This window comes from Methylobacterium sp. ARG-1 (assembly GCF_001262595.1).
Classification (GTDB): Bacteria; Pseudomonadota; Alphaproteobacteria; order Rhizobiales; family Beijerinckiaceae; genus Methylobacterium; species Methylobacterium brachiatum.
The window spans coordinates 1-42573 of sequence record NZ_LHCD01000043.1; the positions used below are offsets into that span (position 1 = coordinate 1).

General features: G+C 70.1%; 47 protein-coding genes, 1 tRNA gene, 1 rRNA gene and 1 pseudogene. 28 read left to right on the forward strand and 22 right to left on the reverse strand.

Features of this window, described 5'->3' with window-relative positions:
- A pseudogene (locus AKJ13_RS26695) lies at window positions 1-223 on the forward strand (chemotaxis protein); the annotation flags it as partial.
- A 285-nt stretch (window positions 224-508) separates the two neighbouring features.
- Here the strand turns inward: AKJ13_RS26695 and AKJ13_RS26700 are convergent.
- A complete protein-coding gene (locus AKJ13_RS26700; RefSeq protein ID WP_050736042.1) occupies window positions 509-1342 on the reverse strand; it encodes a porin family protein in 834 nt (277 codons plus the stop codon).
- A 423-nt stretch (window positions 1343-1765) separates the two neighbouring features.
- On the opposite strand from AKJ13_RS26700, the gene AKJ13_RS32000 reads away from it, so the two are divergent.
- Complete coding sequence (locus AKJ13_RS32000; RefSeq protein WP_160320631.1) at window positions 1766-1930, forward strand: hypothetical protein; 165 nt, start codon at window positions 1766-1768, stop codon at window positions 1928-1930.
- A gap of 389 nt (window positions 1931-2319) precedes the next feature.
- Window positions 2320-2607 carry a hypothetical protein gene (locus AKJ13_RS26705; protein WP_050736043.1) on the forward strand — a complete coding sequence of 96 codons (288 nt, stop codon included), beginning with the start codon at window positions 2320-2322 and terminating at the stop codon, window positions 2605-2607.
- Between the two features lie 13 nt (window positions 2608-2620).
- Here the strand turns inward: AKJ13_RS26705 and AKJ13_RS26710 are convergent, their stop codons facing one another.
- Together AKJ13_RS26710 and AKJ13_RS26715 are read right to left on the reverse strand one after the other, a co-directional pair.
- Window positions 2621-3064 (reverse strand): DMT family transporter, encoded by a 444-nt coding sequence (locus tag AKJ13_RS26710; protein WP_050736044.1) that lies wholly within the window; start codon window positions 3062-3064, stop codon window positions 2621-2623.
- Window positions 3065-3192: 128 nt separating this feature from the next.
- On the reverse strand, window positions 3193-3414 hold the full coding sequence (locus AKJ13_RS26715; RefSeq protein WP_050736045.1) for a hypothetical protein: 222 nt from the start codon (window positions 3412-3414) through the stop codon (window positions 3193-3195).
- A gap of 607 nt (window positions 3415-4021) precedes the next feature.
- Between AKJ13_RS26715 and AKJ13_RS26720 the strand changes: the two genes are divergently transcribed.
- Window positions 4022-4222, forward strand: coding sequence for a hypothetical protein (locus AKJ13_RS26720; protein WP_244424025.1), 201 nt, complete (start codon window positions 4022-4024; stop codon window positions 4220-4222).
- 36 nt (window positions 4223-4258) lie between these two features.
- On the opposite strand, the gene AKJ13_RS26725 is transcribed toward AKJ13_RS26720, so the two are convergent.
- The 7 genes from AKJ13_RS26725 to AKJ13_RS26750 form a co-directional block, all read right to left on the reverse strand.
- Window positions 4259-4561, reverse strand: coding sequence for a hypothetical protein (locus AKJ13_RS26725; RefSeq protein WP_050736046.1), 303 nt, complete (start codon window positions 4559-4561; stop codon window positions 4259-4261).
- A gap of 103 nt (window positions 4562-4664) precedes the next feature.
- Window positions 4665-4826, reverse strand: a complete 162-nt coding sequence (locus AKJ13_RS32005) for a hypothetical protein (RefSeq protein ID WP_160320632.1) — start codon at window positions 4824-4826, stop codon at window positions 4665-4667.
- 21 nt (window positions 4827-4847) lie between these two features.
- Window positions 4848-5291: a DMT family transporter gene (locus AKJ13_RS26730; RefSeq protein WP_050736047.1), complete on the reverse strand. Its 444-nt coding sequence runs from the start codon at window positions 5289-5291 to the stop codon at window positions 4848-4850.
- A gap of 190 nt (window positions 5292-5481) precedes the next feature.
- Window positions 5482-5772 carry a hypothetical protein gene (locus AKJ13_RS26735; protein WP_244471750.1) on the reverse strand — a complete coding sequence of 97 codons (291 nt, stop codon included), beginning with the start codon at window positions 5770-5772 and terminating at the stop codon, window positions 5482-5484.
- 227 nt (window positions 5773-5999) lie between these two features.
- Window positions 6000-6422: a DUF3618 domain-containing protein gene (locus AKJ13_RS26740; protein WP_050736048.1), complete on the reverse strand. Its 423-nt coding sequence runs from the start codon at window positions 6420-6422 to the stop codon at window positions 6000-6002.
- Window positions 6419-6814: a phage holin family protein gene (locus tag AKJ13_RS26745; protein WP_007558192.1), complete on the reverse strand. Its 396-nt coding sequence runs from the start codon at window positions 6812-6814 to the stop codon at window positions 6419-6421. The genes AKJ13_RS26740 and AKJ13_RS26745 overlap by 4 nt, the downstream gene beginning before the upstream one ends.
- 126 nt (window positions 6815-6940) lie before the next feature.
- Entirely contained in the window at window positions 6941-7384 is a 444-nt protein-coding gene (locus AKJ13_RS26750) for a hypothetical protein (protein ID WP_050736049.1), read from the reverse strand.
- A 255-nt stretch (window positions 7385-7639) separates the two neighbouring features.
- Here AKJ13_RS26750 and AKJ13_RS26755 point away from each other — a divergent pair, with 255 nt between their 5' ends.
- Together AKJ13_RS26755 and AKJ13_RS26760 are read left to right on the forward strand one after the other, a co-directional pair.
- Window positions 7640-8149, forward strand: coding sequence for a hypothetical protein (locus AKJ13_RS26755; RefSeq protein WP_082317147.1), 510 nt, complete (start codon window positions 7640-7642; stop codon window positions 8147-8149).
- Window positions 8146-8586 (forward strand): hypothetical protein, encoded by a 441-nt coding sequence (locus AKJ13_RS26760; RefSeq protein WP_050736050.1) that lies wholly within the window; start codon window positions 8146-8148, stop codon window positions 8584-8586. The genes AKJ13_RS26755 and AKJ13_RS26760 overlap by 4 nt, the downstream gene beginning before the upstream one ends.
- Before the next feature lie 13 nt (window positions 8587-8599).
- Here AKJ13_RS26760 and AKJ13_RS26765 read toward each other — a convergent pair whose 3' ends face one another.
- The 3 genes from AKJ13_RS26765 to AKJ13_RS26775 form a co-directional block, all read right to left on the reverse strand.
- Entirely contained in the window at window positions 8600-8854 is a 255-nt protein-coding gene (locus AKJ13_RS26765; RefSeq protein ID WP_050736051.1) for a hypothetical protein, read from the reverse strand.
- Window positions 8855-8950: 96 nt separating this feature from the next.
- A complete protein-coding gene (locus AKJ13_RS26770) occupies window positions 8951-9226 on the reverse strand; it encodes a hypothetical protein (protein ID WP_050736052.1) in 276 nt (91 codons plus the stop codon).
- Between the two features lie 275 nt (window positions 9227-9501).
- Window positions 9502-9816 (reverse strand): hypothetical protein, encoded by a 315-nt coding sequence (locus tag AKJ13_RS26775; protein ID WP_200905711.1) that lies wholly within the window; start codon window positions 9814-9816, stop codon window positions 9502-9504.
- A gap of 399 nt (window positions 9817-10215) precedes the next feature.
- On the opposite strand from AKJ13_RS26775, the gene AKJ13_RS32375 reads away from it, so the two are divergent.
- On the forward strand, window positions 10216-10353 hold the full coding sequence (locus AKJ13_RS32375) for a hypothetical protein (protein WP_200905712.1): 138 nt from the start codon (window positions 10216-10218) through the stop codon (window positions 10351-10353).
- 15 nt (window positions 10354-10368) lie between these two features.
- Here AKJ13_RS32375 and AKJ13_RS26780 read toward each other — a convergent pair whose 3' ends face one another.
- Window positions 10369-11034, reverse strand: a complete 666-nt coding sequence (locus AKJ13_RS26780; RefSeq protein ID WP_050736074.1) for a hypothetical protein — start codon at window positions 11032-11034, stop codon at window positions 10369-10371.
- Between the two features lie 189 nt (window positions 11035-11223).
- Between AKJ13_RS26780 and AKJ13_RS26785 the strand changes: the two genes are divergently transcribed.
- Window positions 11224-12003, forward strand: a complete 780-nt coding sequence (locus AKJ13_RS26785) for an SDR family oxidoreductase (protein ID WP_050736053.1) — start codon at window positions 11224-11226, stop codon at window positions 12001-12003.
- 275 nt (window positions 12004-12278) lie between these two features.
- On the opposite strand, the gene AKJ13_RS26790 is transcribed toward AKJ13_RS26785, so the two are convergent.
- The 3 genes from AKJ13_RS26790 to AKJ13_RS31670 form a co-directional block, all read right to left on the reverse strand.
- Window positions 12279-12371, reverse strand: a tRNA-Sec gene (locus AKJ13_RS26790).
- Window positions 12372-12521: 150 nt separating this feature from the next.
- Complete coding sequence (locus AKJ13_RS33195; protein WP_280137133.1) at window positions 12522-12644, reverse strand: hypothetical protein; 123 nt, start codon at window positions 12642-12644, stop codon at window positions 12522-12524.
- The gene (locus tag AKJ13_RS31670; RefSeq protein WP_144426403.1) at window positions 12641-12868 is read right to left on the reverse strand and encodes an amino acid transporter; all 228 of its coding nucleotides are present in this window, start codon (window positions 12866-12868) and stop codon (window positions 12641-12643) included. Before AKJ13_RS31670 ends, AKJ13_RS33195 begins: the two co-directional genes overlap by 4 nt.
- Window positions 12869-13086: 218 nt before the next feature.
- On the opposite strand from AKJ13_RS31670, the gene AKJ13_RS26795 reads away from it, so the two are divergent.
- The 9 genes from AKJ13_RS26795 (at window position 13087) to AKJ13_RS26835 (ending at window position 24092) form a co-directional block, all read left to right on the forward strand.
- Window positions 13087-15606 (forward strand): ATP-binding protein, encoded by a 2520-nt coding sequence (locus tag AKJ13_RS26795; RefSeq protein ID WP_050736054.1) that lies wholly within the window; start codon window positions 13087-13089, stop codon window positions 15604-15606.
- Window positions 15603-16967, forward strand: a complete 1365-nt coding sequence (locus AKJ13_RS26800) for a sigma-54 dependent transcriptional regulator (protein ID WP_050736055.1) — start codon at window positions 15603-15605, stop codon at window positions 16965-16967. Before AKJ13_RS26795 ends, AKJ13_RS26800 begins: the two co-directional genes overlap by 4 nt.
- A 230-nt stretch (window positions 16968-17197) precedes the next feature.
- Window positions 17198-17449 carry an RNA chaperone Hfq gene (gene hfq, locus AKJ13_RS26805; RefSeq protein WP_007563033.1) on the forward strand — a complete coding sequence of 84 codons (252 nt, stop codon included), beginning with the start codon at window positions 17198-17200 and terminating at the stop codon, window positions 17447-17449.
- Window positions 17450-17816: 367 nt separating this feature from the next.
- Window positions 17817-19238 carry a GTPase HflX gene (hflX, locus tag AKJ13_RS26810; RefSeq protein ID WP_050736056.1) on the forward strand — a complete coding sequence of 474 codons (1422 nt, stop codon included), beginning with the start codon at window positions 17817-17819 and terminating at the stop codon, window positions 19236-19238.
- Window positions 19238-20587, forward strand: a complete 1350-nt coding sequence (locus tag AKJ13_RS26815) for an adenylate/guanylate cyclase domain-containing protein (RefSeq protein ID WP_050736057.1) — start codon at window positions 19238-19240, stop codon at window positions 20585-20587. The genes hflX and AKJ13_RS26815 overlap by 1 nt, the downstream gene beginning before the upstream one ends.
- Window positions 20588-20635: 48 nt before the next feature.
- A complete protein-coding gene (locus tag AKJ13_RS26820; RefSeq protein ID WP_050736058.1) occupies window positions 20636-20866 on the forward strand; it encodes a hypothetical protein in 231 nt (76 codons plus the stop codon).
- Between the two features lie 142 nt (window positions 20867-21008).
- The gene (locus AKJ13_RS26825; RefSeq protein ID WP_050736059.1) at window positions 21009-21890 is read left to right on the forward strand and encodes a putative selenate ABC transporter substrate-binding protein; all 882 of its coding nucleotides are present in this window, start codon (window positions 21009-21011) and stop codon (window positions 21888-21890) included.
- 4 nt (window positions 21891-21894) lie between these two features.
- Complete coding sequence (locus AKJ13_RS26830; protein ID WP_050736060.1) at window positions 21895-22569, forward strand: ATP-binding cassette domain-containing protein; 675 nt, start codon at window positions 21895-21897, stop codon at window positions 22567-22569.
- Entirely contained in the window at window positions 22569-24092 is a 1524-nt protein-coding gene (locus AKJ13_RS26835; protein ID WP_050736061.1) for a hypothetical protein, read from the forward strand. The genes AKJ13_RS26830 and AKJ13_RS26835 overlap by 1 nt, the downstream gene beginning before the upstream one ends.
- A 281-nt stretch (window positions 24093-24373) precedes the next feature.
- Here AKJ13_RS26835 and AKJ13_RS26840 read toward each other — a convergent pair whose 3' ends face one another.
- The gene (locus AKJ13_RS26840; protein WP_007563015.1) at window positions 24374-26623 is read right to left on the reverse strand and encodes a TonB-dependent siderophore receptor; all 2250 of its coding nucleotides are present in this window, start codon (window positions 26621-26623) and stop codon (window positions 24374-24376) included.
- Window positions 26624-27032: 409 nt separating this feature from the next.
- Entirely contained in the window at window positions 27033-28247 is a 1215-nt protein-coding gene (locus AKJ13_RS26845) for an alpha/beta hydrolase (RefSeq protein ID WP_050736062.1), read from the reverse strand.
- 246 nt (window positions 28248-28493) lie between these two features.
- On the opposite strand from AKJ13_RS26845, the gene AKJ13_RS32380 reads away from it, so the two are divergent.
- On the forward strand, window positions 28494-28667 hold the full coding sequence (locus tag AKJ13_RS32380) for a hypothetical protein (RefSeq protein ID WP_200905713.1): 174 nt from the start codon (window positions 28494-28496) through the stop codon (window positions 28665-28667).
- 11 nt (window positions 28668-28678) lie between these two features.
- Here the strand turns inward: AKJ13_RS32380 and AKJ13_RS26850 are convergent, their stop codons facing one another.
- Both AKJ13_RS26850 and AKJ13_RS26855 read right to left on the reverse strand, forming a co-directional pair.
- Window positions 28679-30316: an acyl-CoA synthetase gene (locus tag AKJ13_RS26850; protein WP_050736063.1), complete on the reverse strand. Its 1638-nt coding sequence runs from the start codon at window positions 30314-30316 to the stop codon at window positions 28679-28681.
- Window positions 30317-30391: 75 nt separating this feature from the next.
- Complete coding sequence (locus AKJ13_RS26855) at window positions 30392-30952, reverse strand: PAS domain-containing protein (protein WP_050736064.1); 561 nt, start codon at window positions 30950-30952, stop codon at window positions 30392-30394.
- A 377-nt stretch (window positions 30953-31329) separates the two neighbouring features.
- On the opposite strand from AKJ13_RS26855, the gene AKJ13_RS26860 reads away from it, so the two are divergent.
- The 6 genes from AKJ13_RS26860 (at window position 31330) to AKJ13_RS26885 (ending at window position 37429) form a co-directional block, all read left to right on the forward strand.
- Window positions 31330-31977, forward strand: coding sequence for a ParA family protein (locus AKJ13_RS26860; protein ID WP_007563006.1), 648 nt, complete (start codon window positions 31330-31332; stop codon window positions 31975-31977).
- On the forward strand, window positions 31961-32281 hold the full coding sequence (locus AKJ13_RS26865; RefSeq protein WP_050736065.1) for a ribbon-helix-helix domain-containing protein: 321 nt from the start codon (window positions 31961-31963) through the stop codon (window positions 32279-32281). The genes AKJ13_RS26860 and AKJ13_RS26865 overlap by 17 nt, the downstream gene beginning before the upstream one ends.
- A gap of 430 nt (window positions 32282-32711) precedes the next feature.
- On the forward strand, window positions 32712-34022 hold the full coding sequence (locus AKJ13_RS26870; RefSeq protein WP_050736066.1) for a septal ring lytic transglycosylase RlpA family protein: 1311 nt from the start codon (window positions 32712-32714) through the stop codon (window positions 34020-34022).
- 140 nt (window positions 34023-34162) lie between these two features.
- The gene (locus AKJ13_RS26875) at window positions 34163-35383 is read left to right on the forward strand and encodes a D-alanyl-D-alanine carboxypeptidase family protein (RefSeq protein WP_007562999.1); all 1221 of its coding nucleotides are present in this window, start codon (window positions 34163-34165) and stop codon (window positions 35381-35383) included.
- 10 nt (window positions 35384-35393) lie between these two features.
- The gene (gene tmk, locus AKJ13_RS26880) at window positions 35394-36098 is read left to right on the forward strand and encodes a dTMP kinase (RefSeq protein ID WP_082317148.1); all 705 of its coding nucleotides are present in this window, start codon (window positions 35394-35396) and stop codon (window positions 36096-36098) included.
- Between the two features lie 278 nt (window positions 36099-36376).
- Window positions 36377-37429 carry a DNA polymerase III subunit delta' gene (locus AKJ13_RS26885; RefSeq protein ID WP_050736067.1) on the forward strand — a complete coding sequence of 351 codons (1053 nt, stop codon included), beginning with the start codon at window positions 36377-36379 and terminating at the stop codon, window positions 37427-37429.
- 11 nt (window positions 37430-37440) lie between these two features.
- Here AKJ13_RS26885 and AKJ13_RS26890 read toward each other — a convergent pair whose 3' ends face one another.
- Window positions 37441-38460, reverse strand: coding sequence for an FkbM family methyltransferase (locus AKJ13_RS26890; RefSeq protein ID WP_050736068.1), 1020 nt, complete (start codon window positions 38458-38460; stop codon window positions 37441-37443).
- A gap of 211 nt (window positions 38461-38671) precedes the next feature.
- Here AKJ13_RS26890 and metG point away from each other — a divergent pair, with 211 nt between their 5' ends.
- From metG to AKJ13_RS26910, 4 genes are all read left to right on the forward strand, one after another.
- The gene (gene metG / locus AKJ13_RS26895) at window positions 38672-40261 is read left to right on the forward strand and encodes a methionine--tRNA ligase (RefSeq protein ID WP_050736069.1); all 1590 of its coding nucleotides are present in this window, start codon (window positions 38672-38674) and stop codon (window positions 40259-40261) included.
- A gap of 17 nt (window positions 40262-40278) precedes the next feature.
- On the forward strand, window positions 40279-41073 hold the full coding sequence (locus AKJ13_RS26900; protein ID WP_050736070.1) for a TatD family hydrolase: 795 nt from the start codon (window positions 40279-40281) through the stop codon (window positions 41071-41073).
- Window positions 41070-41888 (forward strand): MBL fold metallo-hydrolase, encoded by an 819-nt coding sequence (locus AKJ13_RS26905; protein ID WP_082317149.1) that lies wholly within the window; start codon window positions 41070-41072, stop codon window positions 41886-41888. The genes AKJ13_RS26900 and AKJ13_RS26905 overlap by 4 nt, the downstream gene beginning before the upstream one ends.
- Window positions 41889-42368: 480 nt before the next feature.
- Window positions 42369-42573 (forward strand): 16S ribosomal RNA (locus AKJ13_RS26910); the annotation flags it as partial.

Sequence of the window (42573 nt, forward strand, 5' to 3'; positions counted from 1 at the left end):
GATCACGGCGCGGGTTGAGGAGAACGTCCAGACCTTCCAGCAGATCGTGGCCTCGACCAACCAGCAGCAGCTCGGGATCGAGCAGGTGATGGGGGCGCTGCAGAACATCCGCCAGGCCAGCCAGCAGACGGCGGCCGGCACCCGCGAGGTCGAGGCGGCCTCGGCCAACCTCACCGAACTCGCCCAGGCCCTCATGGCCCTGGCCGAACGCTACCGGCACTGAAGGGGGCTGCGGATCGGGCGATCCGGGCGGTGCGAGGCCATCGGACAGGCGGTGCCTTCGCGTCGCGGCCGAACATCGCCACGGGCTTCGCGGGGAGCCGGTAGCGGGGGCCATCCGGGATAGGCCGGCCGTGCCACCGGCAAACGAAAAACCCCAGAAGCGCGTGCTTCTGGGGTGGTGCGGACCTTGCGGTCAGCCTGGAGAGATCGGCCTGTCAGAAGGCGCGAGCGCGTTCTTGGCTGTCCCTGACCGGGCCCGGCCCGAAGGCCGGGCGGGTGTTGGGTCTTAGTACGAGCCGAACTTGTAGTTCAGGCCGGCGCGGACCACTGCGAACTCGTCGTCGCGGCGGCCGACGTTGCTGTAGGCGACCGGGACGAGGTTGGCGGCGTTGACCACCAGGGCGCCCTGGTTGCGGGTACCGCGCTCCAGGTTGACGTACAGACCTTCGATCTTGAACGTCACGGCCGACGAGCGGAAGAAGTTCAGGAACGACTCGGTGGGCAGGGCGAACTCGACGCCGCCGCCGACGGCGTAGCCGGTGCGGAAGCTGTCGTTGCCGGCGAAACCACCGAACGAACGGTCAGCGCTGCCCGAGCCGTAGGCGAAGCCGCCGGTGCCGTACACGAGGGTGCGGTCGAAGGCGTAGCCGAGGCGGCCGCGCACGGTACCGAAGTAGTCGAGGCTCGACAGGCCGCGCGGGTCGGTGACGTAGTAGCCCGGGGCGACGGCGCCGCTCACGAAGGCGTTGTTCCGGCCGCGGCCGAAGTCGAGGTACTGGGCGTCGGCCTCGATGCCGACGACCACGCCCGAGCCCGGGGTGAACTGGACGTTGTAGCCGACCTGGGCGCCGCCGGAGAAGCCGTCCTGGCTGCGGTTGCTGAAGGTGGCGGTGGTGCCGGGGGCGGCGTAGGGGAAGGGCACGCCGAAGGTGGAGTTGTTCGAGCGGCTGCTGGCGTCGAAGGCGTAGCCGGCGTTGAAACCAGCGTAGAAGCCGGTCCAGGTGAACACGGGCACCGGGGTGAAGACGGGCGGCGGGGCGGCGCGACGCGGCAGGTCGGCGGCGGCAGCAGCGCCGGTCAGGGCAGTGAAGGCGGCCAGGGAGGCGATGAGCTTGGTCATGTGTGCGGTAATCCAGGGCGTGAAATCTGACGCCATGACTACCAATCCGTCGGCGAGAAAGCTGTAGTTTTACGGACACACCGCCGGGTAACGACGGGGGCTGCCATAGTAAACCTTCGGTAAATATCTGCCGCGCGACGGACATGCCTGAAAGATACTGACCCGAGCGCGACAACTCTGCAGCCGGGCATCGGTTGCGGCAGCGCGGGTGATTGACGGGCCGGTGTTGCCGAAGGGCGACAGAGCACGTCAGCGGCCTGGCCCTGCTGACCTGCGCGCGGGGCGCGAAACCCCGCTCCTCGCCGTGCCCGCCGGTGCCCGATGCGATCGGCAGCGTTCGCATTCCGTACCCACTGTGACCCGGGAGCGGCAGCCGATCCTCGAGGCCTCTGCTAGACAGGCCGACGTCTCTGGATGCCGCTTATGTCCAATCGACCGATTCTTCGTCGTGCCGTCCTGGTTCTGGGGCTCATGGGTATCCTGTTGGCTTTGGCGGACGTTGTCGCCCGCCGGGAGCTGACGCAGGCGGCCGACAATTCCTTCGCGCGCGGCGGGGCGGTCGCGCGGACGGCCGAGGCCGGCGAGTAGACCGTCCGAGAGAGCGCAGGCCGCCCAATCCTCGGTCGGGCTGCCGAGACAAAAAAGGCCACCCCCGAGGGGGCGGCCCGAAGTCTTGGGAGGAGACACTCTTGGGAAGGGTGGCGCGACCACGACGCCGTCGCGATCGCGCGCAGCGGACTTAAGAGCGAGGCCTGCGACCGGCAACCAGCCTCAGGGTGTCGGCGGGTGCATAAGTGCCGCGTTTTTCGCCCTCAGGTGCGCTTCCACACCATGGCTTGGCGGCAGGTAGCCGAGCGATCGCCGGGGCAGCTATTTCGGCAGAACCAAGCCACATGCTTGGCCGTTGAGGAATGCGAGCCCGGCTGCGGTGCGGTCGGTCCCGCGCTTGTCCGCCCTCACCCGGTTGCGAATCTGTCATGAGCCGCCCGCGCCACGTCGGTCTGCCCTGGTACGCCGAGGAGCATTACGATGCCCTGCGCGCCAGCCTTCCCGACGGGGCGAAGCTGCCGCCTCACTACGAGACCTGGCGGATCGCCACGGAGCAGATGGAGCGCGAGGTGCAACGCAGCGGCGTCGCGGTCGTGCGCGTGCCGATCGAGGTCGCGGCATTCACGGCGTGGTGCGCCCGCACCGGCATGCCGGGCGACGGTTCCGGACGCGCCCGATACGCAGCCGAAATCCTCGCAGGAACGGATCCGGGGTGAGATCGGCCGGCGATCAGAACAGGGCGACCAAAGCCACGCCGGCGGTCATCAGGATGGCCCCGAGGATCCGCCACAGGCTGGCCGGGTGCACGGCGAAGCCGACCCATCCGTAATTGTCGAGCACGATCGACGCGACCACGCCCACCGTGACGATGATGCCGAGGAACGACGCGGCGCCGATGGTCGGTGACGCGTAGAGCTGGGCCAGGATCAGCAGGACGCTGAGGAAGCCGCCGAGCCAGGCCCACCAGGGCACCTGCACCAATTGTTGCCCGCTCGGTATCTCGAGCTTGCCCAGCGCCAGGCCGCCCACGAGAAGGGCGGCCGTGCTGACGAGCAGCGTCAGCAACGCGGCCGTGATCGGCAAGCCGAGGGATTTCGACAGCGTCGCGTTCTGGCCGGGCTGGATGGCGTTCGCCAAGCCGGCGAGGATCGTGAGTCCGTAAAGATACCACATGCTCCGCTAGCACCTGAGCAGGCGGCCAAGCTCCCACGGGCGGCCGCGCAGTTTTGACGCGCCCCAGCGGCGAGCGGGCACGGTCCTCAGCGCAGGAAGCTTGCTCGGCTCGATCGTTCGGCCAGACCCTATGGCTTGATCGGAAGGCGTCCGACCACGGATCCGGACGCATCCCGCACGATTAGGGTCCAGGTTTGGTCGGGATTGGCGTCGGTCAACTCGGCGAACATCTCCCGGATCACGCTCCGGGCCTCGTCCAAGGCTTGTTCCACGCTGGCTGCCTCGACACCTTCCTCGTCACGGATCGACGCCTGGCCGTTCTCGATGTCGAAGTAGAAGCGTTCAGCCACCGAGCACGTCTCCCTGATCCGACCCCGCGTGCGGGTCTATGCATTCGGCTACGTCGTGCGGAACGGCACAGCAGCATTCAGAAACAACGATAAACCTTAAAATATCTCAAACCTGAATTGGCCGGACGAGTTGCAATTATTTCGAGATTTTGGCGATGCAATCCATTAGAGCTACTCGCGATCGCCTTCCGAACCAAGGCCCTAAGGCCCGCTGAGTTGGCGCTCCTTTCTTGGGGCACTTGCCATGTCGACGTGTGATAAGCCGGACTCTGCCAAGAGCTCCGGAGCAATATCCGATAGTAAAGACAAGCTGCGCAACCACATCCAGCGCATCCTGCTGTGTATCAAGGTGCGGCCGACCCAGAAATAACCGGCGCTCCATCGCGTGCATCGTGATCCGTCGGTCCGCGAATGACTTCGGGCGGCTGAGATGGCAGCGGGCCGAGCGGTCTTGCCGCGACGCTTTGCAGCACAACCTGCACGTCAATCGTCGGCCCGCTGTGGCGCGCTTGCGCTGGCGCGCTGCGCCACCCGACGGCATCGTCGCCTCATGGTAAAGCCCGGACCCCCGACCTGCGAAGTCTCCGTCGAGGGGGCCTGGGTGGCCATGACGGCCGACGAGGCGCAGGCCCGCCATCGCGATGCGCTCAAGCGCTGCCCGGCCTGCTTCGGGCGCCTGATGATCCAGGGCGGCTACACCGCGGTGCGGCGCACATCGCTGTCCCATTTCCGCGTGCACGACGGCTGCCCGCTGATCCCGCGCCACTACAAGGGCGAACCGCGCCGCCACCCGGCGGCGATCGGGTGATTTAATCCGGATCGCCTCAAGTGAAGGCTGAAACGCTCAGCGCTGCACCGCCTCGATATCGTCCTCGAAGATCGAGTCGGGTTGGCAGGCGTGCCACTCCTTCTTCTCGTCGGTCTGCCCTTTGCGGCCCCAGCAATAGCCGGCCTGGGCCAAGCGTCCGCTCAGGCGATCGCGCAGCCGGCACTGCTCCCGGATGATGGCGGGATCGCCCCCGCTCTCGCAGGCCAGGGCGGCCTTCGCCTCCGCGGTCAGGAGTTCAGGGACCGTCGGCAGCGATTGCTGCGCGACCGCCCCACCGGCAGCGACGATGAAGGGGAGGGCGGGGAGGGCGAGGCGCATGGGGGCAGAGGAACCGTAGGGGTGGGCATGTCGAGGCGGTGGATGCCGTGGGCCGGACCTGCACGCGATCGGGCGCAGGTCCGAAGCGTCGTTCCGGCGCGCCTCAGCGCCCCCGCAGGAAGAAGAACCAGATCAGGATGAGGACGGGGATCGGCACCCCGATCAGCCACAGCAAACCACCCGTCAGCATCGCGTTCTCCTTGTGCGTCTCAGGAGCAACCCCGCGCCGGGGGGCCTGTTCCGGAGCGTCGGCGTGGCCAATCACCCGGAGGGGGCCGCTGCCCGCTCAGAATGCGGCGACCAGCGCCACGCCGGCGACCATCAGGAGCCCGCCGAGGATCCGCCAGAGGCTGGCGGCATGCCGATCGAAGCCGACCCAGCCGAAATGGTCGAGCACGATCGAGGTGACCACGCCCGAGGTGACCAGGAGACCGAGGAACGGCGCGGCGCCGATCCGACGCGCCACTATGAACTGCGCCAGGATGATGCAACCGCCGAGAATCCCGCCGAACCATGCCCACCACGGCATCGCCAGCGCCTGGGCCGCCGTCGGCCATGTGAGCTTGCCGGAGAGCAGGCCGACCACGAGGATGCAGGTGGCGGTCCCGGCCGCCACCACCAGGCCGGCGGTCAACGACTCGGCCAGCCCCTTGGAGAGCGCCCCGTTCTGCCCCGCCTGAACGGCATTGGCGACGCCGGCGAGAAGCACGAAGCCGTAAAGGTACCACATCGCTGGGCTCTCGATCTGTGACACCGGATGGTTGGGCCGACCGGGACCGGGACATCCCGTGGATGTCGACGGCTTTCGCGTCTCGCGCCCCGTCTGCGCGACGGGTGGAAGCCCGCATCCGCCAGCAGCGCACGGAGTATCTAGTCACCTTGCGCCCGCCCGTCGCACGGGACGGCGCGCGACGCGCCCGTCAGACCGCGGCGCCGTCCGGCTCCGATCCGACAGCGTTCATCCGCTCGGCCAATTCGTGGACGACTTCCTGGACGAGCGGCGGCCAGGGCACGTTATTATCCTGAAGGAGGCGAGCGGCACTCACCAGAGCGGTGAATTGTTCGCCTGAGATCGCGCGCCCCATGATCTGCGAGGCCAGCATCTGCTCCGCCAGCGCGGTTGCGAGGCGCAGAACCTCCGGCATCTTGGCCGCCCGGGGATCGACCTCCGCCTCGGTTTCGATAACGCCGTGGAGGTCCATGTCGGTCATGTCAGGCCCCCTACGCCGCTCGGATGCGCGCCGCCGAGGTGAATACCGGTTCGGGTGCGGACGTGTTCCACGACCATCTGCGATCCCCACCCGATTTCATAACGATCGGGCGCGGATCGAAAGCAGATTCCGCTGAATACCCAGCGGAGTCCGGTCGAAGACCGGAACGCGCTCGGCCGACGACCGGGGGCGATCCACGCCCCGGCCGGCCAGGCGACCGGGCCGGGCTATTTGGTGATCCGCACCGAGACGGGATCGCTGCCCGGAAAACTCTCCTCCAGGCCCTCGTCGAGCCGCGCCTGCATCCGGTCCGGCTGGTTCTCGGCCAGGCCGCGATCGTCCGCCGCCTGAGAGCCCCTGTAAGCGCCGACCGGGGTCAGGGCTGCGCGCCGGCGCGCCGAGCGGAACACGTCGTAGACCAGCAGGCCGACCCCGGCGGCGATCAGGAGCGCCGGCACGGGATTGACGCGCACGTCGGCGACGAAGCGCTCGACCGCCTCGCCGGCTGCCTGTCCCGACCGTTTGAGGTCGGCGAGATCCCGGGGCACGCCGGGCCCCTGGAACCGGGCCTGCAGATCGCCCAGCGTGCGATCCAGGCGCCCGCGGCTCGCCTCCACATCCTGCTCGAGTTCATCCGCCGAGTTGTTCATACGTCCCTGCGCTCCGTGAGAATCTGTGCGTCCTGCTTGATCTGCCGTCCCGTCCGGGTCGGCTCAAGACCTGAGAGCGACGCCTTGCTGCGTCCATACAGACCCAGCCCCAGGGCGAGCACCAGGAAGGTGCCGCCCACAATCAGAGCGGCGAGGGCATCCGACTGCACCAGGACGGCGATGCCCTTCACCAAGGCCAGCAGCAGGGTGAAGAGCCCGGTGATGGCCAGGACCGCCGCCGCGATGAGCAGGGTGAGACCAAGCGAGATCCGGTGGACGCCCTGGGCCATCTCGGCCCGGAACAGGGCCAACTCGTCCGCGACGAGGTCGCGCAACTCGCGAACCGCATCGCCGACGAGGGTCGGGATGCTGCGTATGCCGGGCTCGGCCATCCTGTCCTCCTCAAGCGCCCGTCGGCGCCGGGGTGGGCGGCCCGACGACGACAGCGCGTTCCATCATTGTGGGTCGACGCCTCGCGCCCGGATCCGGGGCGTGGCCCAGGGCCGTTGCCGAGCGCTCTAGATGTCCGGCGTCGGCAGGACGTCGACCGGGACCAAGGCCCGCGAGCGCGGCACCGGCCGGATTCCGGGCGCGTTGATGAGCCGGTAGAGCGCGAAGCCGGCCAGCATGGCGGCTGCCGCGGTCAGGGCCGGGCGGCGCCGGGCCGCGGCCTGGACCTCGTCGTACATCTCGCTGAACGAGCGGCGGCCGATGTCCTCGGCCAGCTCGTCGACGCCGAGGGCGGCCTGATCGAAGAAGGCTTTGAGCTGCGGCAGCCCGTCGAAGCTGGCTCCCGTGCCCCGGATGGCGTCCCCGACATCCGAGACGACCCGAGCCGCGTCGGCCTTGCGCTTGCCGGTGTAGTCCTGCGCCTGCTCGCGCAGGGCGGCGGTGAACCCGCGCGCCGCGTTCTGGTCCGGACCGGAAGCGGCCGGGCCTCGATCCTGGGCACCGTTCCGCATCAGTTCGTTCCTCCAAGCCGATCCCGTCCTGTGAGGAACAGGAACCGCCCGATACGGTTCCGCCGCCCCGTGCCGGTGGCGGGTATCCCGATGTCGCGGACGGGGCCGCCCGTGCGCGTTCGGGCCGGCCGAATTCCAGCAACCGCGCAGCCCGCGTTAACAAACCCCAACCGGGCGAACTTGATTTTAACCATTTGTTAATCAATGCAGACAGTTTAATCGCATCCCAGTCTACCATCAGGGAGAGGGCGCCCCGTGAGCGAGCTGCAGCGGCTTTTGAACGACCCGCGCTTCCGCGCCACCGACAAGCCGAAGCGCGAGCCGAATGCCGGGCCGGAGGCCAATCTCGGCAACGTCCTGCGGGTGGTCTCGTCGCTGAACGAGCAGGCCCCGCTGCCGACGCCGCAATCCTCGCCGCAGGATTGGGATGCGCTGATCCACCGGGTCCAGGCCGCGGCCCGCCAGGCCCGGGAGGTCGAGGCCCAGGCCCGCGAGCGCGAGGAGCGGATCGAGCACGTTCTGGAGCGGGTCCGCGACGACATCACGGCCTCGAACGAACGGGCCCGCATCGCCGAGGTCCAGGCGCGGGACGCGCAGGTCCGCGCCGAGGCGCAGGTGATGGCCGCCGAAGAGCGCGCGAAGGCGGCCGAGGCCCGCGCCCGGGCGGCGGAGGAGCGCGCCCGTCACGCCGAAGAATGGCTGGCCCGCGTCCAGGACGCGATCATGTCCGAGTTTACCGGCCTGACCGATCAGGCCGCGGCATGAGCAGCTCGGCCCGCGCGACGGCAGCCCATCCGGAGAGCGACCCGGTGGACCGGGTGGTCGCGCTGTTCTCCGGCCCCGAGGCCTCTGCCGCCGAGGACGAGGATTGGTCGGCCTCCCTGCTGGCCGTCCGGGGCGTCGCCGCCCGGGTCCGCGAGATGCAGAAGCGCGCGCGGGACTCGGTCCGGGACGCGCAGCGCTCCGTCCGCGAGGCCGATGCGGCGGCGCGGGCGTCCGAGGACCGGGCCCGTCATGCCGAGGCGACGATGCGCGAGGCGGTCGCCCGCGCGGAGCGGGCCGAGGAGCAGGTCCGCTTGGCGGCCGAGCGCGCCGACCGGGCGGAAGCCCGCGCCACGGAGGCGCATATGTGGCTGCGGCGCATGCACGAATGCATGGTCAGCGAGTTCGGGGCGCTCGCCGTCGAGCCAACCCGGCCCTGACGGGAAGCCGGCCTCACGCGGCAGCGGGCGCCGCCACGACGTCGACCGCGTGCTGCGCCCAGGCATAGGGCTCGCTGTGGCCGTGATACACGGCGATCTCGAGCTGCAGGATGCGGACGCAATCCTCGGAGAGGTCGCTCAGGATGTCGTAGCCCTCTTCGTCGACCGCAGAGCGGATCGAGACGAACGGCCGATGCTCGTCGTAAATGACCAGCACTTCCTGCTCGGCATACGGATCGAGCGGGTTAATACAATAATGGGCCGGCATCCGCCTGCGCTCCTGAGATGACGTCACGCCGGATGCCTCTACTTCCGGGTTGTAACAGCCCGATGAAGCGTGCCGAACGCCCCGGCCGGGCGCGGATCACGGGCCGAACGGCGCGTTCGATGGCGGCGGGGGCGGGCAGGGGGGCTCGCAAGAAGGCTGGCAAGAGGGCGGGAACTCCGCCCGGAGCGCCGAGAGGGCGGCGCGGATCGCCATGCGCACCGAGCGCGGCGCATCCTGGGCCTGGGCGCGCAGCTGGAGCTGCTGCAACGCGTCCCGGAGCACCCGGCGTTCCGGATCGCCGGGCAGGCCGTGATCCGCGGTGAGCAGGCTCAACAGCTGCCGGCCGAGCGGATCCGTAAAAAGGGTCGCCATGAAATCATCTCAACGCAGTACAGAGGCGGGCAATTAGCGCTCTGTGCTATATCGATCGGTATAAACCGCTGATTGGCAACTCCATAGCCGGAATGATAGGCGTAAATTACTGACCTGCGTACCCCCCACGCAGGCCAGTACCGGCGGGGCGGGAGGGGGAGCCTTGCTCGCCCGCCTCGCCGGTACCCCCGCGCTTCGGAGGCCGGACACGAAAAAGGCCGCCCCGGATGGGGGCGGCCCGAAGTCTCAGGGACCTGGCGCGAACGCAGCGTCTTCTAACGGAACCCGCCGCCGGGCAGCCGGCCGTGATATGGCGTGTTGCGGCAATGGCCCCAGGGGCCGCGCCAATAACCGGGCGGGCAGCCGTTCCCGGCCCGGGCCTGATACCAGCCGCCGGGAAGCCGCCCGACATAGGGCGTATTCCGGCAATGGCCCCAGGGCCCCCGCCAGGCCCCGGGACCGCAACCGCCCGCCACCAGCGTGACGGACGGCCCACCCCCGGGGTCGGCGAGGATCGGCATCGCGTTCGCACTGGCGAGCGGCACCGCCGCCAGGGCGACGCCGACGAGGATGGCACGCAATCTGTTCATGGCTGCTCGACTCGATAGCTCAAGACCCGACGATGGGTATTGCAGCTCGACAACTTGGTCGAGGGGCGGAAGCTGCATGAATTCTTGGCCATGAAACCGAAAGGTTCTGGAAATTCCGACACTTTGACGAAAAATCGATCGATCGTCTGTCGTTCCCGTCTCAGCACCCATTTGAAAGGTGGGCTGTCCATCCGGTTACTTGGTACGCCCGACTGATGGCACCGAACGCCGTATCGAAGACAGGGACTGTGCGGGCCCTCGGCGCCGGGCCGCGGCCATCCAAGGACGGTTTTATCAGTCCGCCTCAAAACGACCCTCCATCTTAATGCGGCGAAAACACATTCTCGTCTATGAATTCTGCATTCGCCCAACTCGAAACTGTCGATCGCGCAGGCCGCCGTGACCCTCAGCCTCGTCCTCAGCATCACCGCGCCACTCCTGACCGGCGTCGCCGCCCTGCTCTGGGCCGGGTTCGTCGCCCCGTCCCTCGAGGAGCTGCCGGAAACGGCGGCGCCGCGCGACCTGCGCACCTGGTGAGCGCTGCGGGCCCGCTCAGGGCGTGCGGCGGATGCGGGTGATGTTCTCCGGGGAGAGGTCCACCGCGAGGCTTCGGTGCGGTGCGATGTCGGCGGCCCGCACCCGGGCCGGCAATGCCGTGCGGCCGGCCGCGCCCGGGGCCGCGGCGGCCTGCCGGTTCGGCCAATCCTCGAGCCGCAGGGCCCGGGCCGGCTTCTGGTCGCCGCAGCCATCGCAGACCGAGACCAGCCAGGATTGCCAGAGGCCGTCGGTCCTCTCCTGCGCCGAGCGCGCCTGCTCGCGATGCGCCGAGGCCAGGGGGAGGGTGTCAAGGTCGGATTGCTGCCGGGGCTCGGCCAGGGCCCGGAGTTCGTCGAGCTGGACGTCGCGCTTGGCCGGTGCCGGGCCGGCCTCGGGCAGGGAGCCGGTGCTGGCGGGATCCGGCCGGCAGCCGATGCAGATCCGGGTGCTGATCGCGTCGTCCGCGGCCTGACGCGGCGTCCGGCGCTCGATCGGCTTGGTCGAGGCCGGGCTGGCGGCTCGGCTCGGTGGCTTGGTCTGTCCGAGCGCGGTGGTGTTGGGCGCCCTCTCGGTGGAGAGCGGATCGCCGCCCGTTCCGGTGACGGATGGCTGCGCCGCCGCCAGTCCGGCCGAGAGCGTGCACAGGATGAAGCCGAGAACGGGAGACTGGAATACGGTCATCGCCACCTCCATCCTCGGTCAATCAGGCCCATCGCATCGAGTTCAGTACTCCTTCCGGCTTATTACCGAGATCAGCGCGCGATCTTCGCATGTGGCGGGCGGATCGAGGCCCGGCTGCCGCCCGCCGTCCCGGCGCGTTATCCGTCCCGTGCAGGCCCTCGCGGCGAGGGCCGGTTCTCAGAGGCATCCATGGATCTCGGATTGGGCGGGCGCCGGGCGCTCGTATGCGCGGCCAGTAGGGGGCTCGGCCGGGGCTGCGCCCTGGCGCTGGCCCGGGAAGGCGTCGCCGTGACGATCACGGCCCGCACCCGGGAGACCCTGGAGGCGACCGCCGAGGCCATCCGTCGCGAGACCGGCGCCGCGGTGACCGTGGTGGCCGGCGACATCGCCACCGAGGCCGGCCGGGAGGCCGCGCTCGCCGCCTGCCCGGAGCCCGATATCCTGGTGAACAATGCCGGCGGCCCGCCCCCGGGGGATTTGCGCGACTGGGACCGCGACGCCTGGATCCGGGCGCTCGACGCCAACATGCTGGCGCCGATCGAACTCATCAAGGCAACGGTCGACGGCATGATCGGCCGAAACTTCGGCCGGATCGTCAACATCACCTCGGCGGCCGTGAAGGCGCCGATCGCGCATCTCGGCCTGTCCAACGGCGCCCGCTCGGGGCTGACCGGCTTCGTGGCCGGCCTCGCCCGCCAGACGGTGCGGCACAACGTGACGATCAACAACCTCCTACCCGGCCCGTTCGACACCGACCGGATCCGCAGCAACGCCGCCGCCGGCGCCGCCAAGGCCGGCACCAGCGTGCAGGCCTTTCTCGAAGCCCGGGCCCGCGACAACCCCGCCGGCCGCTTCGGCCACCCGGACGAGTTCGGGGCCGCCTGCGCGTTCCTGTGCAGCCAGCACGCCGGGTTCATCTCCGGCCAGAATTTGCTGATGGATGGCGGGGCCTATCCCGGGACGTTCTGAGCGCTTGTCCGGCCGATCCCACCCCTTCCGTCCATCCCCCTCATCCTGAGGCGACGGAGCGCAGCGAAGGCCTCGAAGGAGGCCTCCAGCCGGCCGCACGATCCCCGGAGGGCTCCTTCGAGGCTTCCGCTCCGCGAAAGCGCCTCAGGATCAGGGGGCTGGCTGGACGAAGCGCCGATCAGGTCAGGCGGAGCCCCCTTCGCGAACCGCCTTTACCGGCGGACAGGATCGCGGGTGCGGCGGAGCCGGTTCTCGCTGCGAACGGGGCGGGGGCTTGGCGGAAGCGGATGGGAATCGAACCCACCGTACGCTGTTGGCGTACCACTGGTTTTGAAGACCAGGGGGGCCACCAGACCCCGTTCGCCTCCACGGGCGGGGGTACGGGGCCGTGCCGGTGGGGTCAAGGGATGGACGTCGTCGCCACGGTCGCAACGGCGCGAAAACCAGACGCGTCCGAACGCGGCCTCGCCCGCGATGCGCTGATCTGAAGCACCCGCCTTAAGGGCGGTGCCGAAATCCTAGCGCTCGTGCTCCGAAGCATCGCGCCGATCCTGCCGGCTCGTGAACCAGTAGACGAAGCCGGCGGTCGCCGCGAGCATCAGCGGGGTTATGATGGCAGCGGACAGAAACCCGTCGCTCATTCCTCAATCCCTCGCAGAACTTTTCGTGCAGCCCAATGTAAGCTGACACTCAAGAAAAACCAAGCACTCACCAGCAGATTGAGATTTCTCAACGGGATGTGCGCAGTCGAGGTCACGAAGACCACGATCGGCACGAAGCACCCGACCACCAAGGCCGCGACAGCCGCACCGTTGAACCAAGTGGCCGTGATCTTGATGCGCTCGTTCCGGGCGGCCTTGTTCACGAGCAAGTCCATGCAACGGCATTCGGATGGAGCCTCGATTTAAAGGCTCAGCTTGCCCGGCTGCCAAGTCCGTCTGCGGCGCCAGGCCAGACGACCACCGTGAAACGCCGCTCGCGCTGCGCTGGCGTCGACCCATGCGGCCGAATGGACCACCGGCCATCTCTCCGGCGCCGCGACTCGTATTAATTCCGCCACACTGTTGTGGCCCTGCACCAGTCATGCCGTTCCTGCGACGCTCACCGCCTGTGGAAGGCCCTGCGCCGGACCCCGAGGGGGCTGCCCGTTCGTCCGCCGAGCCGGTGGCCGAGGGGGCAGGCGAGGGGTCGAGGCCGCCGGCCGAGGAGACCGCGCAGGGCGCCGGCCAAGAGGCCGTTGCGCCAGAGGCCGTCGCCCAGGAAGCCGCGACACAGGAAACGGCGTCGGAATTCTTGGCGGACCCAACCCCGGACCCGGGCACGCCGCTCGCGGAGTCGCTGCGGCCGGGGCCGCGCGGGCCGGGCTGGATCGGCGCCGCCGTGGTGGTGACCGCGCTGGTCTCGGCGCTGGCGACCTTCCTGATCCTGGCCGGGGTGATCCGGGTGACGCCGACGCCGGCCTACGGCGTCACGCTGCTCGGCATCAACGCCGCCCTGGTGCTCGGGCTCGTCTTCGTGATCGCCTGGGAGGCGCGGGTCTTCCTGCACGCCCGCAAGGCCAACGCGGCGGTGGCCCGGCTGCACTCGCGCATCGTCGGCCTGTTCTCGCTGATCGCGATCCTGCCGACCGTGCTGCTCGCCGTGGTGGCGTCGGTGACCATCGACCGCGGCCTGTCGCTGGGCTTCACCGACCGGGTCCGCGACGTGGTGCTCAAATCCGTCGAGGTGGCCGACGCCTACCAGGAGAACCAGTGCCAGTCGCTGGCCCGGGAGATCCGCATCCTCGTCGACGACCTGACCCGGGCGCGCCCGAATTTCGACCGGGACCGGGCCTGGTTCGAGAACTTCCTGACCACCCGGGCGACCAATCTCGGCCTGCCGGTGGCGCAGATCATGCGCGGGCCGACCGACGTGGTCGCCCGGGCCAAGATCGACGTGCTCAAGCAGGTCCGGCTGCCCTCGGCGGCGGCCTTCGAGGAGGCGGCGACCTCCACCGACCCGATCTGCCTGCTGCCCTCGGAGGGCCGGGTCTTCGCCGCGCTCCTGCGGATGCCGGCCTACGACGACGCGGTGCTGATGGTGCAGCGGGAGGTCAGCCAGCTCGCCATCGACTTCCCGGGCGTGTCGCGGGCGGCGGCGGCCGAGTACCTGACCTACGATTCGCTCCGGCGCTCGATCCAGATCACCTTCGCGTCGGTGTTCCTGCTGATCGCCCTGATCGCGCTGCTCTCGGCGGTGTGGTTCGGGATGAACTTCGCCAACCGGTTCGTGGCGCCGATCCGGCGGCTGATCAACGCCGCCGACCAGGTCGCGTCGGGCAACTTCTACGCCCAGGTGCCGACCAAGAAGACCAGCGGCGACCTGGCCCATCTCGGCGAGAGCTTCAACAAGATGACGCAGGAGCTGCGGCGCCAGCATACCGGGCTGATCGCCGCCAACGACCTGATCGACACCCGCCGCCGGTTCACGGAGGCCGTGCTGTCGGGGGTCTCGCCCGGGGTGATCGGCCTCGACGCGGCGGGCTTCGTCACCATCGCCAACCCGGCCGCCGAGCGGATGCTCGACCTGGAGAGCGAGGCCCTGATCGGCCAGCCGCTGGCCCGGGCGGTGCCGGAGCTCGCCCCCGTGCTCGCCGAGAGCGAGAGCCGCCCGCGCGCCCTCCAGCAGCAGCAGCTCCAGCTCACCCGGTCCCGGGGCGAGCGCACCGTCACGGTGCGGGTCACGAGCGAGCAGGCCCAGGGGACCTCCCGCGGCTCGGTGGTGACCCTTGACGACATCACCGACCTCGTCCAGGCGCAGCGCAGCTCCGCCTGGGGCGACGTCGCCCGCCGCATCGCCCACGAGATCAAGAACCCCCTGACCCCGATCCAGCTCTCCGCCGAGCGCATCCGGCGCAAGTACGGCAAGGTCATCACCGCCGACAAGGAGGTGTTCGACCAATGCACCGCCACGATCGTGCGTCAGGTCGACGAGATCAAGCGCATGGTCGACGAGTTCTCGGCCTTCGCGCGGATGCCCAAGCCTGCCATCGCCCCGAACGACCTGACCGAGATCGCCAAGCAGAACCTGTTCATGATGCGCGTGGCGCATCCGGACATCGATTTCGCGTTCTCGGCGCAGGGCGGCGCCGGCAGCGCGGAGAAGATCGTGGCGGCCTTCGACATCCGGCTGCTCAGCCAGGTGATCACCAACATCCTGAAGAACGCCGTCGAGGCGGTGGCCGAGGTGCCGCCGGCCGAGCTCGGCAAGGGCAAGATCGCCCTGAGCCTGGCGGTCGAGGACGGTTTCGCGGTGATCACGGTCACCGACAACGGCAAGGGATTTCCGGTGGAGGGGCGCCAGCGGCTGCTCGAGCCCTACATGACCACACGCGAGGGTGGCACGGGGCTGGGGCTTGCTATCGTCAGCAAGGTGCTTGAGGAGCACGGCGGCGGGATCGCGTTGAACGACAATCCCGCCGGCCGTGGTGGGCAGGTTCAGATGCGGGTCCCGCGCGAGCACGGGCCCGAGCCGTCCGCCCCGGGTCCGCAGACCAGTCCCGTCACGACAGAGGAGAAGGGCGCCGCACCGACGGCCCCCCGGATCGCGGAGATGCACGCATGAGCGCCGATATCCTGATTGTCGACGACGAGGCCGACATCCGCGACCTCGTGGCGGGCATCCTCGACGACGAGGGCCACCGCTGCCGCACGGCCGGCGGCTCCGACGAGGCGCTCGCCGCCATCGAGGCGCGCCGGCCGCACCTGGTGTTCCTGGACATCTGGTTGCAGGGCTCGCGCCTCGACGGCCTGCAGGTGCTCGACCTGATCAAGGCCGCCAACCCGGACCTGCCGGTGGTGATGATCTCGGGCCACGGCAACATCGAGACCGCGGTCTCGGCCATCAAGGCGGGGGCCTACGACTTCATCGAGAAGCCGTTCAAGGCCGACCGGCTGATCTTGGTGGCCGAGCGCGCGCTGGAAGCCTCCCGGCTCCGGCGCGAGGTCCGCGACCTGACGGCGCGCTCGGGCAACCCCAACCGCATCGTCGGCGGCTCGCTGGCGATCAACCAGCTGCGCCAGACCATCGACCGGGTGGCGCCGACCAACGCCCGGGTGATGATCACCGGGGCACTCGGCTCCGGCAAGGAGCTCGCCGCCCGCAGCCTGCACAAGGCCTCGGCGCGTGCGAACGGCCCCTTCGTGCTGCTCAACGCGGCCGCGATCCTGCCGGAGACGATGGAGGCGGAGCTGTTCGGGGTCGAGGGCGAGTCCGGCCGGCGGGTCGGCGCCCTGGAGGAGGCCCATGGCGGCACCCTCTACCTCGACGAGGTCGCCGACATGCCCCGCGAGACCCAGAACCGGATCCTGCGCGTCCTTGTCGACCAGAATTTTCAACGGGTCGGCGGCACCACCCGGGTGCATGTCGACGTGCGCATCATCTCGTCCTCATCCCGGGACCTGCAGGAAGAAATCGCCGCGGGCCGCTTCCGCGAGGACCTGTTCCACCGGCTCTCGGTGGTGCCGATCCGGGTGCCGGCCCTGTCGGAGCGCCGCGAGGACGTGCCCGAGCTGATCCAGTTCTTCATGAACAACATCTCGTCCCAGACCGGCCTGCCCAAGCGGGTCATCGCCGAGGACGCGATGGCGGTGCTCCAGTCGCACAACTGGCCGGGCAACGTCCGCCAGCTCAAGAACAACGTCGAGCGCCTGATGATCCTGACCCAGGCCGACCCGGAGCAGGAGGTCACCTCCGAGATGCTGCCCTCCGAGATCGGCGCCCTGGTGCCGACTACCCCGGGGGGCGCGGGCGGCGAGAAGCTGATGAGCCTGGCGCTGCGCGAGGCCCGCGAGATCTTCGAGCGCGAGTACCTCGTGGCGCAGATCGCGCGGTTCTCGGGCAACATCTCGCGCACGGCCGAGTTCATCGGCATGGAGCGCTCGGCGCTGCACCGCAAGCTGAAGTCCCTGGGCATCGGCCCGTAGCGATCCGGGGCGGCCGGGATCTTGCAGGCGCAGTCTCGGCGCGGTCCGTGAAAGAGGCGCCGATCCGTTACGGATCGGCGGGCGCGGGCCTTGCTTGCCCCCACGCTTTCGCGCGGTCATGCTGTATATCCGGTCCGGGCGGGATGATCGGACGATCCCGCGCGTGACGGACCCAACGTTGCGTACCCAACCCGGGCCTTTCGCGCCGGGACAACAAGAAGGCAAAGAAGATGGCGGGCGAACGCGCACAGAACCTTCAGGACACGTTCCTCAATCATGTCCGCAAGAACAAGATCCCGCTGACCATCTTCCTCGTCAACGGCGTCAAGCTCCAGGGCGTGGTCACCTGGTTCGACAATTTCTGCGTGCTGCTGCGCCGGGATGGCCACTCGCAGCTGGTCTACAAGCACGCGATCTCGACGATCATGCCGGGCCACCCGGTGCAGCTGTTCGAGCCGGACGAGACCGCCGAGAAGGCGTGATGTGTTGAGGGGCGAGCGATCGGTTCGCTCTCTCCAAGGCTAAGGCCGCGATTCGCCAGCAGCGGGCGGCAAATCCCAACCCTATCCCGATCTCCCCCTCATCCTGAGGTGCTGCGCAGCAGCCTCGAAGGGGCCCTCCAGGGATCGCCGGGCCGGCTGGAGGGCTCCTTCGAGGCTGCTGCGCTCCGTCGCCTCAGGTTGAGGGCGCGGGTGGGATAGCCCGAGTCGAGCGAGCCTCCGGATTCCGATCGCTCCGATTTAAACCTCTTGAAGCCCGGCATCTTGGCCCGGCCCTGCCCAATCCCCATCTCGAACAATCCGACTTCTCGAACGAAGCCGCCCGCACGCGGGCGGCGTTAAAGGTTGCATGACCGAAACGCTGACGTCCGGCGAAGCCCGCCTCCAGGCACAGGCCGCGCCCGAGGGCGAGATCGCCGCGGCGACCCACACCCTGGTGATCGGGCCCTATCTGGCGCGCGGCGTGCACGGGCCGGGGGTGCCGGGCAACGGCGCCGCCCAGCCGAGCCGCTCCGTCGAGGCGCGCCTCGACGAGGCCACCGGGCTCGCCGCCGCCATCGAGCTCGACGTGGTCGAGAGCCTCGCGATCAGCCTGCCGCGCATCCGCCCTTCGACCTATCTCGGCAAGGGCCGGGTGGAGGAGATCGCCGGGCTGATCCGCGCCCGCGAGATCGGCCTCGTGGTGATGGATTGCGCGCTCTCGCCGGTGCAGCAGCGCAACCTAGAAAAGGAATGGGGCGCCAAGGTCATCGACCGGACCGGCCTGATCCTCGAGATCTTCGGGCGGCGCGCCTCGACCCGGGAGGGCACGCTCCAGGTCGAGCACGCGCATCTGGCCTACCAGAAGTCGCGGCTGGTCCGGTCCTGGACCCACCTGGAGCGGCAGCGCGGCGGCTTCGGCTTCCTGGGCGGCCCCGGTGAGACCCAGATCGAGGCCGACCGGCGCATGATCCAGGAGCGCATGACCCGGATCGAACGCGACCTCGACGCGGTGGTGCGGACCCGCGGCCTGCACCGGCAGAGCCGCGCCCGGGTGCCCTACCCGATCGTCGCCCTGGTGGGCTACACCAATGCCGGAAAATCGAGCCTATTCAACACCCTGACCCAGGCCGAGGTCACCGCCAAGGACATGCTGTTCGCCACCCTCGACCCCACCGCCCGGGCGACCAAGCTGCCCCACGGCGAGACCGTGATCCTGTCCGACACGGTGGGCTTCATCTCCGACCTGCCGACCCCGCTGATCGCGGCGTTCCGGGCGACCCTGGAGGACGCGATCGAGGCCGACGTGCTCCTGCACGTGCGCGACGTCAGCCACGTCGATTCCGAGGCCCAGGCCGAGGATGTCGGCGAGGTGCTGCGCGAGCTCGGCATCGAGACCACGGCCGAGCGGATCATCGAGGTCTGGAACAAGTCCGACCTCCTGGATGACGACGAGCGGACCCGGCTGATGAATCTCAGCGGCCAGTCCAAGGCCCGCAACGACCGCGACAGCGACGCGCCGGTCCTGGTCTCGGCGCTGACCGGGGAAGGGCTCGCCGCGCTCACGGCCCGGATCGAGGCGCGGATCGGCCGCCACCGGGCGAGCTTCGCGGTGTCGCTGCCGCCCGAGGACGGGGCGGCGCTCAACTGGCTCTACGAAAACGCGGAGATCCTCGACCGGCGCGCCGAGGCCGACGGCACCCTGCACCTCGCGATCCGGATCGCCCCCGAGAAGGAGCCGCGCTTCCTCAACCGGTTCAGCGCGGCCCGGCGCCTCGACCGGGGGGCGTGATGGCCTCGGGCGGTGCCCGGACCCCGCCGCTCCCCGCCGCGCTGAGCGCCCGGGACCGCACCGGGCGCAAGGCGGAGGTGGCCGAGGACGACGCCGCGGTCCTGCGCGCCATGCAGGCGGGCGGCGGCCTGCGGCTGCTCGGGCTGCGGATCGTGATCGTGCTGGTGCTGCTGATGGCGGCCCAGGCCTATGACGGCTCGCTGCACGCCTTGAGCCACTGGTTCATCCTCGGCCTCTACGGCGTCGGCACGATCTGGTTCGGGCTGGGCGAGCGGGGCGGGGGGCCCGCGGCGGCGGCCTATAGCTGGGCCGGGACCCTGCTCAATGCCGGGCTCGCCGTCTACGTGATCATCGAGCACATGCTGGCCGGCGGCGGAGCCGGCCTCGGCGCCGACGCGGTGAGCCGCCTGCCGGCCTTCCTGCTCCTGCTCCAGACCGGCCTGAGCATGCGGGTCGCCCAGACCCTGCTGTTCTGCGCGGTGGTGACCACCTGCTGGACCGCAACCTTCCTGGTCGGGCTGGCCTGGCCGGACCTGTTCCCGGGGCCGGATTCCTTCCCGACCGCGCAGATCACCGGGCTCGCCACCTTCGTGGCGGCCGGCCTGCTGGTGATCGACGGTGTGGTCCGCCTGCGCGACGCCGTCGCCCGGGCCCTGCGCATGGAGCACGAGCGCGCCCAGCTCGCCCGGTTCGTGCCCGACACGGTGGCTCTCGATCTGGCCGCCGAGGACGCGGACGCCGCCATGGGCATCCACCGGCGCCATGCCTGCCTGATGGTCCTCGACATCCGCGGCTTCTCGCGGCTGAGCCGGGAGCATCCGCCCGAGGCGATGGTGACGGCCCTGCTCGCCGTCCGGGCCGCCGCCCAGGCCGCGGTGGCCGAGCAGGGCGGCCTCGTGGACAAGTATGTCGGTGACGCGGTGCTGGTGCAGTTCGTGGTCGGCCGCCCCCGGGCGCAGGCCCGGGCGGCGCTCGCCTGCGCCCTGTCGCTCCAGGACCGCATCGCCGCCCTCAACGAAGCCCGGGAAAGGGAGGGGCTGTTCACCCTGCGGGTGGTGGTCGCCCTGCATGCCGGCGACCTCTTGGTCGGGGTGTTCGATGACGGGGTCCGGGCCGAGTACACGGTGCTGGGCCCGGCCATGAACGCCCTGTCGCGCCTGGAGGCCCGGGCCAAGGCGGCCGAGATCGGAATCGCCGCCTCGGGGGATTTCCTGGACCTGCTCGGGGGGCCGCTGCCGCCCCGCATCCGGGCCGTCCCGGTGCCGGATGCGCGCAATGCGCAGCCGGCCCTGTTTGCTGTGGTGGAGACACCCGAGGTCCGGGGCGTCCCGGAACAAGCGCGCGGCTGATCCGTTCGGATCGGCGCGGCGCAGGGTCGCGGAAAGTCCGATCACCCCATGAACAAGATCCTCCTCGGCGCGACCCTCGCGCTCGGCCTCGTCCTAGGCGCCGCCAGCCCGAGCCTCGCGGCCCCCGGCGACGGCCTCGACCGGAACGCCGCCGCCACCGGCAACAGCAATTTCGGCGGCATGCACCGCGGCGCCCGGATGACCTCCCGGGGCGTGATGCGCAGCCGCCATCACATGATGCGCCGGCACCACCGCCATCCCATGATGCGCCGCCACTAACGCTGAGCCCGTAGGCCTGTGCGGCCACCGCGCAGGCCCATGACCGGATGACCGGGCTTGGAGGGTGCCGGGCGCGGCGCCGTCTGCTACGCATCGGCCAGTTTGAGCGCGCCGAAGCTCGGCGCGACACGGCGGAGGATCCATGCCGGGGCTGGGACGGGTAGGGCGGTTCGCTCTGGTTTGGTGGGCCCTCGCGCTCGGCACGGCCGCGCAGGAGAAGCCGGTTCCGCCCCTCGTGTTCACCGGCATCCCCGACCAGGACGAGAACCGCCTTGTCGAGCGCTTCGGCAAGGTCGCGACCTATCTCGAGGCCAAGCTCGGCGTCCCGGTGCGCTACATCCCGGTGAAGAGCTACCCGGCGGCGGTGACCGCCTTCACCAACGGCCAAGTGCAACTCGCCTGGTTCGGCGGCTTCACCGGGGTCCAGGCACGCCGCGCCGTGCCGGGCTCCCAGGCGATCACCCAGGGCGCCGAGGACGCGGCGTTCAAGACCTACCTCATCGCCAATTCCGCCACCGGGCTGAAGCCCAGGAAGGATTTTCCGAAGGCGATCGCGGAAAAAACCTTCACGTTCGGCGCCCGGGCCTCGACCTCCGGGCGGCTGATGCCGGAATACTTCATCCGCCAGGCCTTCCCGGGGAAGAATCCGGAGCAGGTGTTTGCCCGGGTCGGATTTTCCGGCGACCACAGCCGCACGATCCAGCTGGTGCAGTCCGGCGCCTTCGCGGTCGGCGCCGTCGACTACTCGGTCTGGGACCTCGACACGAAGGCCGGCAAGGTCGATCCCAAGACGGTGTCGGTGATCTGGGAGAGCCCGACCTTCCCGGACTACCAATGGACCGTGCGCGGCGACGTGGACCGGACCTACGGCCCCGGCTTCACCGAGAAGCTGAAGGACGCCCTCGTCGGCGTCACCGACCCGGCGATTCTGGAACCGTTCGGGCGCTCGAAATTCCTCCCGGTCACCAACGCCGCCTACGAGCCCCTGGTGGAGGTCGGCCGCTCCACCGGCCTGCTGGATTGAGGCGGTGGCGGACGGGTCCCGGGCGGAGATCGTCCTGGAGAACGCCTCCGCCGCCTATGGCGGCCGCACGGTCCTGTCGGGCATCGACCTGACCGTCCGGGTCGGCGAGCGTGTCGCCCTGATGGGTCGCTCCGGCGCCGGCAAGTCGACCCTGATCGGCTTGATCCAAGCGCAGGCGACCGAAAAAGTCGCGCTGGTGCCGCAGGCCGCCGCCCTGGTTCGGACCCTCTCGGTGTTCCACAACGTCTATATGGGCCGGCTCGACCGGCGCTCGACCCTGCACAACCTGCGCACCCTGGTCCGCCCGGCCAAGGCCGACATCGACGCCGTGCAAAGGATCCTCGACCGGGTCGGCCTGGCGGACACGCTCTGGGCGAAGGCCGGGGAGCTCTCCGGCGGCCAGCAGCAGCGGGTCTCGGTGGCCCGCGCCCTCTATAACGGCCGGCCGATCCTGGTGGGCGACGAGCCTGTCTCGGCCCTGGACCGCCAGCAGGGCGCCCGGGTGCTGGCCGAGATGGCACAGAGCCACGAGACCCTGATCCTGGCGCTCCACGACGTGGCCCTGGCGCTCGCCCAGACCGACCGGATCGTGGTGCTGGAGGCCGGCCGGATCGTCCTCGACGCCCCGGCCAAGGCGCTCGATCCGGAACGGCTGCGCCCCTTCTACGAGGCCGCCTGATGCGGCTCGCCGTGCCGCGGCCTGGCTACGCGGCGGTGAGCCGCTGGTTCCTGGCGGCCGCGCTGGCGGGCCTGCTGGTCGCGGACCTGCACGTCACCACCCTGCACCCGTTCGCCGACCTCGCCCGCCTGCTCGACGGCCTGGTCCGGCCCGACTTCCCGTCGGTGGAGGGCTGGAGCGTCGTCTACACGGTGGCCTTCGCGGTGCTGGGCGTCGGGCTCGGGGCCGGGAGCGGCCTGCTGCTGGCGATCCCGTTCGCCCGCTCCCGCACAATCCGGCTCGCCTGCGCGGGCCTGCGCGCCGTGCACGAGCTGTTCTGGGCGCTGCTGCTGATGCAGGTCTTCGGCCTCTCGGCCACGACCGGCGTTCTCGCCATCGCGCTGCCCTACGCGGGCATCTGCGCCAAGGTCTATGCCGAGATCATCGAGGAGGCCGACCTCGCGGCGGTCCGGGTGCTGCCCGCGGGCACGGGCGCGGTCTCGGCCTTCCTGTATGCCCGCCTGCCCGAAGTCGCCGGGCGGCTGCGCGACTACACCCTCTACCGGCTCGAATGCGGCCTGCGCTCCAGCCTGGTGCTCGGCTTCATCGGCCTGCCGACCATGGGCTTCTACCTCGAATCCGCCTTTCGCCAGGGTCGCTACGCCGAGGCCGGGGCGCTGCTCCTGGTGTTCTACGCGCTGATCGGCACCCGCCGGCTCTGGATCCGCGGCTGGACCGTGCCGCTCCTGCTCTCCGCCGCCCCGCTGGCCCTGCCCCCGGCGATCGGCAACGCGGCCATCGGGGCGAGCCTCGCGCGCTTCCTTGGCCACGACATCGTGCCGGCGCCCCTGCGCGGCGCCATGCTCACCGATTCCGAAACCTGGGCACGGCTCTGGTCCTGGCTGCGCCCGATCCTCGCCGACCAGATCCTGCCGGGCACGATCCAGACCCTGATCCTGGCGCAGATCGCCCTGGCGGCGACCGCGCTCGGGGCGCTGGTCCTGTTCCCGCTCACCGCACGGCGCTTCGCCGGGCCGCTCGGACGGCCGCTCGGGCGCGTGCTCCTCGTGGTGGTGCGCTCGACCCCGGAATACATGCTGGCCTATTGCGGCCTGCAGCTGCTGGGCCCCTCGATGCTGCCAGCGATCCTCGCGCTGGCGCTGCACAATGCCGGGATCGTCGCCTACCTGATGGGCCGGCACGCCGACGCGCTGCCCTACCGGGCCGACGCGCCCACGGGGCTGAACCTCTACGCCTACGAGACGGTGCCACGCCTCTACGGCCAGTTCCTGGCCTACCTGCTCTACCGCTGGGAGCTGATCCTGCGCGAGAGCGCGATCTTCGGCATCCTGGGGGTGACGACGCTGGGATTCTACGTCGACGCCGCGATCTCGGAGCTGCGCCTCGACGTGGCCGTGGTGCTGATCGTCGCCACCGCCGGCGTGACCGTGGCGGTGGACGCCCTCTCCCGGGGCCTGCGCCGGTCCCTGCGCATCGACACCCTGCCGACCCGCCTGTCCGGGCCGCAGCCCGCGGCGGGCTGACGGGATCCGGACCGGGTCAGCTCTTTCAGGGCGTTGGCAGAAGGCAGCGGAGCGTCCCGCCGGCCCCCCGTCGTCCCGGGGCCGCGCAGCGGAGCCCGGGATCCAGACACACCGTCCGGTCGGAGCCTGGCACGTCGGCGGCTCCGGATCCCGGGCTCGCCTGTGGCGCCCCGGGATGACCGGGTGGACACCGAGACGTCTACAGAGACAAAAACATTTCTGAATCTGATACTTACGACGCGATATTCGCGTGCGCTCTCAAGACCGGCGAGGCGGGTGCCTCACCATTTGTAGCTCACGCTCGCCAGGACCCGCCGGGCATCGCCGTAGAAGCAGGACGTGGTCGTCTGGCAGGACGAGACGAAGCGGCGGTCGCCGATATTCGTCGCGTTGACCTGCAGCCGCCAGCGCTCCCAATCGTAATGGACCTGCGCGTCGAACAGCACGTAATCCGGCACCCGGAAGGCGTTGGCGACATCCGCGAAGGAGCGGCCGACATAGCGGACGCCGCCGCCGAAGCCGAAGCCGCGCAGGTCGCCGGTCGGGATGGTGTAGTCGACGAACAGGTTGGCGAAGTTCTCCGGGATGTTGACCGGCACCTTGCCGATCAGGTCCGGGCCGCCCCGCTCGTTGGTCAGCCCGTAGATCGTGTACGAGGCCGCGACGTTGAGGCCGTCGAACAGGCTCGCGACGAGCTGCGCCTCGAAGCCTGTGGACCGGACCTCGGCGAGCTGGGCGTTGAACAGCGGGTTGATCGGATTGGCGGTCAGCACGTTCTGGCGGTGGATGTCGAAGCCCGCCAGGGTGACGAAGTAGCCCTGGCCGGGCGGCTCGAACTTCACGCCGCCCTCCACCTGCTTGCCGGTCTCGGGCTTGAAGGTCTGGTTGTTGAGACCGGTGCCGATCAGCGGCTGGAACGAGGTCGAGTAGCTGACATAGGGGGCGAGCCCGTTGTCGAAATTGTAGATCAGCGCCGTGCGGTAGGTGGTGCCGTTGTCGCTGCGGCCGTTGTTGCCCGTGCCGTTGTTGAGCTTGTCCACAACCCGGTTGTCGGCGAAATCCTGGCGGCCGCCCACCAGCAGGGTGAGCCGGTCGGTGATCTTGATCTGGTCCTGCAGGTAGAGGCCGAGCTGCTTGAACGCGTCGGAATTGATCAGGTACGGCGACGGCGTCCCGGTGGGCAGGCCGTAGGCCGGGGCGAGGATATTCAGGTCGCTCGCCGGGAACAGCGACGCCTGGTTGTCGTTCAGGCGGTAATCCTTGTAGTCCAGGCCCATCAGCAGGTCGTGACGGAAGTATCCGTCGAAGAACCGCGCCTCGGCCTGGTTGTCGACCTGGAACAGGTTGACCTTGGCGCTGTCCCGGAACTGGTAGCGGGCGAGCAGCGTCTGGGCCGGGTTGCTGTAGCCGAGCTGGCCGATATCCGAGTTCTGGAAGCTCTTGAGGAACGAGTAGCGGAGGTTCTGCCGGAAGGTCCAGGTCTCGTTGAAATCGTGCTCGAACTCGTAGCCCAGGAAGGCCTGGTCGCGCTGGAAGGTGTTGAAGCCGGCATCGCCGACATTGAGCGAGCGCGGGATGCGCAGGCCGGAGGCGTTGGGCCGCACCGTCCCGAAATACGGCAGGAAATTCGACGTCACCGCGGTGTTGTCGTGCTGGAAGCTCGACAGGAAGGTGAAGCGCGTCGCCCCGTCCGGCTTATAGGTGACCGCCGGCGCGATGTAGAAGCTGTCGTCCGGGGCGCCCTCGACTTGGGTTCCGCCGTGGCGGCCGTAGCCGGTCAGCCGGTAGAACCAGTGGCCCTCCTGGTCGGCCGGGCCGCCGAAATCGAAGGCGGCGTATTTCTGGCCGAACGAGCCGCCGCCGACCTCGGCATAGCCGAACGGGTCGAGGGTCGGGCGCTTGGTCACCTGGTTGACGATGCCGCCCGGGCTGCCGGCCCCGAACAGCACCGCGGCCGGGCCGCGCAGCACCTCGATGCGCTCGAGCCCGAACGTGTTGGTCTTGAAGTAGCCGAAGCCGTAATTCAGCTGCTGCAGCCCGTCGCGGTAGATGCCGAAATCGCTCACCACGAAGCCGCGCAGGGTCAGGTAGTCGATGCGCGAATCCGCCCCGAACACGCCGCCATACGCGCCCGCGACGTACTGGGTCGCCTGGGTCAGGGTCTGGGCGTTCTGGGCGTCGAGCTGCTGGCGCCCGATCACGGTGATCGATTGCGGCGCCTCGATCAGCGGGGTGTTGGTCTTCGTCGCGGTGTTCGAGCGCTTCGCCACGAAGCCGTCGATCGGGCCGGTCGGGCTCTCCACGGCGCGCGAGGCCGCGGTGGAGCGCGCCGCCTGGACCGGGCCGCCGCCGCGGCTCTCGACACTGATCTCGTCGAGCTGCACGCTGCCTTCGGCCGGCGGACGGGAGACGCCCCGGCGCGGCGGCGTCGCGTCCTGGGCCTGCGCCGGCACGGCCTGCGCCAGCACCGCCAGGGAGGCGCCGGCGAGAAGCGCGCGGAGGGCGCCGGAACGGGGGTGAACGACTCTCATCTGCCTGAGCCCTGTACGACGCCGTGGACAGCCGGCCGCGTTCGCCGGGATCGGTCCCGACGGGGCTGCCCCGCTCTTTAGAATTGTGATAAACTGCTGTTTTCGTTCAGCTTTCCGCTACACGCAGTACGTGCGGCCAGGCTTGGCCGCAAGCGGGTCACACGCGGAAGGCGAGGGCTGTTGCGGTTTCAACACGCGGCGATGATGCGCCCCGCCTGCGCGGCGGCGCGGCTCGAGCCCAGGCCCATGCAGACGCCTGTGGACGACCGCGAGGCGGCGCACCGCTCACCCCGCCCCGGCTCGCGGTTTCACACATCTTCGGACAAGGCGCGGATCTCCTCGCCCGCACGGGAGGCGCATCCCGCCTTCCGCAGTCGATGTGCGGATAGCGCGGCCCGCTCCGAGGCGGCTACTTCACGTGGGACCCGATCCAGCCGGCCACGAGATCCGCCACGGCGTCGCTGTTGGTTTCCAGCATCACCATGTGGCCGTTGCCGCGCAGGCCCCGGTCGGCCAGCCGGATCGCGTCGGGCTTGGCGCCGGCCTGGGTCAGGAAGGCGACCGTGCAGGCATCGTAGGTGGCGTGGAACGAGGCCTCGGCGGTCACGACCACGGCCGGCACCTTGGCGAGGTTCGGCAGGGCCCGGGCCGGCTCGGCCTGCAGCCAGCAGCGGATCTGGCCGTCCGCTCCCTTGTCCGCCCCCTTGGGCTGCTGCGCCACGACCAGATCCTCCGGCGCCTTGACCGGCGGGTCGAAGGTCAGGGGCATCCGGGTCAGCCCGTAGGCGCGGGCGCGGCCGTCGCCGGACTTCTCCCAGAACTCCTTGCCGCCGCGGAACTGCACGTCGAAGAAGGGCGGCCCGTTCGGCTCGACGCTGACATGCGCCTTCACCAGGTCGGGCCGCACATCCGAGGCCGCCCAGCCGAACAGAGCGCCCTGGCCATGGGTGAGCAGGATCGCCGGCCCGATCTTTTCGAGCAGCGCCACGAGGGCCGGATCGACGAGCTCCTCCGTCTGCTGGCCGTTGGCCAGGAACGGGACCTGGCTGGCGAAGAACTGGTCGAACGCGGCATTGCCCTGCACGCCGGGGCCGCCCGGCCATTGCGTGTGGAGCTTGGCCTGCGGGAACAGGTCGTAGACCTCCGGCGCCGTGTAGGTCTTCTCGAGGCTACGGGTGCCGAGCCGGTCGTAGGGGCCGTAGACCTCCGGGTTGGTGCCCGAGCGCCCGCGCCCGACCTGATCGACCACGTAGACCTGGTAGCCCTTCTCGACGAAGCGCTGCACCCAGCCCGGGCGGCCATCCGCGGTGGCGAGGAAGTTCACCCCGGTCTGGGCGAGGCCGTGCACCATCACCACCGGGTAGGGCTGGGTGATCTTGGCCGGCGTGCGCGACTGCACGAACATCTGGCCGACCATCACGGTCTTGTCGCCGAGCTTCTGGTAGCGGCCGCCGACATAGGTGTAGCCCGCCCGGGTGATCGGCTCGTTGGCAGGTCCCTGGGCTGGCGCCTGGGCCCGGACCGGCGCCGCCGCAAGGATCGCGCCCTGAACCGCGAGCGCCCCCACCAGGAGGCCGCCCGCGATCCGCTCCGCCGCTCCCTTCGCGAACCCCTTGCCGGCCATACGTCTCTCCCCCGGTGCGCCCCGCACCGGGCCGGCTTATTGCGGGAAACAGGGCCTTGGGCCAGCACCTCCGGTTGACGCAGGAACGGCTCCGCCAGAGCCCGAACCCACACGCATGCCGGGCCCATCACGGCGACGCTGGTGAAACCGCGGCCGCACGCCCACCTTCGGTTCATCGCGGGCGCCCTCGACGGCGCCCCTCGCCCGGGCAGCCCGTGGCGAGACCTACGTCAAGGACGTCACGCCGTGGACCCCGCTACCGCCAAGATCCTGGTTTCCGCCGCCCTGGTGGCTTCGATCAGCCTGTTCAGCCTCGTGTCGATCCAGGCCTTCATCGCCCAGATCGCCTCCGACCTGCGCGCCGCCAAGGCCGTGCGCGTGCCGGTCCGCGCCGAGCACCGGCAGCCCCCGCAGGCCTGACCGGTTCCGCGTCAGGTCCCATCCTGGCGGGCCCGCTCGCGCAGGATGAACTTCTGGATCTTGCCCGTGGAGGTCTTCGGCAACTCGCCGAAGATCACGTGGCGGGGCAGCTTGTAGGCGGCCAGCCGGCCGCGGCACCACTGGATCAGCTCGTCGGCGCTGGGCGAGGCGCCCGGCTTCAGCTCGACGAAGGCGCAGGGCGTCTCGCCCCATTTCGCGTCCGGCTTGGCCACCACCGCGGCGGCCGACACCGCCGGGTGCTTGAACAGGGCGTCCTCCACCTCGATCGACGAGATGTTCTCGCCGCCTGAGATGATGATGTCCTTCGAGCGGTCCTTGAGCTGGATGTAGCCGTCCGGGTGCCTCACCCCGAGATCGCCGGTGCGGAACCAGCCGCCCCGGAACGCGGCCCGCGTGGCCGCCGGGTTCTTGAGGTAGCCGCGCATCACGACGTTGCCGCGCATCATCACCTCGCCGATCGTCGTGCCGTCGGCGGGCACCGGCGCCATCGTCTCCGGGTCGCGCACGTCCAGCGCCTCCAGAACCGGGTAGCGCACCCCCTGGCGGGCCTTCTTGGCCGCCCGCTGGTCCGCCGCCAGGGCGTCCCAGTCGGCGTTCCAGGCATTGACCACCGCCGGGCCGTAGCTCTCGGTCAGGCCGTACAGGTGGGTCACGTCGAACCCGGCCTCCGACATCCCGGCCAGCACCGCCTCGGGCGGAGGCGCCGCGGCGGTGAAGAACGCCACCCGCCGGGGCAGGTCCCGGCGCTCGGCATCGGGGGCGTTGATCAGCATCTGCATCACGATCGGCGCGCCGCAGAGATGCGTGACCCCGTGCTCGGCCATCAGCCGGTACATCGCCTCCGCCCGGACCTGGCGCAGGCAGACATGGGTGCCGGCCACGATCGACAGAGTCCAGGGGAAGCACCAGCCGTTGCAGTGGAACATCGGCAGGGTCCAGAGATAGACCGGGTGCTGCCCGAGCGCGCCGGTGATGACGTTGCCGAGCGCCAGCAGCGCCGCCCCCCGGTGGTGGTAGACCACACCCTTCGGGTCGCCGGTGGTGCCCGACGTGTAGTTCAGCGTGATCGCGTCCCACTCGTCGCCGGGCAGCGCCCAATCGTGCGCCGGGTCGCCGCCCGCCAGGAAGGCCTCGTATTCGGTCTCCCCGAGCCGCGCTCCCGGCCCGTCATAGTCCGGGTCGTCGACGTCGATCACGAAGGGCTTCGGCTCCAGCCCCTCCAGCGCCGCCGCGGCGGTCCTGGCGAATTCCCGGTCGGTGATCAGCACCTTGGCCTCGCCGTGCTGGAGGCAGAAGCGGATCGCGGCGGCGTCGAGGCGGGTGTTGAGGGTATTGAGCACCGCCCCGGTCATCGGCACGCCGTAATGGCACTCGACCATTTCGGGGGTGTTGGCGAGCAGGGCCGCCACGGTGTCACCGCGGCCGAGCCCGCGCCGCGCCAGCGCCGAGGCCAGGCGCCGGGATCGGGCGTAGAGCTCCCGATAGGTGCGCCGCAGGCCCCCGTGGATCACGGCGACCTGATCGGGAAACACCTGGGCCGCCCGCTCGAGATAGAGCAGGGGGGTGAGCGGCTGGTGGTTGGCCGGCACACGGTCGAGATCGCGGTCGTAGATCGTGTCGCGCGCCATGGGCGTCCTCCCGGTCAAGTCTTTCCGGGACCGTAGCTTGCGGGCGCGTCCGCGATCAATCGCGCACCGGGGGGCTCAGTGGCGGGGCTCGTCCTCGGGCTCCGGCAGGAACCGGGCGAGCTCGAAGCCGATCTCGATCATCAGGTGCTCGATCCGCTCGACCAGCACCGGCCGCTGCAGGGCCTGGGCGAGGTCGCGCAGGGCGATGACGTGCTCGGCCATCCGGTTCACGACCCGCTCGCTCTGCAGGAGGTTGGCGGCCTGCGTCTCGGTCCGGTCGATGGCGATGCCGCGGCCCTGCAGGGTCCGGCCTGTGGGATCGCGGTCGATCCGGCCGCGCATCAGCAAGGTCCGCACGCCCCTGCGGGTGTCGCGGGTGCGGAACTCCGCCTCCAGGGTGCCGCCGGTCTCCGAGACCGCGTGCAGGTAGCTCTCGATCCGGATCCGATCCTCCGGATGGGTGCGGTCCAGGAACACCGCCAGCGACACGCCGCTCGCGGCCGCCTCTGGGTCGAGGCCGAGCAGCCCTGCCAGGGAGGCCGAGAGCGCCAGACGATCGGCCCAGTGATCGTGGACCCAGGTCCCGACCACGCCGGAGGCGTCGAGGACGGATTGGGAGATCGGGGCTTCGGACATACCATTCCTCGCCGGACTGTCGAACACAACGAAACCTGAGGTTATTAAATCCATCGCGGTCCCGGCGCCGGCGACCGTGAAGCTACGGTATCCACCAACGACTGAAAAGACCGTTCGGGTCTCGGTCGACACAAATGTTAACTTGAAGTTTAGGTGTGCGCCGCCGCCGAGATACGCCCGGGATCCGGCGGCCCGGCGGCGACGACGGCCTTTAACGGGTCGTTAACCATGTCGGACGCAACGTGCCGCACGACATCCTTGGGTCACAGGATCGCGGCAGCCCGTGATCATGCATCTGAGGTTGCCCGGCGTGGGTGCGGCAATCGTGGTTGCCCGCACCCCGGCGGATGCGCGGGGCCTTCTGGAGGACGCCCAGGATGAAAGCGATCACCTTCGTCACGCAGAAGGGCGGCAGCGGCAAGAGCACGCTGTGCATTTCCCTAGCGGTGGCCGCCCGGGAGGCGGGCCACACGGTCTGCATTCTGGAGATGGACCGCCAGGCCACGATCTCGGACTGGCTCGACCACCGCACCGCCGACGGCCCCGAGGTCGCCCAGATCGACGCGACGCAGATCGACGCCGTGATGGAGCGCCTGCGTGATTCGGCCTACGATTACGTGTTCATCGACACGCCGGGGGTCGATTCCACCGGCACGCTCTCGGCGATCCGCGCGGCCGACCTGTGCATCATCCCCTGCCGGCCGACCCCGGCCGACCTGCGGGCGTTCAAGCCGACGCTGGCCGCGGTCTACCGGCTGGAGAAGAAGTTCGCCTTCGTGCTGAACCAGACCCCGCCCCGCTCCTACCGGGTCCGGGACGCGGCCGACGGGCTCGCCGTGCTCGGCATCCTGCCCGACGTGAACATCGTCGCCCGCACCGACCACCAGGACGCGATCGGCCTCGGCCAGGGCGTCACCGAGTTCAATCCCAAGGGCCAGGCCGCCGGGGAGGTCCGCCGCCTCTGGTCGTGGATCGAGCGCCGCACGCAGTCTCTGAAGACGGGCCAGCATGTCCAAGCCGCCTAAGCTCAGCCTCGCGGCGATCGTCGCCTCGGCGAACCCGCCGGACCGGCACGCGGCCCGGCCGCAGGGCGCCGAGATCGTGACCCTGGCGCTGGCGCCCCCGGCGGCGAAGCCGGCCGCGACGCTGAAGCAGCGCGCCCGGCAGATGTCGGTCTACCTGGAGCCGCCGGTCTACGACCAGCTCCGCGACCTCGCCTATGCCGAGCGGACCAAGATGCACGCCCTGATGCTGGAGGGCCTCGACCTGCTGTTCAAGCAGCGCGGCGCCCGCTCCATCGCGCAGTTGACCGACACCCCGCCGCGCTGAACCCGGGCGTGGCCCTGCGCCCGCGCAGGGGGCTCGAAGCGTTGGTAGGGACGACAACCCCGTCATCCCGGGGCGCCGCAGGCGAGCCCGGGATGACGGGGCGGATGCCGATGCCGCCTCGGGCATCCGCGCCCCGTCCCCCACTTCCGTACCGACCCTTCGGCATCCGCCCGCGCGAAGAATGCGCCCAGGCCTTCAACACCGAGACCTATAAACCTAGTTCTGTCAGCCACTTGTCGGAAATGCCTGATGTCCTGCACGAGGCTCGGAAGCGGCTCGGCGGCATCTCCTGAACCACGACCGCAGGCGTCGTTCAGCCTTCCTTTACGCGATCGATACAATTCTCGGTGGACCGGCTGAGCCCCGAGGCGCGGCCGGTGCCGGTTCGTTTCCCGGCCCTGGTCCCGCGTAGAGTTTGGTGATCCCCGATATGGTGCGCACGACCCTTCCCCGGCCTGCGCGCCTCGCCCTGCGGCTCCTGGCCGTTTCGGGCGTGGCCCTGGCCACGGCCAACTGCGCCACCAATCCCCAGCAGCAGAAGCTCGCCTCCGGCAACGGCATCGACCCGAAATACGGGGTCAAGGCGAGCCCGCGCCTCTACAACGAGGGCGACGTGATTCCGAAGGGCGGCGGGCGCCGCTACACCGGCAAGCCCTACGTGGTGGCGGGCCAGACCTACGTGCCCAAGGAGGATCCGCGCGGCTACGTGCGGGAGGGCCTGGCCTCCTGGTACGGCTCGGCCTTCCACGGGCGCATGACCGCCAACGGCGAGGTGTTCGACCGCCACTCGATCGCCGCGGCCCACCCGACCCTGCCGCTGCCAAGCTACGCAAGGGTGACCAACCTCGACAACGGCTCCTCGATGATCGTGCGGGTCAACGACCGCGGCCCCTACCATGCCGGCCGCGTCATGGACGTCTCCGAGGAGGCGGCCGAGGCCCTGGGCTTCCATCGCCGCGGCACCGCGCGGGTGCGGGTCGAATATGCCGGCCGGGCCTCGGTCGCCGGCAGCGACGACCGCAAGCTGCTCGCCAGCCTGCGCACCGACGGGCAGCCGGCCGGCCGCTCCACCGTGATGATGGCCGATCTCGGCCCCACCGAGGAGCCGGAGCGCTACGCCCGCTCGGCCCCCGAGCCGCTGGCCTTCAAGCCCGCCCCCGAGCGCGCGCAGTCGGACGAGTCCCCGGCGCCGCGGCAGGAGCGGCCGGCTCCGGTGCGCGCCCCGATCATGATGGCCTCGGCCGCCATGCGGGTGCCGGCGGCCGTCCAGCCGACCGCCCAGAAGGTCCGGGATTTCCGCCCGGCCCCGATCCAGGTCGCCGACAAGGCCGCCGACCACAAGGGCACCGAGCCGAAGGGCGCGGGCCTGAAGGTCGCCGGCCTCAACCCCGCCTCCGGCCAGGCCTCGCCGCAGGCGGGCGGCCACGGCGCGGCTTCGAAGATCGCCGCCCTCCGGACCGCCCCCGGCTTGGGCCGCCCCGGCGCTCCGGTGAAGGTCGCCGCCGCGGCGCCCGCGGCGCTGCCGCCCGCGTCCAGATCCGCCCTGGCGCATCTCGCCTCCGCGGCGGCGCCGGCCAAGGGCCCGGCCGCGATCCCCGCCAAGGCGGCGGCTTCCGCCAAGGGTGCGGCGCCCGCGAAGGTCGCCACCGCCGCCAAGGCGCCGGCCCAGGCGAAAGCCGGCGGCCCGGCCAAGCCGGGGGCGGCCGGCGCCGGGCATGCGCGCCTGGCCGGGATCTACTGAGGCACCCTCCGGCACGCCCCGTTTCCGCAATGCGGCATTTCGCGTTCGATCCCGCGTCGAAACCGTAATATGGTCACGCTTGTTATCCGGATACGGTCGGAGTTCCTCCGATCGGACGGCAGGCGCGGGACGGAACGGTGATGCGCAGGACCCTTCTCACCCTTGTCGCGGCCGCCTGCGCGCTGGGGGCGGGCCTCGCCGCCGCGGCCGCCCAGAGCTTCCAGACCGCGGCCCCGCACGCGATCCTGATCGACGCCGATTCCGGCTCGGTGCTGTTCGAGAAGGCCGCCGACGAGCGGTTCTCCCCGGCCAGCATGGCCAAGCTGATGACCACCGACATCGTGTTCGAGGCGCTGAAATCCGGCCGCGTGTCGATGGACACGGAGTTCACCGTCACCGAGGACGCCTGGAAGCGGGGCGGGGCCGGGGGCGGCGGCTCGTCGATGTTCGCCCAGGTCAACAGCCGCATCAAGATGTCGGACCTGCTGCGCGGCCTGATCGTCCAGTCGGGCAACGATGCCGCGATCACCATCGCGGAGAACATGGCCGGCACCGAGGAGGCCTTCGCCGGGCTGATGAACCAGCGCGCCAAGGAGATCGGGCTGACGAACTCGACCTTCCGGAACGCCACCGGCTACTCGGCGCCGGACCAGAAGGTCACGGCCCGGGACATGGCCAAGCTCGCGATTCACCTGATCGACACCTACCCGGACCTGTACAAGATCTTCTCCGAGAAGGAGTTCACCTGGAACAAGATCCGCCAGCAGAACCGCAACCCGCTGCTGGCGCTCGATATCGGCGCCGACGGGCTCAAGACCGGCTACCTGGAGGAATCCGGTTACGCCCTGACCGGCTCGGCGGTGCAGAACGGCCAGCGCCTCGTGCTGGTGATCTCCGGCCTCAAGACCGCCCGGGACCGGGCCGCCGAGGCGCGCAAGCTGATGGAATGGGGCTTCCGCGCCTTCGAGCCCCGGCAGATCTTCGCGGCGGGCGAGACCGTGGCCGAGGCCTCGGTGTTCGGCGGCGAGGCCGGCTCGGTGCCGCTGGTCTCGAAGAAGCCGGTGCGGGTGCTGCTGCCCCGCGGCTCCAGCGACCGGGTCAGCGCCAAGGCGGTCTATACCGGGCCGCTCATCGCCCCCGTGGAGGAGGGCCGGCAGGTCGGCACCCTGCGGATCCAGCGCGGCGACACGGTCGCCCTCGACCAGCCGCTCTATGCCGGCGCGACGGTCGAGCCCGGCACCCTGTCGCAGCGGGCGATGGATGCGGCGCTCGAATTTGGCACCGGCCTCGTCCGCAAGGCCTTCGACCGGGTCGGCAAGAAGGACGCGAAATCGGGCGACCGGGCGGCCGATCCGACGTGATTGGGCGCCCGTGATCGTGCCAGACGTCGAGGAGATCGCGCGGGGCGCCTTCATCACCTTCGAGGGCGGCGAGGGCGCCGGCAAGTCGACCCAGGTCGCCCGCCTGGCCGCGACCCTGCGGGCCCGCGCGGGGCGGGCGGTCTGCGTGACCCGCGAGCCCGGCGGCTCGCCCCGGGCCGAGGAGATCCGCGCGGCCCTGCTCGGCGGCGTCGCCAAGCCCTACGGCCCCTTCGCGGAGGCACTGCTGTTCAGCGCGGCCCGGATCGACCATCTCGACCGGCTGATCCGCCCGGCTCTGCACCGGGGCGAGATCGTGCTGTGCGACCGTTTCATCGACTCCACCCGGGCCTACCAGGGCGCCGCGGGCGGGCTCGACCCGGCGGTGATCGCCGCCCTGGAGCGGGTCGTGGTCGGACCGACGCGGCCCGACCTGACCTTGATCCTCGACCTGCAGCCCGAGGCCGGGCTCGCCCGCGCGGCCGGCCGAGGCGCCGGGACGGGGCAGGGGGCCGACCGGTTCGAGGCCGAATCCCTCGCCTTCCACACGCGGCTGCGCGAGGCCTTCCTGGCGATCGCCCGGGCCGAGCCGCAGCGCTGCGCGGTGATCGACGCCTCGCGCGACCCGGATTCGGTGGAATCCGCGATCCGCGCCACCGTGGCGTCCCGCCTGCCAGGCCTGCTGCCGCTGAAGGGAAGCCGGGGCGACGCCGCCTGAGGGGCCGAGTCCAGGTTTGGGGGACGTCACGACGGATCTATCTACGCGCCGTTTGCTGTTCTGGAGGCTGCCGGAGAGCGAACCCTTCTCCGCGCTCCCGGCCGCGTGCGGCCTTCGCGGAGCGGGTTGGTGAGCCCCACCGTGCGAGGCCGGCGTGAATCGGCCCCGAGGCGGTGGGCGCCGCCATCCCGTCTGTGTAAACCGCGTGAAACGGGGACCTCAAAGGGCCTGCTGCCCCTTGCCGGGTGGTCGGGCCTTCGCGCGATGAGATAGGCCGCATGAGACTGGCAGACCGCGCCGCCGACGATGTCGAGCCCGGCGACCTTCCCGGCATCCCACGCCCGCGGGAGACCCTGGCGCTGGTCGGCCATGAGACCGCAGCCGACGCCTTCGCGACCGGGATCGCGGCGGGGCGCCTGCACCATGCCTGGCTGATCGGCGGCGCCCCCGGCATCGGCAAGGCGACCCTCGCCTACCGGGTCGCCCGCCGCCTGCTCGCCTATCCCGAGGGCGGCGGGCCGGCCGGGCTCGATGTGCCGGACGAGAACCCCGTCGCCGGCAAGGTCGCGGGCCTGTCGCATCCGAACCTGGTGGCCCTGCGCCGCCACCGCACCGCCGGCGCCAAGACGCTGCCGACCAAGATTTCGGTCGACATGGTCCGCCGGGCCCTCGATCTGTTCGCCTCGACGGCCACCGATTCCGGCTGGCGGGTCTGCATCCTCGACAGCGCCGAGGATTTGAACGCCAACGCCGCCAACGCCCTTCTCAAGGTCCTGGAGGAGCCGCCGCCCCGCGCCCTGTTCCTGATCCTTGCCCACCAGCCCGGGCGCCTGCTGCCGACGATCCGCTCCCGCTGCCGGGTGCTGATGCTGCGCCCCCTCGCGCCCGAGGCGGTGGCCCAGGTGGTGCGCGGCCTGCCGGACCCGTTCCCGCAGCCCGATGAGGCCGCTCTGGCCCGGGCAGTCGCCCAGTGCGAGGGCTCGGTCGCCCGGGCGCTGGCGATGCTCGATCCGGTGACAGCCGGCCTCGTCGCGGAGGTCGAGACCCTGCTGGCCCGGGCGCAGACGCCCGATTGGGGCCGGGTGCTCAAGCTCGCCGAGACCCTGGCCGGGCGCGATGCCGAGGCCCGGTTCGAGGCCGCCCAGGACGCGGTCCTGCGCTTCGTCTCGGTCGAGCTCGACCGGCGCCGGGACGAGCCGCCGGCCCGCCTCGCCGCCTTGGTGGAGGTGGCCGAGCGGTTCGGCCGCGCCGCCCGGGAGGCCGCGATCTACAATCTGGACCGGCGCCCGGTGATCCTGTCCCTGTTCGGCGACCTCGCCGAGGCGCCGTAGGGCGGCGCGCCTCAGGCGGCGTAGACCACCGTCTCCCACTCGAAGTTGGTGTGGTGCCCGATGTGGATCTCGTAGTCCGGGTTCAGGCGCTTGATCAGCATCGGGATAATGATCAGGTCGTCCTCGGAATGATAGCCCGAGATCGCGAGCTTCGGCTTGTGCCGCGCGATCGTGGTCCGGGCCCCGATCAGCGCCGACCGCTCAGCGCCCTCGATATCCATCTTGATGAAATCGACCCGGTCGAGCCCCTGCCGCTCGACGAGCTGGTCGATCGTGTCGGTCCGGGCCTCGATCTCGCCCTGGACGTGCATGAAGGAACCCGCGCCCTTGGCGGCGAACCGGACGGTCTCGCCGGCCGCGTGGCTGAGCGCGTGCGGGACCAGCGCGATCCGCTCGGCGAGCTTCGGATTGCGGTCGAAGTTCGCGCGCATGACCGCCTGATGCGCCGGCAGCGGGTCGAAGGAGAAGACGCGGCCGGTCTCGCCGACCGTCGCCGCGAAGGCGAGCGCCGTGTCGCCGAAGCATCCGCCGGCATCGATCACGACGTCGCCGGCTTCCGGCTGGATCCGGCGCGGCCCGTCCAGGTAGTATTGCCGGACCAGGAAGGTCGCGACGATGTTGCCGAGCCACGCGCCGAGCTCCAGCCTGTAGCCCTGGTCCTCCACCGCGAAGGTCTCGAACAGGAACGGCGGGAACACCTGGTCGCTCGGCCCGATGCGAAAGGTCGCGGCCTTGGCGTAGAGGTCCATGTAGTCCGGCGTGCTCATCGGCAGCGCGTAGCGGACCGGTCCGAGGGCGCGGTACGTGATGACGTCGCCCAGAAGCTTGCGGGAGCGCGCGTCGAGAAGCCCCCCGACATGGTCGTACTCGGCCTGATTCTCGATCAGCCGGGCGACCGCCTCGAGGGCGTGCGCCGCCGGGAGCGGGCTCGGAACCCGGTCACCGAACACCCAGCGGTCGATGATCGGATCCGGGATCTCGGCGCTGCGATGCGCGACGATGTTTCTGACGATGTCGAGCGCGAAACTCACGACGGGCCGGCTCCACAATAGGGAATGCCGGATTCTTGTCATCTCGATAGGGTTGCCAAAGTTTTAAGCGCGCGCCAGCCGCGTTGACGGGCCCGCCATCCCCTGCCGGCGGTGCCGCGCCAGATCGGGAGCCGAACCCGGCGGTTGCGTCCCCGCCGCTGCCGCGCGACAACGCGGGCAGCCTCTCGCGATCATCCGGAACACCACAGACGTGACGTCCAACGCCCCGGCGCACTCCAAGAAGACCTTCGGCCTCTCGACCGCGATCTCCTACCCCAACGGCGCGCCGCATATCGGCCACGCCTACGAGGTGATCGCCGCCGACGCCATCGCCCGCTTCCACCGGCTCGACGGCTACGACGTGCTGTTCTCCACCGGCACGGACGAGCACGGTCTCAAGATCCAGCAGGCCGCGACCCGCGCTGGCACCAGCCCGCGCGCCTTCGTGGACGGCACCGCCGCCCGGTTCCAGGCGATGGCCGACCGGATGGATTGCGCCTACGACCGCTTCATCCGCACCACCGAGCCCGGCCATTACGCAGCCGCGCAGGAGATCTGGCGGCGGATGGAGGCCCAAGGCGACATCTACCTGGACAAGTATGCCGGCTGGTACTCGGTGCGCGACGAGGCCTATTACGACGAGGCCGAGACCCGCCTGCTCGAGGATGGCAGCCGCCGCAGCCTCGCCACCGACACGCCCGTGGTGTGGATGGAGGAGGAGAATTTTCTCTTCAGATTGTCCGCCTATCAGGACAGGCTGCTGAAGCTCTACGAGGACCAGCCGGACTTCATCGGCCCGGAGACCCGGAGAAACGAGGTGGCGAGCTTCGTGCGCTCGGGCCTCAAGGACCTCTCGGTCAGCCGCACCAATTTCGACTGGGGCGTGCCGGTGCCCGGCCATCCCGGCCACGTCATGTATGTCTGGGTCGACGCCCTGACCAATTACCTGACGGTGACCGGCTTCCCGGACGAGGCCGATCCCCGGGCGAAATTCTGGCCGATGGACCTGCACGTGATCGGCAAGGACATCGTCCGCTTCCACGCGGTCTACTGGCCGGCCTTCCTGATGTCGGCCGGGCTGCCCCTGCCCAAGCGCGTCTTCGGCCACGGCTTCCTGCTCTCCAAGGGCGAGAAGATGTCGAAGTCGCTCGGCAACGTGCTCGACCCGTTCGAGCTCGCCGACACCTACGGGGTCGACCCGGTGCGCTACTTCGTGCTGCGCGAGGTGCCGTTTGGCGGTGACGGCAGCTACAGCCACGAGGCGATCATCGGCCGGATCAACGCCGACCTCGCCAACGACCTCGGCAACCTCGCCCAGCGCTCGCTCTCGATGGTCGCCAAGAATTGCGACGGCGCGGTTCCGGATCCCGGTGCCCAGAACGGCTCCCTGGACGAGGCCGACCGCGCCCTCCTGGCGCTGGCCGACGCGCTGCCGGAGAAGGTGCGCGGGCTGATGGGCGAGCTCGCGCTCCACAGCGTTCTGGCCGAGATCTGGGCGGTGGTGGCCGAGGCCAACCGCTACTTTGCCGGCCAGGAGCCGTGGAAGCTGCGTAAGTCCGATCCGGCCCGGATGAACGCCGTGCTCTACACGACGCTGGAAGCCCTGCGGGCCTTCGGCATCCTGGTCCAGCCCTTCGTGCCCACGGCGGCGTCCAGGCTGCTGTACCTGCTCGCCGTTCCGTCGGACCGGCGCACTCTCGCCGATATGGGGGAGGGCGGTCGCCTGGTGCCGGGCACCGCCTTGCCCGCCCCGGCCCCGGTCTTCCCGCGGTTCGAGCGGCCCGAAACGCCGGCCGCCTGACAGCACTCCGAGACACGATGCTGATCGACAGCCACTGCCATCTGGATTTCCCGGACTTCGCCGCCGACCTGCCGGGCGTGATCGCCCGCGCCCGGGATGCGGGCGTCACCGGGATGCTGACCATCTCGACCCGGGTCGCCCGGGCCGAAACCTACCGGGCCATCGCCGAGGCCCATCCCGAGATCTGGTTCACCATCGGCACCCATCCGGACGGGGCCGCCGAGGAGCCAGACGTGCCCGCCGAGACGATCGCGGGGATCGCGGTGGCGCATCCCCGCTGCGTCGGGATCGGCGAGGCCGGGCTCGACTACCACTATCCCGACGGCGCCCCCGAGGCCGTGCAGGAGCGGGTGCTGCGCGCCCATATCGAGGCGGCGCGCCTCGCCGGCCTGCCCCTGGTCATCCATGCCCGGGATGCCGACGACCATATGGAGCGGGTGCTCACCGACGAGATGGGCCGGAAGCCGTTCCGGGCGGTGCTGCACTGCTTCTCGTCGGGCCAGCGCCTCGCCGAGGTGGGGGTCGAGCTCGGGCTGTCGATCTCGTTCTCCGGCATCGTCACCTTCCGGCGCTCGCACGCCCTGCGCGACATCGCCCGGCGCGTGCCCCGCGACCGGATCCTGGTGGAGACCGACGCGCCGTTCCTCGCCCCCGAGCCGCATCGCGGACGGACCAACGAGCCGGCCTATACGGCCGACACCGCCCGGTCGCTGGCCGAGACCCTGGGGCTCTCCGCCGAGGATTTCGCCCGGATCACCACGGCGAATTTTTTCGCCCTGTTCGACAAGGCCAAACCCGCGGAGGCAGCGTGACGGTTTCGGTGGATGCGCCGGCAACGCTGACCCTGCGCATCCTCGGCTGCGGCTCCTCCGGCGGGGTGCCGCGGGTCGCCAGCGGCTGGGGCGCGTGCAATCCGGAGGATCCGCGCAACCGGCGTCGCCGCTGCTCGATCCTGGTCGAGCGCGTGTCCGGGGGAGGGCGGACCACGGTGCTGGTCGACACCTCGCCGGACCTGCGCGAGCAGCTCCTCGATGCAGATGTCCAGCGCCTCGATGCCGTGCTCTACACCCACGCCCATGCCGACCACACCCATGGCATCGACGACCTGCGGCCGCTGGTGATCACCATGCGGGCCCGCATCCCGGTCTATGCCGACACGCTCACCCGGTCGCTGCTGACGACCCGGTTCGGCTACTGCTTCGAAACGCCGCCCGGCAGCGCCTATCCGCCGATCCTGGACCTGCGCGACCTACCCCCTGCACTGGCCCTCGACGGGCCGGGCGGCCCGATCCCGGTCGAATCGCTGCCGGTGGAGCACGGCACCGAGGCGGCCCTGGGATTCCGCTTCGGCAACGCCGCCTACATGCCCGATGTCAGCCTGATCCCGGCGGCGAGCCGGGCGCGGCTCCACGGCCTCGATCTGCTGATCATCGACGCCCTGAGGGATACGCCGCACCCGACACATTTCTCGGTCTCGGACGCCCTGGCGCTGATCGCCGAGACGAAGCCCCGCCGGGCGGTGCTGACCAACCTCCACACCGATCTCGACTACGCCGCCTTGGCCGAGCGCCTGCCGGCGGGGGTGATGCCCGCCCATGATGGGATGATCCTGACCCCCGACGCCTGAGACACGTCCGGGGCCGGGGAGACACAATCGGGGGTCGAAACCGAATCGGCCGTCACACCCCTGTAGTCACCGGAGTCCAAGAAAATCGGCTCCGCACCGAAACAACCCTGTTGACGGCGGGGAACCGGCTGCGTATACACCGCTCATCGGCGCCGGCCGCGGAAGTGGCCCGGGCGCTGAGGCATCTTCTGACAGATTGGCGGGGTTAGCCGGCGGAAACGCCGGGTGATCGGCTGTCTGTCTCTGGTGGGTGGGCCTGAGGGCCTGATCGACCGGTCTTTGACATTGTTGGATTTGAGGAAGGGAGACGCGGACGGCGTTTGTCCTTGCGGCTGGGGCTTCGTACCCTGGCAAGTGAGAGACTCGTGCCGATCGTCGGATCTCTTTTTGAGCTCACCGATTTTGCTGCGCTGTGAAGCGCTGCGGGATCGATTGTGAGGCTCCGTCTGAGAATTACGTGATCGGCCAGATCAATCTCTTCAACGTGAGAGTTTGATCCTGGCTCAGAGCGAACGCTGGCGGCAGGCTTAACACATGCAAGTCGAGCGGGCCCTTCGGGGTCAGCGGCGGACGGGTGAGTAACGCGTGGGAACGTGCCCTCTGGTTCGGAATAACTCAGGGAAACTTGAGCTAATACCGGATACGCCCTTTTGGGGAAAGGCTTGCTGCCGGAGGATCGGCCCGC

Coding starts and splice junctions, on each gene's coding strand:
- AKJ13_RS26840 (WP_007563015.1), bottom strand. CDS start 26,623: ATGAGAGTCGTTCACCCCCGTTCCGGCGCCCTCCGCGCGCTTCTCGCC.
- AKJ13_RS26710 (WP_050736044.1), bottom strand. CDS start 3,064: ATGTGGTATCTTTACGGACTCACGATCCTCGCCGGCTTGGCGAACGCC.
- AKJ13_RS26870 (WP_050736066.1), top strand. CDS start 32,712: ATGGTGCGCACGACCCTTCCCCGGCCTGCGCGCCTCGCCCTGCGGCTC.
- AKJ13_RS26775 (WP_200905711.1), bottom strand. CDS start 9,816: ATGAACAGATTGCGTGCCATCCTCGTCGGCGTCGCCCTGGCGGCGGTG.
- AKJ13_RS26735 (WP_244471750.1), bottom strand. CDS start 5,772: ATGACCGACATGGACCTCCACGGCGTTATCGAAACCGAGGCGGAGGTC.
- AKJ13_RS26725 (WP_050736046.1), bottom strand. CDS start 4,561: ATGCGCCTCGCCCTCCCCGCCCTCCCCTTCATCGTCGCTGCCGGTGGG.
- AKJ13_RS26745 (WP_007558192.1), bottom strand. CDS start 6,814: ATGGCCGAGCCCGGCATACGCAGCATCCCGACCCTCGTCGGCGATGCG.
- AKJ13_RS26865 (WP_050736065.1), top strand. CDS start 31,961: ATGTCCAAGCCGCCTAAGCTCAGCCTCGCGGCGATCGTCGCCTCGGCG.
- AKJ13_RS26845 (WP_050736062.1), bottom strand. CDS start 28,247: ATGGCCGGCAAGGGGTTCGCGAAGGGAGCGGCGGAGCGGATCGCGGGC.
- AKJ13_RS26720 (WP_244424025.1), top strand. CDS start 4,022: ATGACGGCCGACGAGGCGCAGGCCCGCCATCGCGATGCGCTCAAGCGC.
- AKJ13_RS26795 (WP_050736054.1), top strand. CDS start 13,087: ATGCCGTTCCTGCGACGCTCACCGCCTGTGGAAGGCCCTGCGCCGGAC.
- AKJ13_RS26730 (WP_050736047.1), bottom strand. CDS start 5,291: ATGTGGTACCTTTACGGCTTCGTGCTTCTCGCCGGCGTCGCCAATGCC.
- AKJ13_RS26875 (WP_007562999.1), top strand. CDS start 34,163: ATGCGCAGGACCCTTCTCACCCTTGTCGCGGCCGCCTGCGCGCTGGGG.
- AKJ13_RS26820 (WP_050736058.1), top strand. CDS start 20,636: ATGAACAAGATCCTCCTCGGCGCGACCCTCGCGCTCGGCCTCGTCCTA.
- AKJ13_RS26785 (WP_050736053.1), top strand. CDS start 11,224: ATGGATCTCGGATTGGGCGGGCGCCGGGCGCTCGTATGCGCGGCCAGT.
- AKJ13_RS26855 (WP_050736064.1), bottom strand. CDS start 30,952: ATGTCCGAAGCCCCGATCTCCCAATCCGTCCTCGACGCCTCCGGCGTG.
- AKJ13_RS26900 (WP_050736070.1), top strand. CDS start 40,279: ATGCTGATCGACAGCCACTGCCATCTGGATTTCCCGGACTTCGCCGCC.
- AKJ13_RS26770 (WP_050736052.1), bottom strand. CDS start 9,226: ATGGCGACCCTTTTTACGGATCCGCTCGGCCGGCAGCTGTTGAGCCTG.
- AKJ13_RS26760 (WP_050736050.1), top strand. CDS start 8,146: ATGAGCAGCTCGGCCCGCGCGACGGCAGCCCATCCGGAGAGCGACCCG.
- AKJ13_RS26750 (WP_050736049.1), bottom strand. CDS start 7,384: ATGCGGAACGGTGCCCAGGATCGAGGCCCGGCCGCTTCCGGTCCGGAC.
- hfq (WP_007563033.1), top strand. CDS start 17,198: ATGGCGGGCGAACGCGCACAGAACCTTCAGGACACGTTCCTCAATCAT.
- AKJ13_RS26835 (WP_050736061.1), top strand. CDS start 22,569: ATGCGGCTCGCCGTGCCGCGGCCTGGCTACGCGGCGGTGAGCCGCTGG.
- AKJ13_RS26740 (WP_050736048.1), bottom strand. CDS start 6,422: ATGAACAACTCGGCGGATGAACTCGAGCAGGATGTGGAGGCGAGCCGC.
- AKJ13_RS26780 (WP_050736074.1), bottom strand. CDS start 11,034: ATGACCGTATTCCAGTCTCCCGTTCTCGGCTTCATCCTGTGCACGCTC.
- AKJ13_RS26815 (WP_050736057.1), top strand. CDS start 19,238: ATGGCCTCGGGCGGTGCCCGGACCCCGCCGCTCCCCGCCGCGCTGAGC.
- hflX (WP_050736056.1), top strand. CDS start 17,817: ATGACCGAAACGCTGACGTCCGGCGAAGCCCGCCTCCAGGCACAGGCC.
- AKJ13_RS26885 (WP_050736067.1), top strand. CDS start 36,377: ATGAGACTGGCAGACCGCGCCGCCGACGATGTCGAGCCCGGCGACCTT.
- AKJ13_RS26705 (WP_050736043.1), top strand. CDS start 2,320: ATGAGCCGCCCGCGCCACGTCGGTCTGCCCTGGTACGCCGAGGAGCAT.
- AKJ13_RS32000 (WP_160320631.1), top strand. CDS start 1,766: ATGTCCAATCGACCGATTCTTCGTCGTGCCGTCCTGGTTCTGGGGCTC.
- AKJ13_RS26700 (WP_050736042.1), bottom strand. CDS start 1,342: ATGACCAAGCTCATCGCCTCCCTGGCCGCCTTCACTGCCCTGACCGGC.
- AKJ13_RS33195 (WP_280137133.1), bottom strand. CDS start 12,644: ATGAGCGACGGGTTTCTGTCCGCTGCCATCATAACCCCGCTGATGCTC.
- AKJ13_RS26765 (WP_050736051.1), bottom strand. CDS start 8,854: ATGCCGGCCCATTATTGTATTAACCCGCTCGATCCGTATGCCGAGCAG.
- AKJ13_RS26860 (WP_007563006.1), top strand. CDS start 31,330: ATGAAAGCGATCACCTTCGTCACGCAGAAGGGCGGCAGCGGCAAGAGC.
- AKJ13_RS26800 (WP_050736055.1), top strand. CDS start 15,603: ATGAGCGCCGATATCCTGATTGTCGACGACGAGGCCGACATCCGCGAC.
- AKJ13_RS26850 (WP_050736063.1), bottom strand. CDS start 30,316: ATGGCGCGCGACACGATCTACGACCGCGATCTCGACCGTGTGCCGGCC.
- AKJ13_RS26825 (WP_050736059.1), top strand. CDS start 21,009: ATGCCGGGGCTGGGACGGGTAGGGCGGTTCGCTCTGGTTTGGTGGGCC.